Annotated in this window: 50 protein-coding genes (1 of these 50 cut by a window edge); 39 read left to right on the top strand and 11 right to left on the bottom strand. The window is 64.3% G+C overall.

What is annotated here, in order from left to right:
• Nucleotides 1–376: 376 nt before the first annotated feature.
• From BLP96_RS19960 to BLP96_RS16145, 8 genes are all read left to right on the top strand, one after another.
• Entirely contained in the window at nt 377–742 is a 366-nt protein-coding gene (locus BLP96_RS19960; protein ID WP_143005129.1) for a hypothetical protein, read from the top strand.
• 70 nt (nt 743–812) lie between these two features.
• Nucleotides 813–1,196, top strand: a complete 384-nt coding sequence (locus BLP96_RS16175) for a hypothetical protein (RefSeq protein WP_089688240.1) — start codon at nt 813–815, stop codon at nt 1,194–1,196.
• Nucleotides 1,197–1,296: 100 nt separating this feature from the next.
• Nucleotides 1,297–2,112, top strand: a complete 816-nt coding sequence (locus BLP96_RS16170; RefSeq protein WP_089688228.1) for an alpha/beta fold hydrolase — start codon at nt 1,297–1,299, stop codon at nt 2,110–2,112.
• Between the two features lie 219 nt (nt 2,113–2,331).
• Nucleotides 2,332–3,303, top strand: coding sequence for an alpha/beta fold hydrolase (locus BLP96_RS16165; RefSeq protein ID WP_089688226.1), 972 nt, complete (start codon nt 2,332–2,334; stop codon nt 3,301–3,303).
• Between the two features lie 144 nt (nt 3,304–3,447).
• Nucleotides 3,448–3,990 (top strand): OsmC family protein, encoded by a 543-nt coding sequence (locus BLP96_RS16160; RefSeq protein ID WP_089688225.1) that lies wholly within the window; start codon nt 3,448–3,450, stop codon nt 3,988–3,990.
• Between the two features lie 62 nt (nt 3,991–4,052).
• On the top strand, nt 4,053–4,580 hold the full coding sequence (locus BLP96_RS16155; RefSeq protein ID WP_089688223.1) for a cupin domain-containing protein: 528 nt from the start codon (nt 4,053–4,055) through the stop codon (nt 4,578–4,580).
• 376 nt (nt 4,581–4,956) lie between these two features.
• Nucleotides 4,957–5,286 (top strand): YdeI/OmpD-associated family protein, encoded by a 330-nt coding sequence (locus BLP96_RS16150; protein ID WP_176761546.1) that lies wholly within the window; start codon nt 4,957–4,959, stop codon nt 5,284–5,286.
• Nucleotides 5,287–5,478: 192 nt separating this feature from the next.
• On the top strand, nt 5,479–6,039 hold the full coding sequence (locus tag BLP96_RS16145; RefSeq protein WP_089688221.1) for a flavin reductase family protein: 561 nt from the start codon (nt 5,479–5,481) through the stop codon (nt 6,037–6,039).
• A 131-nt stretch (nt 6,040–6,170) separates the two neighbouring features.
• On the opposite strand, the gene BLP96_RS16140 is transcribed toward BLP96_RS16145, so the two are convergent.
• Nucleotides 6,171–7,100, bottom strand: coding sequence for a LysR family transcriptional regulator (locus tag BLP96_RS16140; protein WP_089688219.1), 930 nt, complete (start codon nt 7,098–7,100; stop codon nt 6,171–6,173).
• A 175-nt stretch (nt 7,101–7,275) separates the two neighbouring features.
• Here BLP96_RS16140 and BLP96_RS16135 point away from each other — a divergent pair, with 175 nt between their 5' ends.
• The 4 genes from BLP96_RS16135 to BLP96_RS16120 all read left to right on the top strand — a co-directional run bounded on the left by BLP96_RS16135 (nt 7,276) and on the right by BLP96_RS16120 (nt 11,630).
• Nucleotides 7,276–8,265 carry a Bug family tripartite tricarboxylate transporter substrate binding protein gene (locus BLP96_RS16135; RefSeq protein ID WP_089688217.1) on the top strand — a complete coding sequence of 330 codons (990 nt, stop codon included), beginning with the start codon at nt 7,276–7,278 and terminating at the stop codon, nt 8,263–8,265.
• Nucleotides 8,266–8,289: 24 nt separating this feature from the next.
• Nucleotides 8,290–8,724, top strand: a complete 435-nt coding sequence (locus tag BLP96_RS16130) for a tripartite tricarboxylate transporter TctB family protein (protein WP_089688215.1) — start codon at nt 8,290–8,292, stop codon at nt 8,722–8,724.
• A gap of 31 nt (nt 8,725–8,755) precedes the next feature.
• Nucleotides 8,756–10,255 carry a tripartite tricarboxylate transporter permease gene (locus BLP96_RS16125; RefSeq protein ID WP_089688213.1) on the top strand — a complete coding sequence of 500 codons (1,500 nt, stop codon included), beginning with the start codon at nt 8,756–8,758 and terminating at the stop codon, nt 10,253–10,255.
• A 61-nt stretch (nt 10,256–10,316) separates the two neighbouring features.
• Nucleotides 10,317–11,630 carry an aminotransferase class V-fold PLP-dependent enzyme gene (locus BLP96_RS16120; RefSeq protein WP_176761545.1) on the top strand — a complete coding sequence of 438 codons (1,314 nt, stop codon included), beginning with the start codon at nt 10,317–10,319 and terminating at the stop codon, nt 11,628–11,630.
• Nucleotides 11,631–11,715: 85 nt separating this feature from the next.
• Here the strand turns inward: BLP96_RS16120 and BLP96_RS16115 are convergent, their stop codons facing one another.
• Nucleotides 11,716–12,615: a LysR family transcriptional regulator gene (locus tag BLP96_RS16115; RefSeq protein ID WP_089688209.1), complete on the bottom strand. Its 900-nt coding sequence runs from the start codon at nt 12,613–12,615 to the stop codon at nt 11,716–11,718.
• Between the two features lie 106 nt (nt 12,616–12,721).
• Between BLP96_RS16115 and mdlC the strand changes: the two genes are divergently transcribed.
• The 3 genes from mdlC (at nt 12,722) to BLP96_RS16100 (ending at nt 17,007) form a co-directional block, all read left to right on the top strand.
• Nucleotides 12,722–14,302: a benzoylformate decarboxylase gene (mdlC, locus tag BLP96_RS16110; protein WP_089688207.1), complete on the top strand. Its 1,581-nt coding sequence runs from the start codon at nt 12,722–12,724 to the stop codon at nt 14,300–14,302.
• A gap of 60 nt (nt 14,303–14,362) precedes the next feature.
• A complete protein-coding gene (locus BLP96_RS16105) occupies nt 14,363–15,388 on the top strand; it encodes a TRAP transporter substrate-binding protein (RefSeq protein WP_089688205.1) in 1,026 nt (341 codons plus the stop codon).
• 167 nt (nt 15,389–15,555) lie between these two features.
• A complete protein-coding gene (locus BLP96_RS16100) occupies nt 15,556–17,007 on the top strand; it encodes an aldehyde dehydrogenase (protein ID WP_089688203.1) in 1,452 nt (483 codons plus the stop codon).
• A 187-nt stretch (nt 17,008–17,194) separates the two neighbouring features.
• Here BLP96_RS16100 and BLP96_RS16095 read toward each other — a convergent pair whose 3' ends face one another.
• A complete protein-coding gene (locus BLP96_RS16095) occupies nt 17,195–18,106 on the bottom strand; it encodes a LysR family transcriptional regulator (protein WP_089688201.1) in 912 nt (303 codons plus the stop codon).
• Between the two features lie 164 nt (nt 18,107–18,270).
• Between BLP96_RS16095 and BLP96_RS16090 the strand changes: the two genes are divergently transcribed.
• The gene (locus tag BLP96_RS16090; protein ID WP_089688199.1) at nt 18,271–18,714 is read left to right on the top strand and encodes a DoxX family protein; all 444 of its coding nucleotides are present in this window, start codon (nt 18,271–18,273) and stop codon (nt 18,712–18,714) included.
• A gap of 75 nt (nt 18,715–18,789) precedes the next feature.
• Nucleotides 18,790–19,734: a glutathione S-transferase family protein gene (locus BLP96_RS16085; protein ID WP_089688197.1), complete on the top strand. Its 945-nt coding sequence runs from the start codon at nt 18,790–18,792 to the stop codon at nt 19,732–19,734.
• A 13-nt stretch (nt 19,735–19,747) separates the two neighbouring features.
• Here BLP96_RS16085 and BLP96_RS16080 read toward each other — a convergent pair whose 3' ends face one another.
• A complete protein-coding gene (locus BLP96_RS16080) occupies nt 19,748–20,650 on the bottom strand; it encodes a LysR family transcriptional regulator (RefSeq protein ID WP_089688195.1) in 903 nt (300 codons plus the stop codon).
• A 105-nt stretch (nt 20,651–20,755) separates the two neighbouring features.
• Here BLP96_RS16080 and BLP96_RS16075 point away from each other — a divergent pair, with 105 nt between their 5' ends.
• From BLP96_RS16075 to BLP96_RS16020, 12 genes are all read left to right on the top strand, one after another.
• Nucleotides 20,756–21,874: a muconate cycloisomerase family protein gene (locus tag BLP96_RS16075; protein WP_089688193.1), complete on the top strand. Its 1,119-nt coding sequence runs from the start codon at nt 20,756–20,758 to the stop codon at nt 21,872–21,874.
• Nucleotides 21,875–21,906: 32 nt separating this feature from the next.
• Nucleotides 21,907–22,197: a muconolactone Delta-isomerase gene (catC, locus tag BLP96_RS16070; RefSeq protein ID WP_089688191.1), complete on the top strand. Its 291-nt coding sequence runs from the start codon at nt 21,907–21,909 to the stop codon at nt 22,195–22,197.
• A 66-nt stretch (nt 22,198–22,263) separates the two neighbouring features.
• The gene (gene catA / locus BLP96_RS16065; RefSeq protein ID WP_089688189.1) at nt 22,264–23,238 is read left to right on the top strand and encodes a catechol 1,2-dioxygenase; all 975 of its coding nucleotides are present in this window, start codon (nt 22,264–22,266) and stop codon (nt 23,236–23,238) included.
• Nucleotides 23,239–23,352: 114 nt separating this feature from the next.
• Nucleotides 23,353–24,720 carry a Rieske 2Fe-2S domain-containing protein gene (locus tag BLP96_RS16060; RefSeq protein WP_089688187.1) on the top strand — a complete coding sequence of 456 codons (1,368 nt, stop codon included), beginning with the start codon at nt 23,353–23,355 and terminating at the stop codon, nt 24,718–24,720.
• Between the two features lie 32 nt (nt 24,721–24,752).
• Nucleotides 24,753–25,241, top strand: a complete 489-nt coding sequence (gene benB / locus BLP96_RS16055) for a benzoate 1,2-dioxygenase small subunit (protein WP_089688185.1) — start codon at nt 24,753–24,755, stop codon at nt 25,239–25,241.
• A gap of 23 nt (nt 25,242–25,264) precedes the next feature.
• A complete protein-coding gene (benC, locus tag BLP96_RS16050; protein WP_089688183.1) occupies nt 25,265–26,296 on the top strand; it encodes a benzoate 1,2-dioxygenase electron transfer component BenC in 1,032 nt (343 codons plus the stop codon).
• A complete protein-coding gene (gene benD, locus BLP96_RS16045; RefSeq protein WP_089688181.1) occupies nt 26,293–27,072 on the top strand; it encodes a benzoate diol dehydrogenase BenD in 780 nt (259 codons plus the stop codon). The genes benC and benD overlap by 4 nt, the downstream gene beginning before the upstream one ends.
• 56 nt (nt 27,073–27,128) lie before the next feature.
• Entirely contained in the window at nt 27,129–28,382 is a 1,254-nt protein-coding gene (locus BLP96_RS16040; protein ID WP_089688179.1) for a benzoate/H(+) symporter BenE family transporter, read from the top strand.
• 350 nt (nt 28,383–28,732) lie between these two features.
• Nucleotides 28,733–29,758 carry a TRAP transporter substrate-binding protein gene (locus BLP96_RS16035; protein WP_089688177.1) on the top strand — a complete coding sequence of 342 codons (1,026 nt, stop codon included), beginning with the start codon at nt 28,733–28,735 and terminating at the stop codon, nt 29,756–29,758.
• A 6-nt stretch (nt 29,759–29,764) separates the two neighbouring features.
• Nucleotides 29,765–30,292 carry a TRAP transporter small permease gene (locus tag BLP96_RS16030; RefSeq protein ID WP_176761544.1) on the top strand — a complete coding sequence of 176 codons (528 nt, stop codon included), beginning with the start codon at nt 29,765–29,767 and terminating at the stop codon, nt 30,290–30,292.
• Nucleotides 30,282–31,571, top strand: a complete 1,290-nt coding sequence (locus BLP96_RS16025; protein ID WP_089688175.1) for a TRAP transporter large permease — start codon at nt 30,282–30,284, stop codon at nt 31,569–31,571. Before BLP96_RS16030 ends, BLP96_RS16025 begins: the two co-directional genes overlap by 11 nt.
• A 171-nt stretch (nt 31,572–31,742) precedes the next feature.
• Nucleotides 31,743–32,186 carry a hypothetical protein gene (locus BLP96_RS16020; protein WP_089688173.1) on the top strand — a complete coding sequence of 148 codons (444 nt, stop codon included), beginning with the start codon at nt 31,743–31,745 and terminating at the stop codon, nt 32,184–32,186.
• Between the two features lie 64 nt (nt 32,187–32,250).
• On the opposite strand, the gene BLP96_RS16015 is transcribed toward BLP96_RS16020, so the two are convergent.
• On the bottom strand, nt 32,251–33,144 hold the full coding sequence (locus tag BLP96_RS16015) for a helix-turn-helix domain-containing protein (protein WP_089688171.1): 894 nt from the start codon (nt 33,142–33,144) through the stop codon (nt 32,251–32,253).
• A gap of 162 nt (nt 33,145–33,306) precedes the next feature.
• Between BLP96_RS16015 and pobA the strand changes: the two genes are divergently transcribed.
• From pobA to aroQ, 4 genes are all read left to right on the top strand, one after another.
• Complete coding sequence (gene pobA, locus BLP96_RS16010) at nt 33,307–34,491, top strand: 4-hydroxybenzoate 3-monooxygenase (RefSeq protein WP_089688169.1); 1,185 nt, start codon at nt 33,307–33,309, stop codon at nt 34,489–34,491.
• Nucleotides 34,488–34,640, top strand: a complete 153-nt coding sequence (locus tag BLP96_RS20160) for a hypothetical protein (RefSeq protein WP_176761543.1) — start codon at nt 34,488–34,490, stop codon at nt 34,638–34,640. The genes pobA and BLP96_RS20160 overlap by 4 nt, the downstream gene beginning before the upstream one ends.
• Nucleotides 34,641–34,697: 57 nt before the next feature.
• Nucleotides 34,698–35,621, top strand: coding sequence for a branched-chain amino acid transaminase (locus BLP96_RS16005; protein ID WP_089688167.1), 924 nt, complete (start codon nt 34,698–34,700; stop codon nt 35,619–35,621).
• A 65-nt stretch (nt 35,622–35,686) separates the two neighbouring features.
• Complete coding sequence (gene aroQ, locus BLP96_RS16000) at nt 35,687–36,127, top strand: type II 3-dehydroquinate dehydratase (RefSeq protein WP_089688165.1); 441 nt, start codon at nt 35,687–35,689, stop codon at nt 36,125–36,127.
• A gap of 208 nt (nt 36,128–36,335) precedes the next feature.
• Here aroQ and BLP96_RS15995 read toward each other — a convergent pair whose 3' ends face one another.
• On the bottom strand, nt 36,336–37,226 hold the full coding sequence (locus tag BLP96_RS15995; RefSeq protein WP_089688163.1) for a universal stress protein: 891 nt from the start codon (nt 37,224–37,226) through the stop codon (nt 36,336–36,338).
• 64 nt (nt 37,227–37,290) lie between these two features.
• Nucleotides 37,291–38,310, bottom strand: a complete 1,020-nt coding sequence (locus BLP96_RS15990) for an acyltransferase family protein (protein ID WP_089688162.1) — start codon at nt 38,308–38,310, stop codon at nt 37,291–37,293.
• Between the two features lie 140 nt (nt 38,311–38,450).
• On the opposite strand from BLP96_RS15990, the gene BLP96_RS15985 reads away from it, so the two are divergent.
• From BLP96_RS15985 to BLP96_RS15970, 4 genes are all read left to right on the top strand, one after another.
• Complete coding sequence (locus tag BLP96_RS15985) at nt 38,451–39,356, top strand: alpha/beta hydrolase (protein ID WP_089688160.1); 906 nt, start codon at nt 38,451–38,453, stop codon at nt 39,354–39,356.
• A gap of 116 nt (nt 39,357–39,472) precedes the next feature.
• Nucleotides 39,473–40,441, top strand: coding sequence for a magnesium transporter CorA family protein (locus BLP96_RS15980; protein WP_089688158.1), 969 nt, complete (start codon nt 39,473–39,475; stop codon nt 40,439–40,441).
• Nucleotides 40,442–40,603: 162 nt separating this feature from the next.
• Nucleotides 40,604–41,779 carry an alcohol dehydrogenase catalytic domain-containing protein gene (locus BLP96_RS15975; RefSeq protein WP_089688156.1) on the top strand — a complete coding sequence of 392 codons (1,176 nt, stop codon included), beginning with the start codon at nt 40,604–40,606 and terminating at the stop codon, nt 41,777–41,779.
• Complete coding sequence (locus tag BLP96_RS15970; protein ID WP_089688154.1) at nt 41,776–42,825, top strand: proline racemase family protein; 1,050 nt, start codon at nt 41,776–41,778, stop codon at nt 42,823–42,825. Before BLP96_RS15975 ends, BLP96_RS15970 begins: the two co-directional genes overlap by 4 nt.
• Here BLP96_RS15970 and BLP96_RS15965 read toward each other — a convergent pair.
• The 3 genes from BLP96_RS15965 to BLP96_RS15955 are packed head-to-tail and all read right to left on the bottom strand — an operon-like array spanning nt 42,810 to nt 44,253.
• Nucleotides 42,810–43,028 carry a DUF1289 domain-containing protein gene (locus tag BLP96_RS15965; RefSeq protein WP_245682289.1) on the bottom strand — a complete coding sequence of 73 codons (219 nt, stop codon included), beginning with the start codon at nt 43,026–43,028 and terminating at the stop codon, nt 42,810–42,812. The two genes, BLP96_RS15970 and BLP96_RS15965, sit on opposite strands and share 16 nt — an antisense overlap.
• The gene (gene arfB, locus BLP96_RS15960; RefSeq protein ID WP_089688152.1) at nt 43,025–43,438 is read right to left on the bottom strand and encodes an alternative ribosome rescue aminoacyl-tRNA hydrolase ArfB; all 414 of its coding nucleotides are present in this window, start codon (nt 43,436–43,438) and stop codon (nt 43,025–43,027) included. The genes BLP96_RS15965 and arfB overlap by 4 nt, the downstream gene beginning before the upstream one ends.
• A gap of 47 nt (nt 43,439–43,485) precedes the next feature.
• Complete coding sequence (locus BLP96_RS15955) at nt 43,486–44,253, bottom strand: DUF1499 domain-containing protein (protein ID WP_089688151.1); 768 nt, start codon at nt 44,251–44,253, stop codon at nt 43,486–43,488.
• 177 nt (nt 44,254–44,430) lie between these two features.
• Here BLP96_RS15955 and BLP96_RS15950 point away from each other — a divergent pair, with 177 nt between their 5' ends.
• Nucleotides 44,431–45,687 carry a M20/M25/M40 family metallo-hydrolase gene (locus BLP96_RS15950; RefSeq protein WP_089688149.1) on the top strand — a complete coding sequence of 419 codons (1,257 nt, stop codon included), beginning with the start codon at nt 44,431–44,433 and terminating at the stop codon, nt 45,685–45,687.
• 27 nt (nt 45,688–45,714) lie between these two features.
• Nucleotides 45,715–46,446: an oxygen-insensitive NADPH nitroreductase gene (gene nfsA / locus BLP96_RS15945; protein WP_089688147.1), complete on the top strand. Its 732-nt coding sequence runs from the start codon at nt 45,715–45,717 to the stop codon at nt 46,444–46,446.
• A 271-nt stretch (nt 46,447–46,717) separates the two neighbouring features.
• Here nfsA and BLP96_RS15940 read toward each other — a convergent pair whose 3' ends face one another.
• Nucleotides 46,718–47,588, bottom strand: partial view of an MFS transporter gene (locus tag BLP96_RS15940; RefSeq protein ID WP_176761542.1) — the 3' portion only. The gene runs 383 nt beyond the window's last position; the window shows 871 of its 1,254 coding nt (coding positions 384–1,254); its start codon lies off the right edge, out of view; it ends in the stop codon at nt 46,718–46,720.

Below are 47,588 nucleotides of genomic sequence, written 5' to 3'. Positions count from 1 at the left end.
CCGACTCGACAACCACAGGACGCAACGGTATCGAACATGACCTAACGCCACCCCCACACAACGGACTCGGCGAACCGGCTCGCTTGCGGGCCGCGGTGGCGCTCGTTCCGCGGATGGATTTTGCCCCATAGACGCGCTAGGTTGGGTTGAATTGGGTTCGGAAAGGGGTGAAAACATGGCCAATCTCACGGCCCGGACGCGGCATCACAGGTCCGTACCCTCGCGACCGGATGCCTCCGGTCACGCTCCGGCCAATACAAAACCCTATAGAAGCGGCGTCGTAGCCTGACGGGCGGCTTAGTCCAACAGGCATTTATCCGCCATGCTTCGCACGGCGAAAAAATGCTGAACAGTTAAGCTAATCAGAGATAGAGCTATGTCTAAATATTTAGGAGCTATACAACCGCTATTTAGCTTGATCGTTAAAGGAGCATTCTTGTTGGCCCTAGCATTTGGCCTGATCGGTATTGTATTGGTTTGCTTAGACGCTACTGGTGATGCTGAAATATCAGTTTTTGGTCAGTCCATAAAATCCAAAAGCGTGGGAGTTTCAGCTCTTTTTCTGGCGGCAGTGATGACTGTCATCACGATTAGGAGAGTTCTAGGCACTGTAAATACGGTTGCAGGGGTGGAATCCAAGTCTGAGGCTCCAGAAGGATCAGAGGAACTACTAGAAAAGCACAAAGGAAATAAAGTAACAGCGGCTAAAGAAATAAGAAAAGGCAAAAGCAAAAAAGCTTAACGAGTGGCTCCATTTGACGCCGAAAAGTGGCGCAAATGAGCCAAGCGTTATGCGTCGGGAGGAGATTGACTTGAAGAAGTCATTAGCTAAGTCAGAGTTAGAGTCTCTGTTGGCCGCCGATATCGAGGGCCTATCCGAGACAGAGAAGTATCATTTCCTGCGTCGCGTAATTGCAGACTATGAGGCGCACTCCAGCTATGATCAGTCGAATTCTCGGAAGCCATGGTCTGATGAAGAGCTATTTCTGATCCTTAGTACGCCACCCACCAAAGAAAACACGATTCGGCTCGCAAAAGCATTTAAGCGGGGCTACGGCAGTATTGAGCAAATTTTCAGGTGGGCAGGGCAAAGCGAAGCGCGGATAAAGGCGGAGCGCGGTGATGATTCTTTTGTACAGCAGATCAAGCGCGTGAGATCGCGATTAGGATGGCGGTCCGTAGGCGGCTCGAGCTAGGTGATGCATAACCAGTCGCTCGAGTTCGCTCCGGCCCTAGCCGGGCCTGCGCCGGACGGGCTTTCCGCTCCGCTCCAAGCCCGCCGCTCAGCTCGGCGTTATGCCAGTTCTCTCAAAAAGAAGGTTAAAGATCGACTACACGGACGATGGGCAGGGTCCGGTCGTCGTACTGGTCCATAGTTCCGTCAGCGCCAATCGGCAATGGCGTGCACTCACCGAAGCTCTGAAGGATCGCTACCGAGTCCTGGCGGTCAATCTATTCGGCTACGGAGAGACGACCGCCTGGCCAGGAACGTCTCCGCAATCCTTGTATGCACAGGCCCAACTAGTTCTGGCCTTGAGCGAGGAAGTAGCGAGTCCCATCCACTTTGTCGGGCACTCCTTCGGTGGCTCTGTGGCGTTGAAGGCCGCCATGCTGCTTGGGCCACGGGTTGGCAGCCTTGTTCTCTTCGAACCGAACCCGTTTTATTTACTCAAGCAGAATGGTCGAACGCGAGCATTCCTCGAATCATGCGCTCTGCGAGATCATGTGAAATACTTTGGCGCATTGGGAGATTGGTCAAGCGTGGCGGAACGCTTTGACGACTACTGGCTAGGTGACGGAGCATGGAGTGCAATGCCCGAGAAGCGGCGGGTCGCCTTCGCCGAAGCGTTGCCGCCTAATTTTTTCGAATGGGATGCCGTGATGCAAGAGGAGACCACGGTTGAGGAATGGAAAAGCCTAACTGCGAGAACATTATTGGTCAGCGATCAGGCGACCCGATTACCCATGCGGGAGATCGTCGATATCTTTGCCGAGGCCTGTCCTCACTGGTCTTTCCACTCCGTGGGCGAGGGAGGCCATATGGCGCCGCTCACCCATCCAGATTTGGTCAATCCGATCGTTCGTGAATTCCTTGACGCCGGTTATGCATGATCCAGATTCGACACCCAACAAACCATTCGGGGGACCTTCGAAACCGGCGCTGCGCTTGCTTTCGCTGGCCTCTGATGGCCGGCGTGGGGCGTCGAGTAGAACAAGCATTGGGCTATTGATATGAGACAACGGATCGGTTTCTGCACCACGACGGATGATGTGCGCATCGCCTACGCAACTGCCGGGCGGGGTAGGCCGTTGCTGCGCGTGGGCGGTTGGATGACTCATATCGAGCATGATTGGGACAGCCCGATATGGCGGCACTGGCTGCGAGAGTTGACGCGCGATCATACGCTGGCGCGTTTTGACATTCGCGGTTCCGGCCTGTCCGACAGGGACGTGAATGGGCAGACACTGGAAGCTTGGGTGCGCGACGTGGAGGCCGTGGTGGACAGCCTGGGCTGGCGACGTTTCCCGATTCTGGGCGTATGCCAGGGAGCGGCGATTGCCGTGACCTATGCACTGCGGCACCCGGAGCGAGTCAGCCACCTGATTCTTTACAACGCCTACTCATGCGGTGCGTTTTCTGAGGGCATGTCGAAATACCGGGTTGAGGAAGCCGAAACCCTGGCTCGCATGATCGAGATTGGCTGGGGCCGCAAAACCGGTGCCTTCCGAGAAGTCTTTGCCCGCCTACTGTCGCCCTCCGATGCCCCGGATCAGATTACCTGGTGGGACGATCTTCAGCGCCTGACGGCAGACCGGTCGACCGCTGCCGGGCTTTGGCGTGGCTTTCATGAGATTGATATTCGCAGCCAGTTGCCCAAGTTGCAGACACCCACCCTGGCCGCGCATGTCAAAGCCGATAACATGGTGCCCTTTGAGGCCGGGCGGGATCTGGCTAGCCGGATTCCCGACTGTCGATTTTTACCGCTTGAGGGCCGCAATCATATCCTGCAGCCTCACGATCCGGGCTGGCGACCCTTCATCAAGGAAATCCGGCGTTTTCTCGATGACAACCCACTAAGGGGCGTGATCCAACCTTCCCTCTTCCATGAGCTCACTCGCCGCGAATGTGAGGTGCTGGAGCAGGTTGCCCGCGGGCGCTCGAACACCCATATCGCCGACACCTTGTCGTTGGCGCCCAAAACCGTGCGCAATCACGTCAGCAGCATCTGCGGCAAGCTGGCGATCTCAACCCGCTCGGAACTGGTAGTCGAAGCCCGTAATGCGGGTTTTGGCGACGAATGAGTTGCTGACCTTCCCTCCCCCAGGACAGTCGTCCCGGTTTTTCTGATATTCATGACCTTCCCCGGGACACCTGCCTCATGTGCAGCGTGGTTTCGCTTCGTAGGCTGAACCTACGACATGCTAAGCAGCACAGGAGGCGAAATCATGTCAGTCGCAGAGAAAACATCTTCGTTCACAGAGCGCCAGGACAGCCTTAACCGACACTATCTCGATGTGCCAGAGGATGCCTGGATCACCGATCACGCGCGGGCGATGCCCGGCGAGAAGAAAGACCCGGTTCACGGAGCCGTCGAGCTGGCCAACAGCGGGGGCGTTCGCCACCAGTACGGTATCCACAGCGCCGTGGGTGGCGACCACGATGCCCCGAACCCCGGAGACTACCTTTGCGCCGCGCTGGCGGCCTGCCTGCACTCAACGCTGCGCATGGTGGCTAAGCGCCTGGGCGTGACCATCCTGAGCAGCGAGGTCATGGCCACAGCACAGGTGGATGTACGCGGGGCCCTGATGGTGGATTCAAGCGTGCCGGTGGGATTCCAGCGCCTGCATTGCGATGTGAGCCTGGAGGTGCCCGCCGATACCGGCCAGCGAACTCTCAACACCCTGATGGCAAGCGCCGAGCACTGCTGTGTTGTATTCCAGACGCTGCAAAGTGGCACCAAAGTGACCACTGACTGGCGCATCGACTAGATGTCCTGAAACCGGTAACGGCGCAAGACCATGTTTCAACGAGAGCGAACGGGAGAGATTTTATGATCCATACACAAAAATTAGTCGGAATTGCCACCATCTTGATGGCTTTGATTGTCAGTGCTGTCGCTGAGGCAGATGAATCGAAGCCGATCGCGGCAGAGCCGCTCACCCAGCGACACGTCTTTGACGGCGATGTCTCAGTCAGGATCACCCAGAAACTGGAAGGACTACCTGAACAGGCCATCTCGTTTGACGATGCATCGCATCTCACGGTGGTGCGGTTCACCATTCAGCCGGGCGCTGTTTTCCCATGGCACACCCACCCGGGCACGGTACTGATCACCGTCACTGAGGGCGACTTCGAGTTCATTTTCGCGGAAGACTGTGAGAATCGGAAGTACGGCCCCGGGGACGCGCTGGTGGATCCGGGCGACACCGTCCACACGGCGCTGAACCCGAGCCGTACTGCGGAGACCGAGGTGGTTGCCGTGCTACTCGGTGCCCCCGCCGAAGGGGCGCTGACCCTTCCGGTTGATAAGGAACGGAGCGACGCCCTGGACACGGAGTGCGGCATCAAACGCACCTGATCCGGTGTGTGCGCCGGGCCAGGCCCTATTGAATCCGCAGCAGGGCATCCTCGATGTCCTTGCTGCACTTATATCAAGACACCCGCTGGTTGGCTGTACCAAACTGTGGTGGTCGACTTGTTCAACCGACGGGTCGTGTGCCTGCCAAACCTCAGGTGGGATCCCTTCTATACTTCAACTTTGGGTTTCGTGCTGTCTGTAGATTTTTGTCCGACGGAAAAGGGGGTCTCGGTTGGCTGAAAAAAGAGGGTAACGGCGGTAAAAATTTATAACCATGCAAGTCACGGCGGCGTCTACTACATTGCGGCTTCGTCTCCATTTCGTAGCCGCACGTGCTTAGCAGCGTTATACATTTCGCCCCATGTTGACTTAGCGAATGCAATTTGTAGGTCTAGAAATTATGTATACTATTTCAGGCGGTCTTGTACACGAAATGCCAGCAGACTTGGCTAGTGCTTTAAGCCAGAGCAAGAAAACGATTGATCTCTGGGAAAGCCTGACGCCTATCGCACGTAATGAGTTCATTTGCTGGATTGAAGATGCGAAGCAAGAAAAGACCAGGGTGAAGCGGATTTGTCGTACTGTTGAGGAGCTTGCGGATGGTAAGAGGCGTCCGTGCTGCTGGCCTGGCTGCATTCATCGTACTGACAAAAAGCCCGGGAAATGGCAGCAAGGTGTTCTTGTCGATAAAAAGCTCAAAAAGTAGGGCGCACATTTAAAATGCTCAATGCATCACTGTTGACTGTTGTCGGACGCACCTGCGCTAGCGCTCCGGTGCGTCGCAAAGCCAAGACGTTATATAAGAATCGTTTGATTTTTTGATCCTGGTCGAAACTTGCCTTCCCTGCGGCTGCTACACTGCTGTCGGTGTCGATAGCTGCTGATCGGATGCGCAATCATGAGCGAACGTGTCGAGAAAGCTCCCGTGCCGCTGGAAAAGGTGCGCCGCTACCTGGAGCCGGGGCCCATCGTGCTGGTCTCGTCGGCTTGCGATGGGCAGCACAACATCATGACCATGGGTTGGCATACGGTGATGGCGTTCTCGCCGTCGCTGGTGGGCTGCATCATCTCGGCCGGCAACCACAGTTTCGAGATGATCCGCCGTAGCCGCGAATGCGTCATCAACCTGCCGACGACGGCCTTGACCGATCAGGTGGTGGGCATCGGCAACAGCAGCGGTGCCGAGGTCGACAAGTTCGAACGTTTCGGGCTGACCGCCCAGTCGGCGGAACGGGTGGGCGCCCCGCTGATCGATGAGTGCCATGCGCATTTCGAATGCCGCCTGTTCGACGACTCCCTGGTGGAGCGCTACGACTTCTTCATCTGGGAAGTCGTGTCGGCCCGCGCGGCGGTAGCGCCCGAGTACCCCGAGACCCTCCACTACACCGGCGACGGTGTCTTCATGGTGGCCGGCGAGATCATCGACCGGCGCGAGCAGTTCTTGCCACATATGCTGTAGGTCTTGTCCGACACGGCCATGGGTCTCACCCCTCCCGCTCCCCAATCGCCTCGATGATGCCCTCGCAGAACCAGCGCTGTGACGGGGAGCGGCTGGCGTGCGCCTGCCAGTGCAGGGCGACTTTGGCTGCGTCAATCACGTACGGTGCGTTTCTCGGACAAGAAGAAGGGGCGGGTGAAGTCGGCTGCGTCGCCGAGGCGCTGGGCGAGTTCCTCGAGCAGTCGGATACGCACTCCACCATGGTATAGCGCGTAGTAGCCGATCATGGGCAGGCGAGGGGTGGTCTCGAGAATCTCCAGCCCTTGCTCGCGGGCGAAACGCTGGACACAGAGTCTTGGCAATACGCTGATGCCACGCCCCGCCGCGACTAGGCCAACCAGCGCCAGCAGGTTATCGGCAGTCAGGTTGGCGGCGGCCATGCCCTGGTGGGAGAGCCAGCGATTGACGTCCTGTGCGAATCCGGAGCGCTTACCCTGGCTGATTAGTGTGTAGCGTTCGAGCGCTCCTATCGGGATGGGGCGAGGACCGTCCACCAAGTTCTCTCTGGCCATGAAGGCCATCTCCACCTCTTCCAGTAACAGGGCTTCCACGCCCGGCTGGGCGAAGGCCTCGGGGACCTGCGGTATCACCACCAGATCCAGTTCTCCGTCCTGAAACTGCTGGTACAGGGTACGGCTCATGTCGATGGTGATGTCCAGCCGGATGTCGGGTCGCTCTGTGGTGTAATCCCTGAGGAAGCCCGGTAGCCAAGTAAGGGCGGCCAGATCGGTGAAGCCGATACGCACACGATGCAGGGTGCGCTCGGGTTGCTCGTTAAGCTCGAGGATCCGATTCGCGCCGTCGAGCGTCGTGTAGGCCAGTTCCAGCAGCCGTTCACCCTCCTCGGTTAGCCGCGCGTTGCGGCGCGAGCGGTCGAAGATGCATAGGCCGGTGGCCTGCTCCAGCTCGGAGATACGCTTGGAGACGGTGGACTGCGTTGCGTTGAGGCGCTGGGAGGCACGCTCGAACGTGCCGAGCTCGACCACCTGAACGAAAGTTTCGAGCTGCTTGAGGGTCAACATGGCTTCGCCGAATAATGAAAATTTCGACTCATAATATATGCAATTTATTCGCTTTTTTGAAAGAGTGGAGTGCTTTTAAGTAGTGGGTGAGTGCTCTTCGGCGTCAGGCTAGGGCTGGCCCCGTCCAGCTACCTGTGCTGGCCATGAAAATATAACAGCAATAAGGAGTTAGAAGATGAAGACTCAACCCATATCGATGCGAAAGGTGATGCTGGGCGCGATGACGACGCTGCTTACGAGTGGCCTGAGCACAGCGACACTGGCAGCTGACTACCCCACCAAGCCAATTCAAATGATTGTCTCCTTTGGGGCAGGGGGCAGTACCGACACCATGGCGCGCATCTTCGCCAAGTACGCCGAGGAGGAGCTCGACCAGCGGGTAGTGGTGGTCAACCGGCCTGGTGCGGGCGGTGAACTGGGCTGGGTACACCTAGCCAATGCCGAGCCGGATGGTTACACAATCGGCCTGATCAACTCACCAGTGGTGGAGGTATACCCCTTCACTCGCGAGGAGACCGTCGGCTACTCGCTTGACGAGATTCGGCCTCTCGCTAATGTGATTACCGATCCCGGCGTACTGGCGGTCGCTGCCGACAGTCCCTACCAGTCCTTGGATGACTTGGTCGCCGCAGTGCAGGACGATCCGGAATCGGTGGTTATCTCCCATGAGGGCGTTGGGGGGGACGATCATCTTGCCGCACTCAACTTCGCCGAGGAGGCGGGCATCGACCTGAGCTTCGTGTCCTACAACGGCAACGCCGAGGCGACCGCCGCGCTGCTGGGCGGCCACATCACCGCCTTCGAGGGCAACATGTCGGAAGCGGCAGCCCAGATCCAGGAAGGCAAGGTGCGTGGGCTGGCGGTATGGGCCGACGAGCGGGTCGAAGCCATCGCCGATGTGCCCACCGGCAAGGAGCAAGGCTATGACGTCCAGTCCGCCGCGTCGCGCGGATTCGCCGTGCCGGCGGATGTGCCTCAAGACATCTACGACACCCTGCTGGACGTGACTCGCAGTGTCGTCGAGAACCCGGAATTCCGTGCTGAGATGGAGCAGCTCAACATGCCGGTCAACCCCATCTATGGGGAGGAGTACGTCGACTTCATTCAGGATAGCCACGATCGACTGAAGTCGCTCTGGGAGAAAGATCCCTGGATCGAGCAGTGATAGGACGCTCGGAGAGATAATCCCATGACTCTCGATACGATCGACCGTTGCGTGGCCGTGCTGGTGGGAGCGATGTGTGCGGCTGCGGTGGTCACGGGCCTGGGCATGCGAGGCGACGCGGGGGTCTTCCCCGTGATCGCCGGCACGTTGGGGGTGTTGGCCTGCGCGGGGATCGTGCTGGGCACCCTTCGCCGCCGTATCCCTGACGAGCTTCCCCCGCCGCTGGCATGGCAGCGCTTCACCGTATGGTGCTTGTGCGTGCTGGGGCTGCTCGGGCTGATGATCATGGCCGGCACCTTCGTTGCGTTGCCCTTGTTTCTGCTGGTCAGCCTGCGTTGGTTGGGCCACTTGCGGTGGCCAGCGGCCCTAGCCATCGCCGTGGCGTTCTCTGCCGTGATCTACGGGGTCTTCGTATACCTGCTGTCCGTGCCCCTGCCTGCCGGCTGGCTGGCAGGCTAGACGGCAGGCGACCTCAGCCAAGAGGCTTCCTATGGATGTACTGTTTCTTGCCCTCGGCAATGTGCTGACGCCGATGGCCTTGCTGACGCTGCTTCTCGGCACGCTGGCCGGCATGGCAATCGGCTCGCTGCCGGGGCTCTCCTCGACGATGGGCGTGGCTCTGTGCATTCCCATTACTTTCAGCATGCCGCCGGATCTGGCGCTCATCCTGCTCGGCGCGGTGTACGTCAGCTCGGTCTATGGCGGGTCGGTGACGGCGATCCTGTTGCGAACCCCGGGCACGGATGCCTCCATCGCCACCGCCCTCGATGGCTATCCGCTGGCCGAGGCCGGGCGGGGCGGCGAAGCGCTGGGCATGGCGACTCTCGCCTCGTTGTTCGGCGGGCTTTTCAGCGTGGTCGTGCTGATCGCCATCGCCCCGCCGCTGTCCACAGTGGCGCTGGCCTTCGGCCCTCAGGAATACACCATACTAGCGATCTTCGGGCTGGTGACCATCGTCGGTGTGGCGTCGGATCGTCCTCTCAAGGGCGTTCTCTCGGCGGCAGTGGGGCTGGTACTGGCCTGTGTCGGTCTGGACGCCTTTACCGGCATGCAGCGCTTCACCTTCGGCTATAGCGAGCTATTCGATGGGGTGCCGCTGCTGCCGGTATTGATCGGGCTGTTCTCGGTCTCTCAGGCCTTCAACCTCTGCGTGCCCGAAGGCGGGGGCGTGCTGACGGGCAAGGGGCAGCCGCTCAAGGGGCGCCGCCTGCCGCTGTGGCACGATATCCGGCGCTGTCTGCGTACACTGCTGCGCTCCTCGGTGATCGGTTCGATAGTCGGCATTCTACCCGGGGCCGGTACTAGCATTGCCTCTTTCATCTCCTACAACGAGGCGCGTCGTCACTCCCCGACTCCTGAGCGTTTCGGCAAAGGGGAGTTGGAAGGGGTGGCGGCCTCGGAGTCGGCCAACAACGCCGTGACAGGCGGCACGCTGATTCCCACCCTGACATTGGGCATTCCCGGCAATGCGGTGACGGCCGTGTTCGTCGGCGGCTTGACCATCCACGGCATGATTCCTGGGCCGAGCCTGTTCACCCAGCACGCTGAGACCACCTACACCCTGATCCTGTCTCTCTTCCTGGCCAACATCCTGTTTGCGGTGACTGGCCTGTGGTTGTGTCGCTATCTGGTGGTGGTGACCAAGGTACCAGGTGCCGTGCTGGGGCCGATGATCCTGATATTCAGTGTGATAGGCACTTATGCGCTGCGCAACGAGGTCTTCGATGTCTGGCTTGCGGTAGCCTTCGGCGTGGTGGGCTTCTTCATGGAGCGCTGGCGCTACCCCGCCGCGCCTCTGGTGATCGCCCTGATCCTCGGTCCCATCCTCGAGGTCAACTTCCGCCGCTCGATGCAGATTGCTCACTGGGACCTGACTACTTTCTTCACCCGGCCATTGTCACTAACGCTCTGCCTGCTGGTGGTGCTGGCGCTGGCGTATCCGCTCTGGACTCAGTGGCGGCGCTGCCGCAGCAGCAGCGTCCAGCACTGATTCCCACTGCTTTTCTAGGAAGGTCAGGGTGCCCTGTGCCTGACCGATGGAGATTTCGACCATGACGACAACGCCAACCCCCACCGCGACCGCACACCAGCCCCTCGCGGCGGAAGGTGCTTTTCTTCCCCGGGAACTACTGAGCCAAGTACGGCGGCACTTCCTTCACGTCGATACCTGCCCCTTCACTGGCAAGCGGGTGTTCTTCGAGAATGCGGGTGGCTCGCTGACGCTCGAGTCGGTGGTAGCGCGCAGCGCCGAAGTTGCCGGCATTCCCGACAACGAGCACCGCGATAACCCCGCTTCCCATGCCGTGTCGCGGATCGTTTCCGCTGGGCGCGACGACCTGGCCTCCTTCCTTGGTGCCAGCGGTGGGGTCATTTTCGGTGGCGAGACCGGTACCGAGTGCCTGTTCCGCGTGATCCGCGCAGCGGCACTCGCCGCCGAGGCGGGCGGCAGCATCGTCGCGTGCTCGGTGGAGCATCCTGCGACCTATGATGCCACCGCCCAGTGGGCGCGCCGCACCGGCCGCGACTGGATCGAGGTTCCCTTCGATGTCGAAGCAGGCCGCGTGACGGCGGCGCACTACGCCGATTGTGTGCGTCCGGATACCCGCATCGCGACCATTCTGCATACCAGCCCTGTCACTGGCATGAGCATGGACGTTGCCGAGATCACGCGAACCATCCGTACCGTGGCCCCCGAGTGCATGATCATCGTCGATGGTATCCAGCATGCGCCCCATGGCTTCCTGGCCGTCGATGACTACGGTGTCGATGCCTATGTCATTTCGCCCTACAAAGCATACTGTCGCTTCAACAACGGCTACGCCTGGCTCTCCGATCGCCTGAGCGTGGTCGATCATGATCGGCTCTCGGGCAAGCCCACCGATGCTTGGGAGTTGGGTAGCCGCGACCCGTCGGCCCTGGCCGGGGTCAGCGCAATGGTCGACTACCTCACCTGGCTGGGCGGGCACTTCACCGAGGAGCCGTCTCGCCGTGCCTGTTTGGTCGCCGCCGGTCAGGCGATGTGCGCCCACGAGCGTGCTCTGGTGCATCGGTTGCTCCATGGCGGTGCGGGTCAGACCGGGCTGGTCGACTTTCCCGGACTGCAACTGATTGGACAGGCGGATTCACCGTACCGCGAGGGTGTGGTGTCGTTCGCCGTCGAGGGAGTCGATGCCAACCAGGTGGTTGCTGAACTTGGGGCGCGGGGCATACGCGTCCACGCGCGAAGCGACGACGTCTATTCTGGCAACATTCTGCGCCCGCTCGGGCTCAAGGCGGTCACCCGAGTCTCGCTAGCGCACTACAACAGTGCCGACGAGATCGACACCTGCCTCGCAGCCCTGGCTGAAGTGCTGCCGCGGCCGTAAAGCCTCTCCCTGTCGCCATGTTTTGCCCCAAGGCATGGCGAAGGCCGACCCTATTTGGTTTACGCTTTGCTTCACTCTCCCAGCCTCACCCCTCCCGCTCCCCAATCGCCTCGATGATGCCCTCGCAGAACCAGCGCTGTGACGGGGAGCGGCTGGCGTGCGCCTGCCAGTGCAGGGCGACCTCGAACTCGGGCACCTGAAAGGGCAGTTCGTGGATGGTCAGCGGCGAGCCTTCGGTGAAGCTGGCGGCAACCTGCAGCGGCATGATCGCCACCAGGTCGCTGTCGTGGAGCACCTTCGGCAGTACCGAGAAGTGGGGGATCTCGAGGCTCACCTTGCGCTGAATGCCGTGTTGGCGCATGACCTCTTCCACCATCCCGTGCCCGGAAGACGAGGTCACGGCGACGTGGCGCGCGGCGATGAAGCGCTCGCGGGTCAGGGGGCCTCCCCCGAAGCGCTCCGGGTTGAGCAGGCACACGTAGCGGTCCCGAAAGAGCACGTGCCGCGCAATCGCCGCGCTCGTCAGCGGGCGGCTGCAGATCAGCGCGTTGACCCGGCCGGCCGCCAGCCACTCCTCGGCGTGTTCGATCTCCAGCGGTACCACTTCCAGCTCGGCTTGCGGCGCCTGCTCGTGCAGGTGGCGCATGAGCGTCGGCAATAGCGCCATCTCCCCCAGGTCGGTCAGCGCCAGTCGGAAGCGGCGGGTACAGGTGGCCGGGTCGAAATCGCGGCTGCTCTCGATGGTGTCCTGAAACTGCTGCAGGGCGTCGCGCAGCGACGGATAGAGCTGACGGGCGGCAATGGTGGGTTCCATGCCCTGGCGGGTGCGCACGAACAGGCGGTCCTCGAAGAGGTCGCGCAGCCTGGCCAGCGCATAGCTCACCGAGGGCTGGGTGACGTAAAGACGCTCGGCCGTCTGGGTGACGCTGCCGGTTTCGTACAGCAGGACGAAGGTGCGCATGAGGTTGAGGTCGACATGGTTCATTGCATAGACACGTTTTATTTTTGATAGAAAAAGCATCGATTTGCTCGATTGTAGCAGCGCCGGCTAGCGTGAAGGCACGTACTGCACCAAGGACAAGGAATCGAGCATGCCGAGCGTTCACGCCGTCACCTATTCGCTCCTGCGCCGCCAGGGCATCACGACCGTCTTCGGCAATCCCGGCTCCAACGAACTGCCGTTCCTCAAGGGGTTTCCCGAGGATTTTCGCTACGTACTCGGTCTGCACGAAGGCGTGGTGGCCGGCATGGCCGACGGCTACGCGCTGGCCAGCGGCCGGCCGGCGTTCGTCAATCTGCACGCCGCGGCGGGCACCGGCAACGCCATGGGGGCGCTGACCAACGCCTGGTATTCCCACTCGCCGCTGGTGATCACCGCCGGGCAGCAGGCGCGTTCGATGATCGGCGTGGAGTCGATGCTGGCCAACGTCGAAGCGCCGCAACTGCCCAAGCCGCTGGTCAAGTGGAGCTACGAGCCGGCCTGCCCCGAGGACGTGCCGCGTGCCCTGAGCCAGGCGATCCACAGCGCCTCGCTGCCGCCGCGCGGTCCGGTCTATGTCTCGATTCCCCATGACGACTGGGATTGCGACGCCGGAGAAGACGCCGAGCTGGTGGTGGCGCGCGAGATCGACCACGCCGGGGTGCCGTCGCCCGCGCAGCTCGAGCGGCTGGCCCAGCGGCTCGATGCCGCCGACAACCCGGTGCTGGTGCTGGGGCCCGAGGTCGATTCCCGCCAGGCCAACGGGCTGGCCGTGGCGCTGGCCGAGCGCCTGCGCTTGCCGGTGTGGGTGGCGCCTTCCGCCTCGCGCTGCCCCTTTCCCAACCGTCATCCCTGCTTCCGCGGCGTGCTGCCGGCGGCCATTGCCGGTATCACCGCACACCTGGAGGGGCACGACTTGATCGTAGTGGTCGGTGCCCCGGTGTTCCGCTATCACCAGTATGCGCCGGGGCGTTACCTGCCCGAGGGGGCTCGGCTGGTGCACGTGACCGGCGATGCCGCGGAGGCGGCCCGGGCGCCGATGGGCGATGCCCTGGTGGGCGACGTTCACGCCACCCTCGAGGCGCTGTTGCCGCACATCGCGCCGAGCCAGCGGGCCATGCCCGAACCGTTGCCGAAGCCGGCTGCGGTCGAGGATGGCGAGGGGCGCCTGGCGCCGGCCAACGTGTTCGACACCCTCGATGCGTTGGCCCCGGAGGATGCCATCTACGTCAAGGAGTCGACCTCGACGGTGGAGCTCTTCTGGGAGCGCGTCGCGATGCGCGAGCCCGGCAGTTACTTCTTTCCCGCCGCGGGTGGGCTCGGCTTCGGCTTGCCGGCGGCGCTGGGCGTGCAGCTCGCCCAGCCGCAGCGCCAGGTGATCGGCGTGATCGGCGACGGTTCGGCCAGCTACGCCATCACCGCGCTATGGAGCGCCGCGCGGTACCGGATTCCGGCGGTTCTGATCATTCTCAGGAACGATACCTACGGCGCCTTGCGCGGCTTCGCTCGCCACATGGCCGTGGACGACGCCCCCGGGCTCGACGTGCCGGACATCGACTTCTGCGCGCTGGCTCGCGGCTATGGGGTCGAGGCGCGCCTGGCCGATTCCCGCGAGGCCCTGGCGGCAGCCCTGCAAGAAGGCTTCGCGACGGATCGCCCGCTGTTGATCGAGGTGCCGACCCTGCCTTCCTGACGAAGCGGGGGACAGCCGCAATGGGACATCCATAACCACAACGATATAGAGGTCAACGCCATGAAACACGCCATCTTACGGAGCCTGCTCGCCGCCTGTGCAGCGGGGCTCGTCGTCTCCGCCCACGCCGAAACCCTGCGCATGACGCATCTCTGGCCGGCGGGTTCCGCGGTCAATCAGGAGATCTACCGGGCTTGGGCCGAACGGGTGGAGCAGGACTCCGAGGGCCAGCTCGAAGTCGAGATCTACCCCTCGCAGACGTTGAGCAAGGCCGATCAGGCCTATGACGCGACGGTCAACGGCATCGCCGATATCGCCGTCACGCTGCAGGGCTATACCGCCGGGCGCTTCCCGCTCACCGAGATCGTGCAACTGCCCGGTATCGTCAACAGCGCCTCCCAGGGCGCATGCATCCTGCAGACCCTCTTTGAAGAAGGGGACATCGCCGGGGAGTACGACGATACCCGAGTGCTGTTCCTGTTCACCACCGGGCCGGCCTACTTGCATACCCGAGACACCGAGATCCGCACGCCGGCCGACCTCGAAAGCCTACGCATCCGTCGCCCCAGCGAGGTGGCCGGCGAGATGCTCGCCAGCATGGGCGCTCAGCCCCTGGGCATGCCGGCGCCGGACATCTACACCTCGCTGCAGCGCGGGGTGATGGATGGCCTGAGCTTTCCCTGGGAGGCGATGAAGGTGTTTCGCATCAACGAGCTGACGAACTATCACCTGCAGGTGCCGTACTACGCGGGCACCATCGTGGCGACGATGAGCCAGGCGAGCTACGAGCGGCTTTCCCCCGAGATGCAGGCGGTGATCGACGAGAACAGCGGCATGGAATGGTCCCTTCGGGCAGGGCAGGTCTTCGATGCGCTCGACGAGGCCGGGCGCGAGGAGGCCGTGGCCCAGGGCGACACCATCCACGAGGTGGAGGATCCGCTCGACGATCCCGACTGGTCCGGTCCGCTCGAGCAGGGTACCGAGAATTATCTCGAGCGGCTCGAGGAGCGAGGCCTCGACAATGCGCGCGAGATCTACCAGCGTGCGCTCGAGCTGCGCGACGAATGTCCCGTGGAGCCGAGCTGAAGCACAACGGATGTCGCCGGCCGCGTCTGGTGTCGGGAAACGCGACTAAAGTCCAGACGAGATACGGGAAAAGTCCAAGTAATCCCGCCGATTTTGCCTTATGCGGCGGTTGGCTTCGGGGAAAATGAGAGCAAGACGAAGCCAACAACAATGCCAAGGAGAGACCCATGACGACACTCGAACTACTGATCGGCGGCCAGCCCCGGCCTGCCCACGAGTCCACCACCTTCGAGCGCGCCAATCCGCTGAGCGGCCAGGCCGTCACCCAGGCGGCGGCCGCTTCGGTCGAGGATGCCAAGGCGGCGGCGGATGCCGCGGCGAAGGCTTTCGAGACCTGGTCGCAGAGTGGCCCCGGCGAGCGCCGCGCCAAGCTGCTCAAGGCCGCCGACCTCATGGAAGCCCGTCAGGCCGAGTTCATCGAGCGCATGGTCGATGAGACCGGCGCCACCCCGGGCTGGGCCGGCTTCAATGTAATGGTGGCCGCCGGCATGCTGCGCGAGGCGGCATCGCTGACCACCCAGGTCCAGGGCGACGTGATCCCTTCCGACGTGCCCGACAGCCTGGCCATGGGCGTGCGCGTGCCGTGCGGCGTGGTCGTGGGCATCGCGCCCTGGAACGCGCCGATCATCCTCGGCACCCGGGCCGTGGCCACGCCGCTGGCGTGTGGCAACACGGTGATCCTCAAGTCCTCTGAGCAGTGCCCGGCCACCCACCACCTGATCGGCGAAGTGCTGGTCGAGGCGGGGCTCGGCGACGGTGTGGTCAACGTGATCACCAATGCACCAGCGGATGCCCCGGAGGTAGTGGAAGCGCTGATCGCGCATCCCGAGGTGGCACGCATCAACTTCACCGGCTCCACCGGGGTGGGGCGGATCATCGCCGAGAAGGCCGCGCGCCATCTCAAGCCGGTGCTGCTGGAACTGGGCGGCAAGGCGCCCCTGCTGGTGCTGGACGATGCCGACCTGGACGCCGCCGTGGACGCGGCGATCTTCGGCGCCTTCTTCAACCAGGGGCAGATCTGCATGTCCACCGAGCGGCTGATCGTCGATGCCTCGGTCGCCGATGCCTTCGTCGAGAAGCTCGCCGCCCGTGCCGCGGCGCTCGAGGCCGGCGATCCGCGTGACGAAGGCAATGCGCTGGGCACCCTGATCGATGCCGAGTCGGGGCACAAGCTCAATGCGATGCTCGACGATGCCGAAGCCAAGGGGGCGCGTCTGGCCAGCGGCGGCAGAGCCGACGGCGTGATCATGCAGGCCACCGTCGTCGATGGGGTGATGCCCGACATGCGGCTTTATCGCGAGGAGTCCTTCGGGCCGGTGGTGGCGGTGATCCGCGTCGACGGCGAGGAGGAGGCCGTGCGGGTCGCCAACGATAGCGAGTACGGCCTATCGGCGGCGGTGTTCAGCCGCGATACGGCACGCGCTCTGAAGGTGGCTGGGCGCATCCAGTCGGGCATCTGCCACATCAATGCTCCGACCGTGCACGACGAGCCGCAGATGCCCTTCGGCGGCGTCAAGTCCAGCGGCTATGGGCGCTTCGGCGGCAAGGCCGGCATCGATGAGTTCACCGATCTGCGCTGGCTCACGCTGCAGCTGGGACCACGGCACTATCCGATTTGACCCCTTGCTTCCTGAGCGCTCCCGCGCGTTCTGTGCCGACATAGTGCTGGATGCACTGGAGCAGACGCTTCATGAGCGCCCTGATCCACCAAGGCGGTGGTGGCAATATGTTTCTATGAAAGTCGGAATGGTTCATTTATATCGATAGGCTGGGGGCAACGTCCCTTTGGGCAGTGAGGGCCTGCCTTCAGAAACGATCCCAGTAGGGCGGGTCGCCGAAGTAGCCTTCCAGGAAATCGACGAAGTGGCGCACCTTGCTCGCCAGCAGCTGGCGGTGGGCGTACACCGCATAGAGCCCGAGGGGCTCGGGCTCATGCTCGGCGAGCACTACTTCCAGTTTGCCCTGCTGGATGGCGCTTCCGCAGAGGAAGGTCGGCTGTAACGCGATGCCGGCCCCGCCCAGGGCGGCCTCCACCAGCACATCGCCATTGTTGCTGGTCAGCTCGCTCAGCGCTTTGTCACCCCCGCCGCCGCTGCGCGGTAGCCACTGCAAGAGTGGCTCCTGACTCTCCTCCATGTAGCGGTAACGCAGAAAACGGTGCCCGGCGAGGCCCCTGGGATGCTTGGGGGTGCCGTGGGTGGCCAGGTACTCGGGCGAGGCGCACAGTACCAGGCGCACGGGGGCGATGCGCTTGGCAATCAGCGAGGAACTTCTGAGCCGTCCGATGCGCAGCGCGATATCGAACCCCTCCTCGACGATATCGACCTTGCGGTCGTTGAGCTGCAGGTCGATATCCACGGCGGGGTTGGCCCGCTGGAAGTCGTTGACCAGCGGCGCCAAGTGGCGGATGGCGAACGATACCGGTGCACTGACATGCAGCCGTCCGCGGGCCTGTGTCTGCAGCGCGCCGAGCTCGCTCTCCATGTCGTCGATCTCGGCCAGCACCTGCTCGGCGCGCTGCCGGTAGGCAGCCCCCGCCTCGGTCAGGTGAAGCCGACGGGTGGTTCGGTTGAGCAGGCGCACGCCGAGGTGCTGCTCCAGTTGCGAGACGTACTTGCTGACCAGCTGCGGGGAGAGCGCAAGGCGCTCGGCCGCCCGGGTGAAGCTCCCCTCGCTAACCACGGTGACGAAGGTGCGCATGGCATCGAGGCGGTCCATGGCGGGCTCTCTGGGTGAGGGTATCCGCTGATTATCCATGTTTCATGGAGAATCATGCAACACTGGTGTCCTTATTTCGCTTATCTGGCGAGAGTAGAGTGGCCTCATCGTTCGAGACCACTCGGCGTCTCAGCGCACCCCAACACCCGGATGAGGAAGGCACTATGACGACACAAGCGATGAAGACCCTGTTCTACACCACCGGCGGTTATAGCGCCCTGGCCCTGCGCGTGCCGGTGGGCCTGATCCTCGCCGCCCACGGCGCCCAGAAGCTCTTTGGCTGGTTCGGGGGCTATGGCCTGGCGGGCACCGCCCAGTGGCTGGAGAGCATCGGCCTGGCGCCCGGCATGCTGATGGCCTTGCTGGCCGGCGGCGCCGAGTTCTTCGGCGGCCTGGCCCTGATGCTTGGCTTGCTGACCCGCCCCGCGGCGCTGGCTTCCGCCTTCACCATGCTGGTGGCCATCGTCAGCGTGCATCTCGGCAATGGCCTGTTCCTCGCCAACGACGGCTACGAGTTCGGCCTCGCTCTGCTGGCCGCCACCGTGGCTCTGACGCTCCAGGGTGCCGGCCGCCTCTCCGTGGACGGCCTGGTGGCGAAGCGCCTCTGAGCCACCGCTGTCAACCACCCGTCTCGGCGCCTTCCCTCCTGGAGGGCGCCCTACCGAATGAATGGAGGAAACAGCATGCTGGTCAACGGCATCTGGCAGGAGAAGTGGCAGCCGGTTCAGGCGCAGGACGAGCAGGGGCGTTTCATTCGCCAGACCTCGACCTTCCGCCACTGGATCACCCCCGACGGCGCCTCTGGTCCCACCGGCAGGGGCGGCTTCAAGGCCGAGGCGGGGCGCTATCACCTTTACGTGGCCTACATCTGCCCCTGGGCCTCGCGCACCCTGATGGCGCGCCGGCTCAAGGGGCTAGAGGCAATGATCGGCGTGACCGTGGTCAACCCTCGCCTGACCGACCAGGGCTGGCAGTTCGGCGGCTTTCCCGGCGCCGACGAGGACCCGCTCCACGACTCACGCTACCTGCACGAGCTCTATACCCGCGCCGATCCACAGGTCTCCGGCCGTGCCACGGTGCCGGTGCTGTGGGACAAGCAGACCGGCGCTATCGTCAACAATGAGTCGGCCGACATCTTGCGCATGCTTAATAGCGCCTTCTCGCACCTGGTCGACCAAGGGCCGAACCTCTACCCCGAGGCCCTGGCCGCCGAGATCGAGTCGCTCAACCGGGATATCTACACTGATCTCAACAACGGTGTTTATCAGGCCGGCTTCGCCTCCAGCCAGCCGGCCTACGAGGAGGCCTACGGCAAGATCTTCACCCGGCTCGATGCGCTGGAGGCACGCCTCGGCGATGGGCGGCCCTATCTCTTCGGCGATGTCCTGACTGAGACTGACATCCGGTTGTTCGTGACCCTGGTGCGCTTCGATGCGGCCTATCACGGGCTCTTCAAGTGCAACCGCAACACCCTGAATGCCATGCCGGCCCTGCACGCCTACCTGCACCGCATCCTGGCGCTGGACGGTATCAGTGAGACCGTCGATCTCGACCACATCAAGGCGGGCTACTATTCGATCAAGGCGTTGAACCCCAGTGGCATCGTACCAGTGGGACCTCGTCACTGATCGACTTTAGCGTCTACGGATAGCGCCCGCTGCGGCGGTTTTCCACGAGCACCTCGAGGATGGCGTCGGCCTCGCGCATCAGCGGCGAGGGCGTCTCGCCGCGGCGGCGGCTGCACAGCACCGGCGAGGTGATCGATTTGTCGGCTAGGTAGGCGTAGACGATGCCTTCGCGCTTCACCCGCATGACCTGCTCGGGCACCAGGGTGATGCCGATCTCCGAGGCGACCAGACCCAGCGCGGTCTGCAGCTCGTTGGCCTCCTGCACCACGTCCACCTTGAGACCGTGGCGGCGGAACAGTCCCAGCACCATGTCGGCCATGCTGGGGCGCGGCTTGGCGGGAAACAAAATCAACGGATAGCGGGCCAGCGCCTCCAGGCTGGGCTCGGAGCCTTCCAGCGGGTGGCCGGCGGGTAGGGCGGCCATCAGCGGTTCGTCGAACAACGACTCCTGCTCCACGTCCGGGTCGTCGATGCGCAGGCGACCGAAGCCCAGGTCGATGCGCCCTGCCTTGAGCGCCTGGATCTGCTGCACCGTGGTCAGCTCGGCCAGCGTCAGCTCGACGTTATCCTTTTGTCGCAATTCACGCACCAGCAGTGGCAGTTGCCCGTAGAACACCGACGGCACGAAGCCGATGCCGAACATCACACGCCGGCTGCGGGCTAGGCGCCGCGTCGCCTCCAGGGTGGCGTCCACCTTTTCCAGTATCTGAAGGGCATGCTGATGGAAAAACTGGCCGGTGGCCGTCAGGCGCAGGCCACGCGGGCCGCGTTCGAACAGCTCGGCGCCCACTTCCTGCTCCAACTGCTTGATTTGTCGCGATAAAGGTGGCTGAGACATGTGCAGGCGCTCGGCCGCAGCGGTCAGGTTGAGCTCCTCCGCGACCACGCAGAAGTAGCGCAGGTGGCGCAGTTCCATGATACCTCCAGGGTATGGCTGGGCACTCAAACAATATTGGTTCCCCTTTCCGGCGGCAATCACACTCCCGGTTAATTCACTGCATTGCCGGAACTCGGAGCCGCCATGTCATCCACCATCGACACCATCGAGACGCTGCTGGTCGACCTGCCGACCATCCGCCCTCACCAGCTCTCCATGACCACCATGGCACGGCAGACGCTGGTCGTCGTGCGCCTGCGCGACAGCGAAGGCATCGAGGGGCTGGGCGAGGGCACCACCATCGGTGGCCTGGCCTACGGCCCGGAGAGCCCCGAGAGCATCAAGCGCAACATCGATACCTACCTGGCGCCATTGCTGATCGGCCAGCCCGCCAACAACCTCAACGCCCTGCGGACTCAGCTGGCGCGTCATGCCCGCGGCAATGCCATCGCCAAGTCGGCGCTGGAGACGGCACTGCTGGATGCCCAGGGCAAGCGCCTGGGGCTCAGCATGGCCGAGCTGCTGGGCGGTGCCCAGCAGATCCACCTGCCGGTGCTGTGGACCCTGGCCAGCGGCGACACCGCCAAGGACATCGACGAGGCCTTTCAGCGACTGAACGACCGTTGCCACTGCGACTTCAAGCTCAAGATCGGTGCCAACCCCGTGGCTCAGGACGTCGCCCACGTGGCGGCGATCAAGGCGGCGCTGGGCGACCGGGCCGGCGTGCGGGTCGACGTCAACCAGGCCTGGGACGAAGCCTCCGCGGTACGCGGCATCGCCGCTCTGCAGGACGCCGGCATCGAGCTGATCGAGCAGCCCATCCCGGCGCGCGAGCATGCCGGCCTGATTCGCCTGGCCAATCGCTTCCGGGTGCCGATGCTGGCCGACGAGTCGGTGGCCGACGCTCGCGACGGCTTCGACCTAGCGGCCGGCGGCTTCAGCGGCGCCTTCGCATTGAAGATCGCCAAGTCCGGCGGCCTGCAGGGAGCGCTGGAACTGGCCCACCTGGCCCAGACCGCCGGCATCGGCCTCTACGGCGGCACCCTACTCGAGGGGACCATCGGCACCGCTGCTTCGCTGCACGCCTGGGCGACCCTGCCGGAGCTCGCCTGGGGCACCGAGATGTTCGGCCCGCTGCTGCTCGAGGACGACATCGTCGCCGAGCCTCTGGCCTACCGCGACTTCGGGGTCGAGCTCCCTTGCGGCCCCGGGCTCGGTGTGACCTTGGACGAAGACAAGCTTGCTCACTATTCGCGCAAGTAACCGCACGCGACCCGATTGAAGAGGAGAACCCCATGCTGTTTCAGGTGGAAATGACCGTGAAGCTGCCGCCGGAGATGCCGGCCGAGCGTGCCGCCGAGATCAAGGCGACCGAGAAGGCCTACGCCCAGGAACTGCAGCGTGCCGGCAAGTGGCGCCACCTTTGGCGCGTGGCCGGGAGCTACTCGAACGTCAGCATCTTCGACGTCGAGGACAACGCCGAGCTCCAGGAGTTGGTGAGCAACCTGCCGCTCTTCCCCTACATGGCGATCAGCGTCAAGCCGCTGTGCCGACACCCCTCCTCCATCTGCGAGGACGATGCCTGAGTCACGGACGAATCGCGCCAGCCTCCGCCCACGGGCGGAACCGACCGATACAACGAGGACAACACCATGACCGTGAAGATTTTCGATACTCCAGAGGTCCAGGACTTCCTGAACAGCGTCGCTGGCTTCGATCAGGCAGGCGGCAACGAGCGCGCCAAGCGGATCATGCACCGCCTGCTCTCCGACCTGTTCAAGCTGATCGACGACTTCGACGTCACCCAGGAGGAGTACTGGTCCGCCGTCGACCTGCTCAACGCTCTGGGCCACGAGACCCAGTTCGGCCTGCTTTCGCCGGGGCTGGGCTTCGATCACTACCTGGACATGCGCCAGGATGCCATCGACGCCGAGGCCAAGCGCACCGGCGGCACCCCGCGTACCATCGAGGGCCCGCTCTATGTGGCCGGCGCGCCGGAGGCCGAGGGCTTCGCGCGCATGGACGACGGCCAGGATCCGGACGGCGAGACCATGTGGCTGACCGGCCAAGTGCGCGACCTCGACGGCAACCCCGTTCCCGGCGCCAAGGTCGAAATCTGGCACGCCAATTCCAAGGGCGGCTACTCCTTCTTCGACAAGACCCAGAGCGAGTACAACCTGCGCCGCACCATCGTCACCGACGGCGCAGGTCGTTATACCGCGCGCAGCATCGTTCCCTCCGGTTACGGCGTACCGGAAGGCGCTCCCACCGACCAGGTGCTGAAGGCGCTGGGTCGCCATGGCGAGCGTCCGGCGCACATCCACTACTTCGTCTCCGCGCCGGGTCACCAGCACCTCACCACCCAGATCAACCTGGCAGGCGACCCCTACACCTACGACGACTTCGCCTTCGCCACCCGCGAGGAGCTGGTGGTGCCAGCCCAACGCATCGATGATCCAGCCGAGATCGCCAGGCGCGAGCTGGATGGCCCCTTCGCCGAGGTGGTGTTCGACGTCGAGCTGGCCAGGACCGATGCGCCCGAGCTGCAGGTGCGCCACGCCCGTCCGCGTGCCAAGGAGGACGAGCAGGACCGGGCCAGCCAGTTGGCGGGTACCGCCAAGGTGTGATCGCTGCCATTGACCTCCCATAAGGAGCGTCAGGGGACAGGCCGAAGAGGAAGGCGGCCTGCCGCCGACCGAGCTCCCACAGACGGATACGACAACATAGCGAGGAGCCTGACCATGACCAGCAAACTCGATCAGCTCGAGAAGCGCGTGCGCGGCGCCGTCGTCGACGACGCCGAGGCCGGCATCTTCCGCTGCCATCGCAGCATGTTCACCGACCGCGAGTTCTTCGAACTCGAGATGAAGCACATCTTCGAGGGCAACTGGCTATTCCTGGGCCACGAGAGCCAGGTCGCCGAACCCGGCGACTACATGACCGTGACCATGGGACGCCAGCCGGTGATCGTCACCCGCGACAAGGCCGGTGAGCTACATGGCCTGATCAACGCCTGCGCTCACCGCGGCGCCACTCTGTGCCGACGCAAGCGGGGCAACAAGGGCACCTTCACCTGCCCCTTCCACGGCTGGACCTTCAAGAACGACGGCAAGCTGCTCAAGGCCAAGAACGAAAAGACCGGCGCCTACCCGGACGGCTTCAAGCAGGACGGATCCCACGACCTCACGCGCCTGCCGCGATTCGAGAGCTACAAGGGTTTTCTGTTCGGCAGCCTGAGCGCCGAGGTCGCTCCGCTCGTGGAGCACCTGGGCGAGACCACCAAGATCATCGACAACATCGTCGACCAGGCGCCGCACGGCCTGGAGATCCTGCGTGGCACCTCGTCGTACACCTACACCGGCAACTGGAAGCTGCAGGCCGAGAACGGCGCCGACGGCTACCACGTCAGCACCGTGCACTGGAACTACGCCTCCACCATGGAGCGCCGCAACTACGAGGCCGGCGGCACCCAGGCGGTGGACGCCGATGGCTGGTCGAAGAGCCTGGGCGGCTTCTACTCCTTCGAGAACGGCCACATGCTGCTGTGGACCCGGTTGCTCAACCCCGAAGTGCGTCCGGTCTACCAGAATCGCGAGTGGATCGAGAAGGAACTCGGCGTGGCGCGCGCAGACGCCATCGTCAACCAGACGCGTAACCTTTGTCTCTACCCCAACGTCTACCTGATGGATCAGTTCTCCACCCAGATCCGCGTACTGCGCCCCATCGACGTGGACAAGACCGAGGTCACCATCTACTGCTTCGCGCCCAAGGACGAGTCGGCCGAGAATCGCCGCGTGCGCATTCGCCAGTACGAGGACTTCTTCAACGTCTCGGGCATGGGAACCCCGGACGACCTCGAGGAATTCCGCGCCTGCCAGGAGGGTTACAACGGGGCGCTCGCCGAGTGGAACGACCTCTCTCGTGGCGCCAAGCAGTGGATCGAGGGCGCCGACGACAACGCCAGGCAGATCGATATGAAGCCGCGCCTGAGCGGCGCCTCGCCCGAAGACGAGGGCCTCTACGTGCTGCACCACAAGCACTGGGTCGAGGAGATGCTGCGCGCCATCGACAAGGAGCGCAGCCAGTTCATTGCCACCCAGTCCGCGTAACGCCGGCAGATCCGCTAGAGGGGAGAACACAGATGAGCATCGACTACCAGCAACTCCAGGCCTTTCTCTACCGCGAGGCGCGCTTGCTAGACGACCGCCAGTGGGACGAGTGGCTGACCTGCTACCACAAGGACGTCGAGTTCTGGATGCCGGCCTGGGACGACGACGACCGGCTGACTGGCGACCCGCACAGCGAGATCTCGCTGATCTACTACCCCAATCGCGAGGGGCTCGAGGACCGGGTCTATCGCATCAAGACCGAGCGTAGCGGGGCGAGCACGCCGGAGCCGCGCACCACCCACCACGTCAGCAACGTTGAGGTGCTAGAGCAGGCGGACGACCGGGTGGAGCTGCGCTTCAACTGGCACACCCTGAACCACCGCTACAAGAAGACTACGGAGTTCTTCGGCACCTCCTTCTACACCCTGGACGTGTCGGGCGAGGAGCCTCTGATCACCAGAAAAGTCGTGCAACTCAACAACGACTACATCCACCAGGTCATCGATGTCTATCACATCTGACTGGTGAGGGAGGAGATTCGACCATGAGCTATACCATTGCGCTCAACTTCGAGGACGGGGTGACCCGCTTCATCGGCTGCAAGGCAGGGGAAACGGTTCTCGACGCCGCCTACCGGCAGAAGGTCAACCTGCCGATGGACTGCTCCGACGGTGTCTGCGGCACCTGTAAGGGACACTGCGAACAGGGCGCGTTCGACATGGGTGACGAGTACCTGGAAGAGGCGCTCTCCGCCGAGGGGCAGGTGCTGACCTGCCAGATGGTGCCGTCCTCCGATTGCGTCATCCAGGTGCCGGTGGCCTCCACCCTGTGCAAGACCCAGGTGGGCAAGGTCGAGGGCAGGGTGGCCGTGGTCGAGCCGCTCTCCGAGGACAGCATCGAACTGGCCATCGACCTCGACGAGGAGGCCGGTCTGGCCTTCCTGCCCGGCCAGTACATCCACATCGAGGTGCCGGGCACCGGCGAGCACCGCTCCTACTCCTTCAGCTCGCTGCCGGGGGAGGCGCGTGCCACTTTCCTGATCCGCAACATCCCGGACGGGGTAATGAGCACCTACCTGACCGAGCGTTGTGCGCCGGGCGATCGCCTGACGCTGACCGGCCCGTTGGGCAGCTTCTACCTGCGCGAGATCGCCCGGCCGGTGCTGATGCTGGCCGGCGGCACGGGCCTCGCCCCCTTCCTCTCCATGCTCGAGCAGCTGGCCCGGAAGCGAGAAGAAGGGCAGGGCTGCGATCAGCCGGTGCACCTGATCTATGGGGTCAACAAGGACGACCACCTGGTCAAGACCGACGCCCTGGATGCCTTCGCCGAGCGGCTGCCGGGCTTCAGCTACGCCACCGTGGTGGTGGACGAGATGAGCGACCATCCGCGTAAGGGCTACGTGACCCACCACATGGACGCCGAGGTGCTGCACGACGGTGACATCGACGTCTATCTGTGCGGGCCGCCCCCCATGGTCGACGCCGTGCTCGAGCATTTCGATGCCGAGGACATCGCGCCGCAGAGCTTCCACTACGAGAAGTTCACCCCCAATCAGGCACCCGGGGAGGCAGCATGACTCGCTTTGCTGACCAGGTAATGGTGATCACCGGCGCCGCTCAGGGCATCGGCCGGCGGGTTGCCGAGCGCGCCGCCGCGGAAGGGGCGCGCCTGGCGCTGGTCGACCGCGCCGACCTCGTCCATGACGTGGTGGCGAGCCTGTGCGAGCAGGGCGCCGAGGCGATCGCCCTGCAGGCCGACCTGGAGACCTGGGTAGGCGCCGAGGACGTCATGGCCCGAACCGTCGCGCACTACGGGCGCCTCGATATCCTGATCAACAACGTCGGCGGGGCGATCCACTTCAAGCCGTTCACCGAGTTCGGCGAGGCCGAGATTGCCGCCGAAATCACCCGCTCGCTGATGCCCACGCTGTGGTGCTGCCATGCCGCGCTGCCCACCCTGGTGGCGCAGGGCAGCGGCGTGATCGTCAATGTGTCGTCGGCGGCGACTCGCGGTATCCACCGCATTCCCTACTCGGCGGCCAAGGGCGGCATCAATGCTCTGACTGCGTCGCTGGCCTTCGAGGTCGCCGATCACGGCATTCGCGTGGTGGCCACGGCGCCTGGTGGCACCGAAGCGCCGCCGCGGCGCATCTCGCGGGGCACCCCGGAGCCGCGCAACGCGACGGAGGAGGCCTGGTTCCAGGCGCATATCGACCAGACCAAGGCGAGCTGCCTGATGGGCCGCTACGGCAGCCTGGACGAGATGGTCGCGCCGATCCTGTTCCTGGCCTCCGATGAGGCCAGCTACATCACCGGCAGCGTGCTGCCGGTGGCGGGAGGGGACCTGGGCTAGCCGCCCGCCCCCCCGATCCGGATTCCAATCACAACAAATCCCCTGGAGCACTCACCATGAAGCACCTCGAGAAAGGCGTCGGCCTGGCGTCGGCGCCCCGCGACTTCCTGCGTGACCTCAACGCCGACAACCTGAGCGCGGGCCTGGTGGCGGGCATCTTCGGCCTCAGCGCCGGGATCATCCATATCAGCGCCGGCACCGCTGCTGGGCTGCCCCAGGAGTTCACCCTGCTGTGGGTGATCAGCTACCTGATGATCAACGGTCTGTTCGGGCTCTTCCTGCCTGCTTATTACCGTCTTCCTCTGCCGATGGCCAATTCCATTCCCGGGGCGCTGTTGTTCGCTTCCATCGTCCCCGTGGTGGGGCTCAACGAGGCTCTTGGGGCGACGCTGATCGCCGGGGCGATCGCGCTGGTCGTCGGCCTGGCCGGGTGGATGAGCCTGGTCATGCGGCTGATTCCGATGCCCATCGTCATGGGCATGGTGGCGGGTGTGTTGCTCAAGTTCGGCATCGACATGGTGTCTCCGCTAGAGAACGCCCTGGTGCCGTCCGGGGTGATGATTCTCTCCTTCTTCTTCGCCGCGCGTTATCTGCGCCGGGTGCCGCCGCTGGTGGTCACCCTGCTGGTGGGTATCGGCTACATGGCGCTTTCAGGGGCCGATTTCTCCAATGTGGCTTTCTCGTTCCGGTTTCCCGAGTTCATCATGCCGACGTTTACCCTTGAGGCCTTCCTGGCCTACGGCCTGCCCCTGGCGCTGATCCTGGTGGGCATGGAGACCCCTGCCGGGGTGGGACTGGTCAAGGGCATGGGCTACAAGGAGGCGCCGGCCAACGCCATCACCGCGCTGGGCGGCTTCGGCACCATGCTTTCGGCCTTCTTCAACCTTCACAGCACCTGCATCGCCGCGCCGATGACCGGCATCTGTTCGGGGCCCGAAGCCGGCAGCCACGACAAGCGCTGGGTGGCCGCGGTGATCGTCGGCATCATCTTCGTCGCGGCGGCGCCGTTCTACGGCTTCGTGTTCAACCTGATCGAGGCCATGCCGGGCTACTTCATTTCCATCATCGCCGGGCTGGCGTTGCTGCGGGTGATCAGCTCGGCCATGCACATGACCTTCTCCGGCAAGCACGAAGTGGGCGCCATGTTCTCCTTCCTGATCGCGGTGTCGGGCATCCAGATCTTCGGCATCGGCGCCTCCTTCTGGGCGCTGGTGCTGGGGGCGGGCCTCTCGATGCTCGTCGAGTTCCGGGACTTCGAGTTCGCTCTCGAGCTGCCCCGGCGTCGCAAGGCCGGTGCGGCGACCCGCTGACCGCCTCCCCTTGAATCCTCCTTGGCCCGAGACTGCGAGGCGGTCCGGGCCCTTTTTTCTATCGCCACTCGAGGGCGTCGCGCTTGCTGCGATGGTGGAGCGGGATGCGACTTTGGTCGTGCGGCAGTATGCGGAAAGTCCAAGTATGCATGGCAATTTGATCGGTTGCTGCCGAAATGGGCCGCTATGGTGGTCCCGGGAGTCCCTGTCTCGTCCGCTGCCGCGGAAGGCATTAGACCAAAGTGGGTTATCGGATGGCGACGGGGTGAGTTACTTTTTACACAACATGCGAACGTAAGTTCGTGATGCGAACCAGCAGTCGCCGACAACGATAATCCTGGAGGATCCTGATGAACCGCACGCTCACTCGCTGCCTATTGGCAGCCTCCATCGCCGGTCTGACCGCGGCTTCCGCCCAGGGCGCCACCTTGCGCATGGCGCACTTCTGGCCAGGTGCCTCCGGCATCAACCAGGATATCTTCGAGGCCTGGGCTGCGACGCTCGAGGAGGAGTCCGGCGGCGAGCTCGAAGTCGAGATGTTCCCTTCCGGCACCTTGGCCAAGCCGGATTCCATCTATGAGGCGGCGGTCAACGGCATTGCCGATATCGGCGCTACCGCCCAGGGTTACACCGCCGGTCGCTTCCCGCTGTCGCAGATCGTCGAGCTGCCCGGCGTGGCGACGACGGCGACGCAGGGTGCCTGCGTGCTGCAGACCCTCTACGACGAGGGGCATCTCGACGAAGAGTATGCCGACACTCGGCCGTTGTTCTTCTTCACCACCGGCCCGGGCGGCATCCACACCATCGACACCGACGTCCAGGAGCCTTCCGATCTCGAGGGGCTGCGCATCCGTCGTCCCACCGCCGTGGCCGGCGAGATGCTCGAAAACATGGGCGCCAACCCCGTGGGCATGCCGGCACCGGACATCTATACGGCCATGCAGCGCGGCGTGATCGATGGCCTGAGTTTCCCCTGGGAGGGCCTGAAGGGCTTCCGCATCAACGAACTGGTCGAGTACCACACCGAGGTGCCGTTCTACACGCTGATTTTCGTGGCCACCATGAACCAGCGCACCTATGACGGCCTGAGCCCCGAGCAGCAGGCGGTGATCGACGCCAACTCCGGGATGAAATGGGCCGGGAACGCCGGAGAGGTCTTCGACCGCCTCGATGTGGAAGGCAAGCAGGAGGCGAAAGAGGCCGGCCACACCATTCGCGAGATCGACAATCCCCTGGAGCATCCGGACTGGCAGAAGCCCCTGCAGGACGGCATCGACAGCTACCTCGCCGAACTCGAGGAACGCGACCTGCCGGGGCGCGAGGTCTACGAAGCGGCGCTGGCGGCCAGCGAGTCCTGCGCTGCCGAGCAAGGGTAAGCCGTGATGATGCCTTCCCTGGAAAGGGCCAGCCATTGGCTGGCCCTTGTCTGTCGTCTCGTGGCCGGCATCGCCCTGTTGGCACTGCTGACGGTGACCATCGCGGATGTCGGTACCCGCTACCTGCATCGGATCACCGACGGCGCCATCGCTCTGCGGGTTTCCGGCAGCGTGGAGCTGGTCAGCTACCTGATGCTGTTCTCGCTGCTGGCGGCCATGGCGGCCAACGTTGAGAAGAGCCAGGTAGTGGTGGAGGCGTTCTCTCACGGCCTTTCGTCCAACCTCAAGAACCGCCTGCACGGGGTTTATCTGCTGGGGTTCGCGGCACTCGGCCTGATTCTGTTCATTGGCTTGCTCGATTCGGCCGCGGCGGCGGCGCGCCACGGCGAGGTGACGCAGGATCTACGCCTGCCCATGGGGCCCATCTACTATCTGGCGGCCGCGCTCAGCCTGCTGCTCGGGCTGCGCAGTCTGATCCATGCACTGCTCAGTGCGGTGTTCGGTGCCGACGGGGAGGTGTCCCATGGGGAGTGAAGCGATCGGAGCCCTGGGGCTAGGCCTGTTGCTCCTCCTCATGGTGCTGCGGGTGCCGGTGGCGTTGACCATGCTGGTCGTCGGAGTGGTGGGGTTCGCTCAGATCATCAGTTGGGACGCGGCCATCGCCCAGCTCAAGACGGTGCCGGTGGAGGTGCTCTCCAACTACAGCTTCAGCGCCGTGCCCATGTTCATCTTCATGGGGGTGCTGGCCGCGCACTCCGGGATGGCCGGCAAGCTCTTCCATTCGACGCGGGTGATCTGCGGCGGCTGGAAAGGGGGGCTAGCCATCGCCGCGGTGGGCTCCTGCGGGGTCTTCTCGGCGATCTCCGGCTCGTCGCTGGCCACTGCCAGTACCATGACCCGGGTCGCCCTGCCGGAGATGGAGCGCTACGGGTACAACCGCGGTCTGGCCACCGGAGCGTTGGCCGCCGGCGGCACCCTGGGCATCATGATTCCGCCCTCCATCGCGCTGTTGATCTACGCCATCCTCACCGAGCAGTCGGTGGGCGACATGTTCATGGCCGGGCTGGTGCCCGGGCTGATGGGTCTGGTGATGTATGCACTGACCGTGAGCGTGGTGATGCGCCTCAGGCCGTCGATGGCGGTGGCCGGCGAGCCCACCGCCTGGAAGGAGAAGCTGGCTTCGCTCGGCGGTCTGGTGCCGTTCTTCGCGGTCTTCTTGGTGATGATCCTGGGGATCTACTTCGGCGCCTTCACCCCCACCGAGGGGGCGAGCGTGGGGGCCTTCGCGACCCTGCTCTATGCCCTGGTGAAGGGGCTACGCGGCGCCGAACTGTGGCGCAGCGTGCAGGAGACCCTGGCACTCTCCGCGGTGGTGTTCTTCATGCTGGTGGGCGCCGAGACCCTGGGCTACTTCATCTCGGTGTCGCGTATATCCTTCTCGATCAGCGATATGCTGTTCGCGGCGGAGTTGTCGCCGTTCGTGGTGGTACTGTGCATCCTGCTGCTCTATTTCGTGCTCGGGATGTTCATGGACTCCATCGCCATGCTGGTGATCACCGTGCCGGTGGTGTTCCCGATCATCCAGTCGTTGGGCATCGACCCGGTGTGGTTCGGCATCATCACCGTGCTGACCGTGGAGCTGGGCCTGATCACTCCGCCGGTGGGCATGAACGTCTTCGTGATCAAGGCCATGGCACCCCACGTGGGGCTGGGCGAGATCTTCCGCGGCGTGGCGCCGTTCATCGTTTCGGACTTCGTGCGCCTGGCGCTGCTCATCGCCTTCCCGGTGCTGACCACGCTCTTCCTGATCTGAGTGTGCCATCGGCCAGCACGCGACGCCCCGGCGACAGTCGGGGCGCTTCGCGATAACTCCCCGGTTATGCCATCTCGCCGAAACCTCAATTGGCACGCCAGGCGGCGCGGTTCATGCTGCCGGTACGAAGGCAGGCCGGCCACGGCCGCCACGGGCGAATCGGAGGTGAACATGAGCGACAAGCAGAGCGAACGTCAGGGCTGGCTGGCCCGCCTGGAGGAGCGCCTGTTCGCGGCATCGATGCCGCAGTTGGTGCAGGGAATGCGCAACGAGGCTGCCACGAGCTACCGCGAGATGGTGCGCGATCTCGCCACCCCCATGGCACCGGCCTTGGAGCGCGAGGTGGCGCGCACCCTGAACCGCGGCGGCGATCGCGAGCTGATCCCTGCCGAGACCTTGATGCCCGAGATGATGCAGCGTTTCGACTTGGCCGCTGAGGATTTCGGCGCCGACGAGGCGACCCACTTCGCCGAACTGCAGGCGGTGTGCAATCGCTGCCCGACAGTAGGGCGCTGCTGGAGAGCGATGCGTGGCGGTGAAGGTTGGGCAAAATGCCGGGGCTTCTGCCCCAATGCCGAGGCCTTCGAAAAGAAGGCACTGGCCGTCGCTGGCTGAGCCCTTGCAGCGCTACCCCGCGCCCCCGGAAGGCATGGCTTTCCGGGGGCGCTTGCGTTGCGTGTCAGGGGTCGGGCTGACGCCGGCGAAATTCCCGCGGTGACAGGCCGGTCAGGCGCTTGAAGAAGCGGGTGAAGTAGGCCGGTTCCGAGAAACCGAGGCTGTCGGCGACTTGGCTGATGGTCATGTTGGTGTAGGTCAGTTGGCGCTTGGCTTCCAGCAGCAGGCGCTCGTGCAGCAGTTGAAGGGCGCTGCGCCCGGCCAGTCGCCGGCACAGGGTGTTGAGATGGGCGCCGGTCATGCCCAACTGGTCGGCGAATGCCTCGATGCTGGGCTGCTGGCGGAACTGGGTTTCGATCAACGCCTGGTAGTTCGTGAGGTGCTGGCTGGCGCGATCATGCTGGCGTCGCAGCGACCGGCTGCCATCCAGCACTCGATGATCGGCGCAACGTGACAGCTCCACCACCAGGGCTTGGGTCAGAGCCTCCAGCAGGCGGTCGCGCCCCGGGGCCGGATGGCGGTACTCGGCGGTGATCTGAGTCACCAGGGTGTCGATCCGGCTGGCAGCCTCGAGTCCGGTCAGCGAATGGGCCGCGGCGCGGTCGAGCACGCCGGCTCGTTCGGCCAGCAGGCCTTGCAGGCGCTCGACCAACGGCTTGGCCAGAGTGAGGATTTGCCCCCCGATATCCGGCGAGAACTGGAAGCCGTGGATGCTCATTGCCGGCACCACGATGGCCAAGGGAGCCTGTAGCGGCCGCGTGCTGCCTTCCAGTTCCAGTGCCACGCTGCCAGCGGTCACGTGCAGGACGTGCACGAGGTCGGCGTGGCGGTGGGGGCGGATCCGCCAGTCATGGAGGCGACTGCGCTCGGGGATCGACTCGCAGTGGAGTAGATCCGGGGTGGGCCAGTGGCGGGTCTCGCCATACAGCTTGAAGACGGGGACGGCGGTGTGAGACATGCGGGCTCCGACCAGCAGAGTGCGACCAAAGTCGACCCATTATGCTGGAATTGTCCAAGCAATTCTGCCAATAGTGCCTTATAGGGGGCTGGTTTTCAGTGAAAAATGCAATCCGGTAGGCGAACATTTGTTCACTGAAAAGACAACAACGGAGCCACCCCCATGAAAACACAGGTTGCCATCATCGGTGCGGGCCCCTCGGGCTTGCTGCTCGGCCAGCTGTTGGCTCGCCAGGGCATCGACAACGTGATTCTCGAGCGGCGCAGCGGTGAGTACGTGCTCAGCCGCATTCGCGCCGGGGTGCTGGAGCAGGGCATGGTCGACCTGCTGCGCGAGGCCGGCGTCGCCGAGCGCATGGATGCCGAGGGCATGGTGCACGATGGCGTCGAACTGGCCTTCGACAACCGTCGGGTGCGGGTCGACCTAGCCGGGCTGACCGGCGGAAAGACGGTGATGGTCTACGGCCAGACCGAGGTGACCCGCGACCTGATGGAAGCTCGCCAAGCCATTGGCGCCACTACCCTCTACGAGGTCGACGACGTCCAGCCTCATGGCCTCCAGTCGGAGACTCCCTACGTCACCTTCGAAAAGGATGGCGAGACGCATCGCCTCGACTGCGACTACGTGGCCGGCTGCGACGGTTTCCATGGCATCTCGCGCCAGTCGATTCCCGCCGACCGAATCAAGACATTCGAGCGAGTCTACCCCTTCGGCTGGTTGGGGCTGCTTGCCGACACTCCACCGGTGGCCGACGAGCTGATCTACGCGCGGCATGACCGCGGCTTCGCTCTGTGCAGCATGCGCTCGGCGACGCGCAGCCGCTACTACGTGCAGGTGGGCCTCGACGAGAAGGTCGAAGACTGGTCCGACGCGCGCTTCTGGGAGGAGCTCAAGCGCCGCGTACCGGAGGACGTGGCCGACAGCCTGGTCACCGGCCCTTCCATCGAGAAGAGCATCGCCCCGCTGAGAAGCTTCGTCGTCGAGCCCATGCAGTACGGCCGCCTCTTTTTGGTGGGCGATGCCGCGCATATCGTGCCGCCCACCGGTGCCAAGGGTCTCAACCTGGCGGCCAGCGACGTGAATGCCCTCTATCGTGTGCTGGTGGCGGCCTACCGGGAGGGGCGTACGGAGCTGATCTCGCGCTACTCCGAGGTAGCGCTCAAGCGCATCTGGAAGGCCGAGCGATTCTCGTGGTGGATGACCTCGCTGCTGCACAAGTTTTCCGACCAGGAGGACTTCGCCACCCGCATGCAGCAGGCCGAACTCGACTACCTGGCAAGTTCCACTGCGGGGCTGACCACCATTGCCGAGAACTACGTGGGGCTGCCCTACGAGCCCTTGAGGTGACGTCGCCGCGGGTTGGTGGCCGGTCGCTGGAAGCCGAAACGCCCGATCTATTGGCCTACAGCGTCAATATTCGTATTCTGGAAGCACTGGAAGCGACCGACCGGCTGCCGGGGCGCGACCGTCAGCGGCTGATGGAACCGTTACGCTGACGCCGGTCAGCTCCAAAGCCACCCAACCCGACTCACCGATAAGTAAGGACGAACACTATGTCGATGGCTGACCGCGACGGTCTCATCTGGTTCGACGGCGAACTGGTCCCCTGGCGCGATGCCCAGGTCCATGTGCTGACCCATACCCTGCACTACGGCATGGGCTGTTTCGAAGGCGTGCGCGCCTACGCCACCGACGAGGGCACGGCGATCTTCCGCCTCAAGGAGCATACCGACAGGCTGTTCGATTCGGCCAAGATTCTCGGCATGTCGATGCCCTTCGACCGCGAGACGATCAACGAGGCCTGCCGGGCGGCGGTGCGCGAGAACGGCCTGGAAGAAGCCTACCTGAGGCCCATGGTGTTCTTCGGCAGCGAGGGCATGGGCCTGCGTGCCGACAATCTCAAGACCCACGTCATCGTCGCCGCCTGGGAGTGGCCCTCCTACATGTCGCCCGAAGCGCGGGAACTGGGCATCAAGGTGCAGACTTCGTCGTTCACCCGCCACCACGTCAACATCTCGGTGACTCGCGCCAAGGCCAACGGCCAGTACATCAACTCCATGATGGCGCTGGCCGAGGCACAGCGCGGCGGCTACGACGAGGCGCTGCTGCTCGATCCTCAGGGCTATGCGGCCGAGGGCTCGGGCGAGAACCTGTTCGTGGTCAAGAACGGCATCATCTACACGCCCATGCTCACCTCCTGTCTCAACGGCATCACCCGCAACACCGTGCTGCACATGGCGGAACACCTGGGCCTGGAACTGCACGAGAAGCTGATCACTCGCGACGAGATCTACATTGCCGACGAAGCCTTCTTCACCGGCACCGCTGCCGAGGTGCTGCCGATTCGCGAGCTCGACGGTCGCACCATCGGCGAAGGGCGCCGCGGCCCGGTCACCGAGAAGGTGCAGTCGCTGTACTTCGATCTGGTGCGCGGCAAGCAGGCACTCGACAAGCGCTGGCTGACGCCGGTGGCCTGAGTTCGATGGGCGCATGCCCGGCCGCCCATGGCGGTGGTCGGGTGTCGGCATGAGGAAACGACGACATGAACAAGGTGCTGGTGCTGCACGGCCCCAACCTCAACTTGCTGGGCTCCCGCCAGCCGGAAATCTACGGTCGCGAGACCCTCGGCGACATCGACAACGATCTGCGCCAGCGGGCGGTGCTCGCCGGTTGGGAAGTCGACTGTTTCCAGAGCAACCACGAAGGAGCGCTGATCGATGCCATCCACGCCGCCCGGGAGGATGGCACACGGGCGATCATCATCAACCCGGCGGCCTATACCCACACCTCGGTGGCGATTCTCGATGCCCTCAACGCCTTCGATGGCCGGGTGATCGAGGTGCACCTCTCCAACGTGCACCGGCGGGAAGCCTTTCGCCACCACTCCTACGTGTCGCTTCGCGCGGACGGGGTCATCGCCGGGTTCGGGTCTCAGGGCTATCGGGCGGCACTCGATGCCGTGATCGCTGCCACGGAAGCGTGACCCAAGTGACGAGCACGTCTTCGCCTATGAGAGCCATGCACAGGCTTTATTGGCTTGCGGGGCGGGACTCCGGATAATCTTCAGTCATTCGGTTCCGGCAGGCATGCGATCTCGTGTCTCACCGAGCCGATCCCCTGCATGACACTATCGCTTGGTTGCCCGCCACTCCCCTGGCGGGCCTTTTTTTCGTGTCGTTTTCAGGCCGCGATCAGACCACGACGGTGACCGGGCAGGATGCGCGGTCGATGACCCGGTGGCTCACGCTGCCCAGCAAGGCTTCACGCCAGGTACCGAGCCCACGACTGCCCATGATGATCATCGGGTGGTCGGCGTGCCGGCGTGCCTCGGCGGTGATGGCGTCGGCGTAGTGGGTGGTGCAGAGCACCCGTTCCGTCACGCCGGCGGGAATCTCGCCCAGCGCTTGGCGGGCGCGATGGAAGATGTGCCGGGTTTCGTCGTCCATGTTGCCGTCATCCGCCGCCTCACTCGCCGGGCGGCAGAACAGCAGCGCAACGCTCGCCTCGGCGCTGCGCGCCAGGTCGCCGGCCAGGGCGGCGGCCTTGTCGCTGTGACGCGACCCATCCACCGGCAGCAGCACCCGGTCGATGCGCTGAGCGTCTTCTTCGGCGGATTCGGCGTGAACCACGGTGACCGGAAAGCTGGCGCGGTGCACCACCTCGTTGCTGACGCTGCCTTCCACGAACTTGCCCATGTCGCTGAGGTGACGGGCGCCGATCACCAGCAGGCAGTCCGGCTGGCGCTGGGCATGCGCGACGATGATGCGCGCCGGGTGGCGCACGAAGGTGGCATCCTCCAGGGTCACCTCTTCGGGCGGGGTCGCCATTGGCGGCTGGATGGCTTCGCGGGCCAGCCTCAAGGCCTCGCTGGCCGTGTGCTGGCACAGAGCCCTGTCGTGATCGCTGTCGGCCTGCCGGTTGGCCGGCACGTCGCTGAGTTCGGGCGGGTTGAGCGGCATGACGTGCAACAGTTGCAGGCGCGCGTCCAGCAAGCGCGCGAGCATGGCAGCATGACGCGTCGCGGCCGCGGCGCTCGGGGAACCGTCTACCGGTACCATCACCAGCGAAACGCGCTCACTCATCGGGAACCCCCCAGTCAGCCCAACATCGTCCTCCCAGCCTAGCGCAGTTGACGAATCGGCGTCTTCATGGAACGTGCAGGCGCTTGCCGAACATCAGTCCGCTCCAGTGGCTGCGGTTGACGATCCGATTGAGCATGACCGAGCCGCCCATGCCGACTGCCGCCAGTGCCGATGCATAGAGCCACAGTGGAACCTTGACCTGCCAGGTGACGAAGTCGACGACGGAAAAGAACAGCGGATGAGCCAGATAAATGCCGAAGGAATACTCGTTGACTTGCTTCACCAATCGCGGTGCCGGACGATCGGCCAGCCAGTTCATGGCCCACAGCGCCGAAAAGATGAACAGCGGCACCACCCAGGTTTCTTTGGAGGAGTATTCGAGCTCGCCGCGCAGCGTGAACAGCACGATACCCGCCACGGTAGCCAGCAGCCAGGCCGGATTGGCGAAGCAGCGAAACCAGCGTCGCTTCATCAGGTTCGGATAAGCGCTGACCAGCAGCACGGCGAGGAAGAACAGGTAGATCCAGCCGATTGGCGCGATCCAGTGCAGGTATCCCGGTGGCTCGAGGCCCTGCCAACGGAAGTAGCCCCAGTAGCCCATGCTGATGAGCGCTCCGATTACCAGCCCTGGACCCGAAGAGAGCCAGTGCCAGAGCCGGAAGCGATTGTAGAGCCAGAACAGCACGTAGAACTGCATGGCGATGATCAGGAAATAGCCGTGCCAGCCGGCGAACACCAGGTACTCGGTCATGTGGCCGGCAAAACCGAGCGAATCGCCATTGGCCTTGACCCGCACATACTCGGCCAGCGAGTAGATCAGCCCGTAGACCAGGTAGGGCACCATGACGTACTTGAAACGGTTGGCCAGGAAGTGGTGGGGGACGGCGTCGCCATAGCGGGCTGAAAAGAGGAAGATCGAAATGAAGATGAAGATCGGCGTGCCCAGGACCAATGGAATGCGCGCGAGATCCAGGGTCAGGTGCGACAGGTAGTTGTCTTCGATGCGCAGGATCAGGTGGAAAAGGAAGACAGCCAGGCAGCCGTAGAACCTGAGCCAGTAGATTTCCTCGATGCGTCCTTTCATGGGCTACCGGGCCTGTGTCGTGTCGTCGTGTGAAGCGGAGTGGAACGTCGGCGCCTGCCAGGCTGTCCGACCACGTCGGAACGCAAACATTCCTCGTGCAATGACGATGTCATTCTCGCTTGGGTATCGGGAGTCCGATCATGACGTTTCGGTGCTGTGCCATCGGCATGCTAGTGCTGCTGTTCTGCTCACCGCTGCTGGCCGGCCAGATCAGTCATCACCGCTTCGCGTCCGCGGTGCTGGGCCGCGACTACCCCTATACGCTCTATCTGCCCGACGGCTATCGCAGTGCGCAGCAGGCCTATCCGGCCATCTATCTGCTGCATGGCTCCTTCGGCGATGCCTCCGATTGGGTCGAGCGCGGCGGCCTCGAGCGTACCGCCGACCGCCTGATCCGCGAGGGCGTGATCCCGCCGGCGGTCATCGTCATGCCCGGCAGCCGCAGCTGGTGGATCGACGGCTACAACGAGCCCGCCCGGCGCGCCTTCTTCGACGATCTCATACCCCACGTGGAGGCCACTTGGCAGGTGGTTCCGGAGCGCGCCTGGCGCGGCGTGGCCGGTCTATCCGCCGGTGGCTACGGCTCCGTCAACTTCGCCCTGGAGCGCCCCGAACGCTTCGCCGCCGCGGCCGCGCTGAGTCCGGCCAGCTACCATCCCCTGCCGCCGGACGACTCCTCCGCCTGGCGCCATCCCGCCTTTCTCGATGCGGCGGGCGAGTTCGATGTCGCGCTGTGGAAGGCGCGCAACTACACTGCCCACCTCGATGCCTACCTGGCCGGCGAACTGGTGGTGCCGCTTTACCTCAGTGCCGGCGACCGCGACGTCTTCAATGCCCTGCATCACACGCGTCTGATCTACCAAGCGTTGGAGCCGAACCAGCCCTACCGCATCACGCTGGAGACGTTTTCCGGCGGCCATACCTGGCGAGTGTGGCGGGCCAGCCTGCCCGGGGCGTTGACCTGGATGTTCGGCTTTCTCGAGGGGCCCGTGCCGCTGGAGCGGCTGACCGAAGCCCAGGCGGAAGCTCAGGCGCCGACACCGTGAGTCTCGCGGAGCCGAGTGTCTCGTACCGGGGCCGGCGATTTCGCTATGCTGGCAACCAGCGAAACGCGGGCGGTGGCGAGACGCGCCAAGACAAGTAATCCGTGAGGGAGAACGCGATGATTCGTACGCGATGGTTGGATGGCGAAGGCCAGGAGCATCTGGGCGGCGAGGAACTGATCGCCACCTGGCAGGCGGCGCCGCAGGGGCATATCTGGATCGACATGCAGGGAGAGCCGATAGCTCGCGAGCGCGAGCTGCTGGAGGCGTTCGGCTGCCACCCCATGGCCATCGAGGATGCCCATCGCGAGCGTCATCCGCCCAAGATCGAAGAGTTCGAGAACCACACCCTGATCCTCTACCGCGGAATCTCCGCCTTCGATGCCGAGCTCAACTACACGCCCCAGCAGATGGCCTTCTTTCTCGGCGAGCGCTTCTTGATCACCCTGCATCCCGGCAAGGCGCTGAGCATCGACCGCCTGTTCGACGCCGAGGGCGGCGTGCTGCTGCGCCGCTCGCCCGAGCACGTGGCGCTGCGCGTGATGTACCTCTCTGCCGGGTACTATCTGGACAGCCTGCTCGAGTTCGAGAATGCCTTGAGCGACCTGGAAGACGCCCTGCTAGACGACGGCAGCGACGCCCTGATGCGCCGCATCATCGCTTATCGCTCGCGGCTGGTGAAAATGCGTCGGGTGTTCAATTACCACGTCGGCATCACCCAGGACCTGACCGCTTACGACTACTCCCACCTGCCCCGGGGCAACGAGGATACCTTCCACGCCATCAACGACGTGCACGAGCGATTCGAGCGCCTTCACAGCCTGACCCAGATGTACTATGACATTTGCGGCGATCTGATCGACGGCTACATCTCGCTCTCCTCGCACCAGCTCAACCTCACCATGCGGGTACTGACGGTGATCACCGCCATCTTCGTGCCGCTGACCTTCATTGCCGGCATCTACGGCATGAACTTCGCGCACATGCCGGAACTCGCCTACCGCTATGGCTACTTCGTGGTGCTCGCGGTGATGCTGGCCATCGGCGTCTCGCTGCTGTGGCTGTTCCGTCGCAAGCACTGGTTGTAGCGAGCTACCGGCTCCGCTCGCAGGGCAGCATGCCCGGCGCGGCGAGGCAACAGAAAAAGTTGCGAGAAAACCGGGCAAATCAAGAACGAACCGCTCTTTTCATGCGACGGCCGATTGCACTATCGTCGCGCCTTTGACACGGCCCAACCCAGGAGGCAGCCGATGGCTAGCGCACCCCTTCCCGACACCGTGCCCGAGACCATGGCCGCCATGGTGCTCACCGGGCACGGCGATATCGACAAGCTGGTCTATCGCCAGGACGTGCCCACCCCCAGGCCGGGACCCGGCGAGGTGCTGGTGCAGGTCACGGCAACGGCCAAGAACAATACCGACCGCAAGGCGCGCGAAGGGCTCTATCCCACCAAGGAGAAGGGCGAGGTGACCTCCTTTGCCATGGGCGGCGAAGCGACCCTGACCTTTCCGCGCATCCAGGGCGCCGACGTGGCCGGGCGCGTGGTCGCCGTCGGCGAGGGAGTCGAGGCCGGGCGCATCGGCGAGCGCGGCCTGCTCGACTTCAACCTCTATCCCGATGCGCGCCGCGATATCAACCTGATGCCCGACTACTACGGTCACGGTGCCGACGGCGGCTTCGCCGAGTACGTCGCGGTGCCCTCGGACCAGTTTCACCACGTGCCCAACCCGGAGCTCGCCGATGCCGAACTCGCCGCCATGGGCATGTGCTCCTACCAGACGGCCTACCACATGATGACCTCGGCCCGGGTCAGCGCGGGGGAGCGGGTGCTCGTCACCGGCGCCAGCGGCGGCGTGGGCACGGCGCTGATCCAGCTGTGTCGCATCGTCGGTGCCATTCCCTACGCGGTGAGCCAGCCCGAGAAGGCCGACGCCCTGCTGTCGCTGGGCGCCGAGGCGGTGATCGACCGCGGCGACCTGGCCTCATTCGTCGAACGCACCCTCTCGGTCACCGGTGGAGCGCCCATCGACGCAGTGATGGATCTCGTCGGCGGCGAGATGACCGACCGCTTCATCGACACCATGATCGGCGACATGAAGGCCCGCAGCACCTATCCACGGCTCTCCATCGCCGGGGCCAGCGGCGGCAACCTCAGCGAGATCATGTGGACGCGCATCTACCTCTATCAGGTGCAGATCTTCGGCGTCTCTCACGGCACTCGCGAGGAGGCCGAGCAGCTGGTGGCCTGGATACGCGGCGGCGACCTCAAGCCGGTGCTGCACGCCGCCTTCAAGCTCTCCGAGCTTCACGACGCCGAGCGCTACTTCGTCGCCCGCGGCAGCAACTACCTGGGCAAGATCGTGATCGTGCCCGACAGCCAATGGAGTGCGCACGGGGCGCGCTTCGCCCTCGAGGGAAACGCATGAAGGAAGAACTCGTCTTCCAGATGATGGATACCCACGCCGGCGGCGACGTGAGCCGTATCGTCACCGGCGGCATCGATCTGCTGCCCGGCGCCACGGTGCGCGAGCAGATGCACTACCTGCGCGACGATGCCGATGGCCTGCGCAAACTATTACTCGACGAACCCTACGGCATTCCCGAGATGTCGGTGGACCTGCTGGTACCGCCCAGCGACCCCGAAGCGGCGGTGGGCTACATCATCATGGAGGTGATGGGCTATCCGATCTATTCCGGCTCCAACACCATCTGCACCGCCACGGCGGTGCTGGAACTCGGTCTGGTGGAGAAGCGGGAAGGGCGCCAGCGTTTCACGCTGGAGTCGCCGGCGGGGCTCGTGCACATCGAGGCGCTGGTGGAGAACGGCGTGGTGGAGGCGATCACCTGCGAGGGGTTGCCCAGCTACATCGACACCTATCGGTCCAGCATCCACGTGCCCGACCTGGGCGACGTGACCTACTCGGTGGCCTACAGCGGCGGCTTCTATGCGCTGGTGGAAGCCGCCGAGCTGGGCTTCGACCTGACCCGAGACGAGGAGCGCGATCTGGCGGACTGTGCCCACAGGATCGTCGAGGCGATCCAGGCGGAGCGGGGCTTCTCGCACTACACCCTGGGCGATGTGGGGCCGCTGCCCTTTCTGCACTTCATGGGCCCGGTGGAACAGGTGGCCGATGACTTCTACCGCTCGCGCTCGGCCACCTACGTGCACCCCGGGGTGATCTGTCGCAGCACCACGGGCACCGGCACCTCGGCGCGCCTGGCCCTGATGAACCATGAGGGACTCATCAAACCGGGCGACAGGCTGGAAACCGTCTCACTGCGCGAGACCGGCTTCATCGGCGAGTTCACCGGCACGCGTCGCGAAGGCACCCACCAGGTGGTGGAAAACACCATCACCGGCAAGAGCTACGTCCTCTCGCGTGCCGAAGTGGTGGTCAATTGCGAGGATCCCATGGTGGAGTGTGCGGGTCTGCACCACATTCTGACCAGCGGCCATCACGCCGGGGAATGAGGGTCGGCGGCCAGGCGTGCCCACACCGCGGCGCGCTCGGTCTCGCTCATGCTGCGCCAGCGAGCGATCTCATCGAGGGTGCGCCGGCAGCCTTCGCAGCGCTGCGTCGTCGAGTCGATCCGGCAGACCTGAATGCAGGGTGAGGCGAGGCGTTTTTCGCTGGGAGGCATCTTCTCCATGGCCTTCACGTTGTCGAGGGTCACTCGCGAACCTTGCCGCGCAGCGCCTTGGTCTGGCCCTTGCGGGTCTTCTTGTCCAGGCGCCGCCGCTGAGAGCCCTTGGTGGGTTTGGTCGGCTTGCGAACCTTGCGCTGCCTGATCGCCTCGCGGATCAGTTCGCGCAGGCGTTCCAGAGCATCCTCGCGGTTCTGCTCCTGCGTGCGGAAGCGCTGGGCCTTGATCACCACCACGCCCTCCTTGCTGATGCGCTGGTCGCCGAGCGCCAGCAGCCGCTCCTTGTAGAAGGGCGGCAGGCTGGAACGGGGGATATCGAAGCGCAGGTGCACCGCCGAGGCGACCTTGTTGACGTTCTGGCCGCCGGCCCCCTGGGCGCGAATGGCGTGGATCTCTATCTCCCAGTCGCCCAGTTCAACGGAGTTGGAGATGCGCAGCATGGTGAGGCTCGTTCGACTTCCGGGTGAGAGGGCAGGCTAACATGGCATCACTCCACGCGGGCGTGCAGGGCCGTCAGGTAATCGTGAATTCGCCCGGCGTTGGTACCCAGGTCGCTCTGGCCGAGGCGCGAGGCGGAGCGCACGTCGACGCGCACGCCATCGTCTTCCGGAGTCAGGCGGATCGCCACGTCGTCCTTGAAGCCGAACCAGCGCGTGGTGGCCGTCGCCTCGATGTGCCGTTCCTCCACGGCGGCGATCTCCCAGCCCATCTCGCGCGCCGTGGCTTCGGCAGCGTCGCGTACCTCGGCCAGCGGCAACGGCAGCGTGATCGGTTGCACCCAGGGATAGGCACTGCGCTGACGGCGGGCAAAGGACTCGCCGGGATACTCCACCCCGTTGGGGGCGGCCTCGCGGGCCTCGGCGAGTGCTTCGAAGGCGGGCGGATTCGTCGTGTCGGTGGTGATGTCGTGAATGGGCGGCACGCGCTGGGCGCGATGCATCATTTCCCAGGGCCCCACGAGCATGGCCGCGACCGCGGCGATCACCAGCAGCCCTGCGAATGCCGGTTTCCAGCGTCGGCACAGCGTGGCGATCAGCACGGCGATCAGCCCCAGCGCCGCCGCGCCCACGGCCACGTAGGCGCCCAGTCGCAGGACATCGAAGGCGGTGCCCAGGGGCAGGAGATCCAGACGGTAGGCCGGTCCGGCCCCGCCCATCATCAGTGCCGCGACCACCAGTAGCACGAAGCCCAGCTGGGCCGGTGCCACCGGCCAGCGGCCACCGCGGGGACGTGGTCTCAGGGTGAAGTTCGACATGAAGCCTCCCGGTCGATGAACCATGTCACAGCATACCCCTTTCCATGCCGACTTGCGGAGGGATGTTTCACGTTTGTCTGATGGAGCCTTTGCTGTTGATCTCGGTCGGGTGCGCAGCCGAGAGTCGTGAAATCTGGCAAACTGGAAGCTTTCTTCCCCGACACAGCGAGAGTAGCCATGAGCGAAGCGAACCAGCCCTGGACCCAGCCCATGCCGGAATCGCAGTTCGAGTTGATGCGGCGAATCCTCGATGCCCCGAGCCCCGTCGGGTTGGAAGGGGCCATGACCTACGGCGTGCTCAAGCCCCACTTCGAGAGCTTCGCCCCCGAAGGCTGGCAGTTGCATCAGTTCAAGGGGCATGCCGGCGTGGTGCTGGACTCCCACCCCGGCCGAGACGACCTCTTCAAGGTGATGATCATCGGCCATGCCGACAAGATTCGCATGCAGGTGCGCTCCATCGGCGACGACGGCAAGATATGGATCAACACCGACTCCTTCCTGCCCACCGTGCTGATCGGTCACGAGGTCAAGTTGTTCAGCGAGGATCCGGCCAGTCCGGGCCGCTATCGCATCATCCGCGGTGGCACCGTGGAAGCGCTGGGCGCCATCCACTTCTCCGACCCGGGCCAGCGCGATGGCAGCAAGGGCATCAAGAAGGAACAGATCTACCTCGATCTGCAGATTCACGGCGAGAACAAGAAGCAGCAGGTCGAGAACCTCGGCGTGCGTCCCGGTGACACCATCCTGCTCGACCGCCCCATTCGTCCCGGCTTCAGCCCCAACACCTTCTACGGTGCTTACCTCGACAACGGCCTGGGCTGTTTCGTCACCGCCGAAGTGGCACGGCTGATCGCCGAGGCCGGAGGTACCCGGCAGGTGCGCCTGCTGTTCGCCATCGCCAGCTACGAGGAGATCGGCCGCTTCGGCAGCCGGGTGCTGGCCGGCGAGCTCGAACCCGACGTGCTGATCGGCGTGGACGTCAACCACGACTACGTGGCGGCTCCCGGCATCGGCGATCGCCGCATGCAGCCGCTGGAGATGGGCAAGGGCTGCACCTTGTCGGTGGGCTCGATTGCCAGCGAGCAGCTCAACCGGATCATCGAGAGCACCGCCCGGGAGCACGGCATCCCCCTGCAGCGCGACATCGTCGGCGTGGATACCGGTACCGACGGCATGGCCGGCGTGCTCGCCGCGGTGGACTGTGCCGCCACCTCGATGGGCTTTCCCATCCGCAACATGCACACCATCTCCGAAACCGGCAATACTCAGGACGTGCTGGCTGCCATCCATGCCCTGACCCGCAGTCTCCAGGCGCTCGATGCCCTGCCGGACCCGCATCGCGAGTTTCTCGACAATCACCCGCGGCTCGACACCGCCTCGCCGCTGGCGCATCAGGGCGGTGCCAAGCCGCAAGCCGAAGCCGACGACGCCTGATCCCGAACCATTCGACTGCGAGATGTCATGAACCCGACCATCGAATTGCTGAAATCCCACCGCTCGATTCGCAAGTTCGCCGACCGGCCCGTCTCCCGCGAACTGCTGGAAGAGCTGATTCGCGCCGGCCAGGCAGCGGCGACCTCCAGCCACGTGCAGGCCTGCAGCGTCATTCACGTGAAGAACCCCGAGAAACGCGCGGCGATCGCCGATTACGCCGGCGGTCAGGGCTACGTGGCCAGCTGCGGCGCCTTCCTGGTGTTCTGCGCCGACATGAAGCGGCCCACCGAAGCCGCCGAGCGTACCGGTGCCCGGGTGGTGCGTGGCATGACCGAGCATCTGCTGGTAGCCACGGTGGACACCGCCTTGATGGCTCAGAACGTGGCGGTGGCCGCCGAGTCCGAAGGGCTCGGCATCTGCTACATCGGCGGCATCCGCAACGATCCCCGGGCCGTCAGCGACCTGCTCGAGTTGCCCCAGCACGTCTATCCGGTGTTCGGCATGTGCCTCGGCTATCCGGCTCACGATCCCGACGTGAAGCCCCGCCTGCCCGTCGAGGCGATTCTCAAGGAGGACCGCTACACCGACGACCGCGAATGGGTGGAAGCCTTCGACGACACCATGCATGCCTACTACCGGAGTCGGAAGGGCGGTCCCAAGGACAGCACCTGGTCGCAGAATCTCACGCCGTTGTTCGATACCAAGCTACGTCCGCACATGCGCGAATTCCTGATCGAGCGCGGCTTCGAGATGAAGTGATGGCCGCTGTGCGGCCCCTGCCTACAGCCTGGCTGTGGCGCCAGCGTCGCCCTTGCTCGCGCTGGGCCGGATCATCCTCGAAGGGGAGCGTAACTGGCATGGACCATGCGCCTGGCAAGCGCTACCAGCCGTAGTGTTGATCCCGGCGGCGAGCCCGTTGAGGTAGGGGCAGGTCGGTGGTCAGCGGCCTTCGTACTTGCCGTAGGGCATCTTCCGGGTGACCGGCTTTTCTAGGTCCCCGAGCTTCACGCCTCGCGCTAGGGGAGATGGGTCAGACTCCTTCCCGCTTGAGCATGCGCAGTCCGGCGTAGGCGATATAGATAAGTAAGCTGGTCGCGAGCAGCCCACCCGGAACGGCATAATTGCCGAAGACATCGACGAGGCACCCGAAGAGGATGGGGCTGCCCGCGATCGCGACCTGATTGATGGCCATGGCAAGGCCAAGCGTGGTGCCGAGCCTGTGCCGAGGGCTGAGTTCGGAGATCCAGGCGACCCAGGGCCCGTACCAACCGAAGCCGAAGAAACCGAGCCAGGCGGACGCCAGGTACAGCAGGTCCGGGCTCCAGTGGCCGGGGAATAGCCCCAGGGCACACAGGCCGAGCAGCGACCCCACGGCGGTGATCAGGACGATGAGGGGACGCCCGTGGCGTATCTTGTCGCTCCAGGCCGCCAGCAGGACACGCCCCGCCGCGCCGAACAGCTGCATGACCAGCAGGTGGCCAGTCCCGGCCACCAACGGCAACCCGAAGCGGTCGCGGAGATACAGGGACAGAAACATCAGGGCCACCGTCTGGACGGTAATCAGCGCCACGCCGGCGACGACGGCCAGGCGGAACCTCGGCGCGGTGAGCAGCCGGCGCGCGTAGAGCAGCCACGGTTGCTGGGGGCTCTCGGCGCTGCCGTGCCGCGACGCAACGCCGGGTGACGAGCGATACACCAGACAGAACAGGGCGCCACCGCTGACGATCACGCTGGCGCCGACCAGGAATGCCGCTTGCCAGCCGATATGACTTGCTATGCCGGGGAAGAGCGCAGCCGCAACGACGCCGCCGAGCGGTAGTCCAGCCTGGCGGACACCCATGGCCAGGCCGCGCTCTCGAACGGGGAACCAGTGGAAGACCGCCTTGGTACCACCAGGCTGT

The sequence above is a fragment of the Billgrantia gudaonensis genome (assembly GCF_900100195.1).
GTDB classification, from domain to species: Bacteria; Pseudomonadota; Gammaproteobacteria; order Pseudomonadales; family Halomonadaceae; genus Halomonas; species Halomonas gudaonensis.
Note: the sequence above shows the minus strand (reverse complement) of the source record. Positions and strands in the feature narration are given on the sequence as shown.

Coding starts and splice junctions, on each gene's coding strand:
- BLP96_RS19960 (WP_143005129.1), top strand. CDS start 377: ATGTCTAAATATTTAGGAGCTATACAACCGCTATTTAGCTTGATCGTT.
- BLP96_RS16170 (WP_089688228.1), top strand. CDS start 1,297: ATGCCAGTTCTCTCAAAAAGAAGGTTAAAGATCGACTACACGGACGAT.
- BLP96_RS16165 (WP_089688226.1), top strand. CDS start 2,332: ATGACTCATATCGAGCATGATTGGGACAGCCCGATATGGCGGCACTGG.
- BLP96_RS16160 (WP_089688225.1), top strand. CDS start 3,448: ATGTCAGTCGCAGAGAAAACATCTTCGTTCACAGAGCGCCAGGACAGC.
- BLP96_RS16155 (WP_089688223.1), top strand. CDS start 4,053: ATGATCCATACACAAAAATTAGTCGGAATTGCCACCATCTTGATGGCT.
- BLP96_RS16150 (WP_176761546.1), top strand. CDS start 4,957: ATGCAATTTGTAGGTCTAGAAATTATGTATACTATTTCAGGCGGTCTT.
- BLP96_RS16145 (WP_089688221.1), top strand. CDS start 5,479: ATGAGCGAACGTGTCGAGAAAGCTCCCGTGCCGCTGGAAAAGGTGCGC.
- BLP96_RS16140 (WP_089688219.1), bottom strand. CDS start 7,100: ATGTTGACCCTCAAGCAGCTCGAAACTTTCGTTCAGGTGGTCGAGCTC.
- BLP96_RS16135 (WP_089688217.1), top strand. CDS start 7,276: ATGAAGACTCAACCCATATCGATGCGAAAGGTGATGCTGGGCGCGATG.
- BLP96_RS16130 (WP_089688215.1), top strand. CDS start 8,290: ATGACTCTCGATACGATCGACCGTTGCGTGGCCGTGCTGGTGGGAGCG.
- BLP96_RS16125 (WP_089688213.1), top strand. CDS start 8,756: ATGGATGTACTGTTTCTTGCCCTCGGCAATGTGCTGACGCCGATGGCC.
- BLP96_RS16120 (WP_176761545.1), top strand. CDS start 10,317: ATGACGACAACGCCAACCCCCACCGCGACCGCACACCAGCCCCTCGCG.
- BLP96_RS16115 (WP_089688209.1), bottom strand. CDS start 12,615: ATGAACCATGTCGACCTCAACCTCATGCGCACCTTCGTCCTGCTGTAC.
- mdlC (WP_089688207.1), top strand. CDS start 12,722: ATGCCGAGCGTTCACGCCGTCACCTATTCGCTCCTGCGCCGCCAGGGC.
- BLP96_RS16105 (WP_089688205.1), top strand. CDS start 14,363: ATGAAACACGCCATCTTACGGAGCCTGCTCGCCGCCTGTGCAGCGGGG.
- BLP96_RS16100 (WP_089688203.1), top strand. CDS start 15,556: ATGACGACACTCGAACTACTGATCGGCGGCCAGCCCCGGCCTGCCCAC.
- BLP96_RS16095 (WP_089688201.1), bottom strand. CDS start 18,106: ATGGACCGCCTCGATGCCATGCGCACCTTCGTCACCGTGGTTAGCGAG.
- BLP96_RS16090 (WP_089688199.1), top strand. CDS start 18,271: ATGACGACACAAGCGATGAAGACCCTGTTCTACACCACCGGCGGTTAT.
- BLP96_RS16085 (WP_089688197.1), top strand. CDS start 18,790: ATGCTGGTCAACGGCATCTGGCAGGAGAAGTGGCAGCCGGTTCAGGCG.
- BLP96_RS16080 (WP_089688195.1), bottom strand. CDS start 20,650: ATGGAACTGCGCCACCTGCGCTACTTCTGCGTGGTCGCGGAGGAGCTC.
- BLP96_RS16075 (WP_089688193.1), top strand. CDS start 20,756: ATGTCATCCACCATCGACACCATCGAGACGCTGCTGGTCGACCTGCCG.
- catC (WP_089688191.1), top strand. CDS start 21,907: ATGCTGTTTCAGGTGGAAATGACCGTGAAGCTGCCGCCGGAGATGCCG.
- catA (WP_089688189.1), top strand. CDS start 22,264: ATGACCGTGAAGATTTTCGATACTCCAGAGGTCCAGGACTTCCTGAAC.
- BLP96_RS16060 (WP_089688187.1), top strand. CDS start 23,353: ATGACCAGCAAACTCGATCAGCTCGAGAAGCGCGTGCGCGGCGCCGTC.
- benB (WP_089688185.1), top strand. CDS start 24,753: ATGAGCATCGACTACCAGCAACTCCAGGCCTTTCTCTACCGCGAGGCG.
- benC (WP_089688183.1), top strand. CDS start 25,265: ATGAGCTATACCATTGCGCTCAACTTCGAGGACGGGGTGACCCGCTTC.
- benD (WP_089688181.1), top strand. CDS start 26,293: ATGACTCGCTTTGCTGACCAGGTAATGGTGATCACCGGCGCCGCTCAG.
- BLP96_RS16040 (WP_089688179.1), top strand. CDS start 27,129: ATGAAGCACCTCGAGAAAGGCGTCGGCCTGGCGTCGGCGCCCCGCGAC.
- BLP96_RS16035 (WP_089688177.1), top strand. CDS start 28,733: ATGAACCGCACGCTCACTCGCTGCCTATTGGCAGCCTCCATCGCCGGT.
- BLP96_RS16030 (WP_176761544.1), top strand. CDS start 29,765: ATGATGCCTTCCCTGGAAAGGGCCAGCCATTGGCTGGCCCTTGTCTGT.
- BLP96_RS16025 (WP_089688175.1), top strand. CDS start 30,282: ATGGGGAGTGAAGCGATCGGAGCCCTGGGGCTAGGCCTGTTGCTCCTC.
- BLP96_RS16020 (WP_089688173.1), top strand. CDS start 31,743: ATGAGCGACAAGCAGAGCGAACGTCAGGGCTGGCTGGCCCGCCTGGAG.
- BLP96_RS16015 (WP_089688171.1), bottom strand. CDS start 33,144: ATGTCTCACACCGCCGTCCCCGTCTTCAAGCTGTATGGCGAGACCCGC.
- pobA (WP_089688169.1), top strand. CDS start 33,307: ATGAAAACACAGGTTGCCATCATCGGTGCGGGCCCCTCGGGCTTGCTG.
- BLP96_RS16005 (WP_089688167.1), top strand. CDS start 34,698: ATGTCGATGGCTGACCGCGACGGTCTCATCTGGTTCGACGGCGAACTG.
- aroQ (WP_089688165.1), top strand. CDS start 35,687: ATGAACAAGGTGCTGGTGCTGCACGGCCCCAACCTCAACTTGCTGGGC.
- BLP96_RS15995 (WP_089688163.1), bottom strand. CDS start 37,226: ATGAGTGAGCGCGTTTCGCTGGTGATGGTACCGGTAGACGGTTCCCCG.
- BLP96_RS15990 (WP_089688162.1), bottom strand. CDS start 38,310: ATGAAAGGACGCATCGAGGAAATCTACTGGCTCAGGTTCTACGGCTGC.
- BLP96_RS15985 (WP_089688160.1), top strand. CDS start 38,451: ATGACGTTTCGGTGCTGTGCCATCGGCATGCTAGTGCTGCTGTTCTGC.
- BLP96_RS15980 (WP_089688158.1), top strand. CDS start 39,473: ATGATTCGTACGCGATGGTTGGATGGCGAAGGCCAGGAGCATCTGGGC.
- BLP96_RS15975 (WP_089688156.1), top strand. CDS start 40,604: ATGGCTAGCGCACCCCTTCCCGACACCGTGCCCGAGACCATGGCCGCC.
- BLP96_RS15970 (WP_089688154.1), top strand. CDS start 41,776: ATGAAGGAAGAACTCGTCTTCCAGATGATGGATACCCACGCCGGCGGC.
- arfB (WP_089688152.1), bottom strand. CDS start 43,438: ATGCTGCGCATCTCCAACTCCGTTGAACTGGGCGACTGGGAGATAGAG.
- BLP96_RS15955 (WP_089688151.1), bottom strand. CDS start 44,253: ATGTCGAACTTCACCCTGAGACCACGTCCCCGCGGTGGCCGCTGGCCG.
- BLP96_RS15950 (WP_089688149.1), top strand. CDS start 44,431: ATGAGCGAAGCGAACCAGCCCTGGACCCAGCCCATGCCGGAATCGCAG.
- nfsA (WP_089688147.1), top strand. CDS start 45,715: ATGAACCCGACCATCGAATTGCTGAAATCCCACCGCTCGATTCGCAAG.